This window comes from Sphingomonas sp. dw_22 (genome assembly GCF_018449795.1).
Lineage (GTDB): Bacteria > Pseudomonadota > Alphaproteobacteria > Sphingomonadales > Sphingomonadaceae > Sphingomonas.
Genome location: NZ_JAAVVE010000039.1, coordinates 1 through 41,719, shown reverse-complemented (window position 1 = coordinate 41,719; position 41,719 = coordinate 1). Strand labels below are relative to the sequence as shown.

Below are 41,719 nucleotides of genomic sequence, written 5' to 3'. Positions count from 1 at the left end.
GGTCGGGCGGTGTGGGGGGCGGGGAAGGGTGTCGCGCCCGCCCGGGGGGGGACGGCGGGGGGGGCGCGGGGGGCGCACCCGGTGGCACGGCTTTGGGCGACTATCCAGGGCCGGGTCGGGGGGGGCGGGGGCGGCATCGCCAGCGCGCTCGCGACCGGCGATCAGGGGGCGATCTCCGAGCCCGATGCCGAGGCGATGCGGCGATCGGGGCTGGCGCACCTGCTTTCGGTGAGCGGGCTGCACGTCTCCGCGGTGACGGCGGCGGCGATGTTCGTGGTGCTGCGGCTGCTGGCGCTGAGCCCGACGCTCGCGCTGCGCTGGCGATTGCCGCTGGTGGCGGCGGGCGCGGGGGCGCTGGCGGCGATCGGCTATACCTGGCTCACCGGTGCGGAGGTGCCGACGATACGCTCCTGCGCGGCGGCCTTGCTGGTGCTGCTGGCGCTGAGCCTGGGGCGTGAGGCGATCACGCTGCGGCTGGTGGCGGCGGGGGCGCTGGTGGTGCTGCTGCTCTGGCCGGAGGCGCTGGCGGGGCCGAGCTTCCAGTTGAGCTTCGCGGCGGTGACGGCGATCGTGGCGCTGCATGAGAGCCCGCGGATTCACGGCTGGTTTGCGCGGCGCGAGGAGGGCGCGGGGCGGCGGCTGCTTCGCAATCTCGGCTCGTTGCTGCTGACGGGTATGGCGGTGGAACTGGCGCTGATGCCGATCGCGCTGTTCCATTTCCACCAGGCGGGGATTTACGGCGCGCTGGCCAATATCGTCGCGATTCCGCTGACGACCTTTGTCATCATGCCGCTGGAGGCGCTGGCGCTGGCGCTCGATATGGCGGGACTGGGCGGGCCGGTCTGGTGGCTGACGGCGCGGGCCTTGGCGTTCCTGCTCTGGCTGGCGCATGCGGCGGCATCCGCGCCGGGGGCGGTGGCGGCGCTGCCGGCGATGCCGGGCGGAGCCTATGGGCTGATGGTTGCGGGCGGGCTGTCGATTGCGCTGTGGCGGACTTCGGCGCGGCTCGCCGGGCTGGTGCCGCTGGCGCTTGGCGCAGGCTGGGCCTTGCTGACGCCGGCGCCGGACCTGCTGGTGACGGGCGACGGGCGGCATCTGGCGATCCGGACTGCCGATGGCGGCATGGCGCTGCTGCGAGACCGGGCGGCGGATTACACGCGATCGATGCTCGGCGAGAACAGCGGGGCGGATGATGACGCGCTGGAACTGCTTGCCGAGCGGCCCGAGGCACGGTGCAGCGCGGACCTGTGCCTGGTGGATGTCGTGGCCGGTGCGCGGCGCTGGCGGGTGGCGGCGACTCGGAGCGGCTATCTGGTGCCGTGGCGGGAAATGATGGCGGTGTGCGGCGCGGCGGACATCGTGGTGAGCGAGCGGCGGCTGCCGCGGGGCTGTATGCCGCGCTGGTTGAAGCTCGATCGCGGGATGCTGGTGCGGACGGGCGGCGTGGCAGTGAGCTTTGCGAGCGGGCGAGTGGTGACGGTGCGCAAGGGCGGGCGTCATCCCTGGATTGACCCGCCCACCGTCCAGCCGCCATTCGAGGCGCCGAAGGAGAAATAGGATGCGAGGATTCGCGCTGATCACCGCCGCTCTGATGGCCGCGACACCGGCCATGGCGCAGGATACCGACTGGACCAAGGTGCGTGCCGAGTGGAACCAGCCGGTCGCGCCGTTCCGGATCCTGGGCAACGTCCATTATGTCGGGACGGCGGGCATTTCCGCCTATCTGATTACCAGCCCCAAGGGGCATATCCTGATCGACGGCGGGATGCAGGAGAGCGCGGCGCAGATCGCGGCCAATATCGAGAAGCTGGGCTTCAGGCTGCGCGATGTGAAGATCCTGCTGATAAACCATGCGCATTGGGACCATTCGGGCGGGCTGGCGGAATTGAAGCGGCTGACCGGGGCGCGGCTGCTGGCGAGCGTGGCGGACCGGCCGGGGCTGGAGGCGGGGAAGCTCGACTATCGCGACGATGTTCTGAGCGCGCCGCCGGTGCAAGTGGACGAAGTGATCGGCGACGGCACGCAGATCAACCTGGGCGGCAACATGCTGACCACGCATCTGACGCCGGGGCACACCAAGGGCTGCACGAGCTGGACGATGCAGGTGCCTTCGGGCGGAGACAGCCTGACCGTGCTGTTCGCGTGCAGCCTGACGGTGGCGGACCAGCCGCTGACGCCGGGGCAGGGCTATGACGCGGCGGTCAGCGATTTCCGGGCGACCTTCGCCAGGCTGAAGACGATGCAGGCGGACGTGTTCCTGGGCTTCCATCCCTCGCAGTTCGACTTCGAGGCGAAGCGGGCGAAGCTGGAGGCGGGCGACGCGGAGGCGTTCGTCGATCCGGGCGAGCTCCGGCGGCGGGTGGATGCCGCCGAGGCTGCGTTCGATGCCGAACTGGCGAAGCAGAAGGCGCGATAGGATTGTCCGGCGCTCCGGACGGGAATTCGCTTCTGAACGGACGACGAACCCCGCCCGTCAATAGCGCCGCAGCAGCCCCGCGAGCTTGCCCTGCACGCGCACCTGATCGGGGCGGTAGCGCTGGGGGTTGTAGTCGCGGTTGGCGGGATCGAGGCGGATCATCGCGCCTTCCTTGCGGAAATATTTGAGCGTCGCCTCGGCATCGTCGATCAGCGCCACGACGATCTCGCCGTCGCGCGCAGTCTCGGTGCGGCGGATGAGCGCATAGTCGCCGTCGAGGATGCCGGCCTCGACCATCGAATCGCCCGCGACCTCAAGCGCATAATGCTCGCCCGCGCCGAGCAGCGCGGCGGGGACGGGGAGCATCGTCGAGCCCTCCAGCGCCTCGATCGGCGTACCGGCGGCGATCCGGCCGTGCAGCGGAATCTCCACCACATCGTTGGCGGGGGACGGCAAAATACCCGGAGTCGGGGTTGATTTATGCACTTTGTCCGAAGCGGGGGCAGCCTTCTTCGCGTCGCCGCGCTCGGGCACGCGCAGCACTTCGAGCGCGCGCGCGCGGTTCGGCAGGCGGCGGATGAACTCGCGTTCCTCGAGCGCGCTTATCAGCCGGTGCACGCCCGACTTGGATTTGAGATCGAGCGCGTCCTTCATTTCCTCGAACGAAGGCGAGACGCCGGTCTCGTTAAGTCGATCGGCAATGAAGCAGATGAGCTCGTGCTGCTTGCGCGTGAGCATCCAGATCCTCCCGTCTAGAACAGACTGGGAACGTTTATGCAATGTTCCGCGAGCTTGTCAAGCGATGTCGAGGATTTCCACCGAGTCGCCCGCCCGTGCCGGCGGGGCGTGGGGCTCGCGGACGATCAGGCAGCCGGCACGGGCGAGCGTGCGCAGCATCGAGCTGTCCTGGATGGTGGAGGCGAAGGCGCGGCCCTCGCGCAATTCGGCGCGCAGATAATCGGTGCGCGCGCCATTGGCGGGGAGGGGCTCGCCGAGCAGCGCGGGCCGCGTGGGGGGGAAGGGATCGGTGGCGCCCGAGAGATGCGCGACGAGCGGGCGCACGAAGAGCTGGGCGGTGACGAAGGCGGAGACCGGGTTGCCCGGGAGGCCGACCACGACGGCGTCGCCCAGGCGGCCGGCCATCATCGGCTTGCCGGGGCGCAGCGCGATCCGCCAGAAGTCGATCGTGGCGCCGGCGGCCTCCAGCGCGGGGCGGACGAGATCGTGATCGCCGACCGAGGCGCCGCCGGTGGTGACCAGCACATCGGCGCGGACGGCGCGGAAGGCGGCCTCCAGCGCGTCGAGGCGATCGGGGAGGATGCCGAGGTCGATCGTCTCGACGGGGAGATCGGCGAGCTGGGCGGCGAGCATCAGCCGGTTGGTCTCGGGAAGCTGGGCCTCGCCGACGGGCGTGCCGGGCGGGATCAGCTCGTCGCCGGTGGCGGCGAGCGCGACGCGAATGGGGCGGCGGACGACGAGGCTGGCATGGCCGCCGGTTCCGGCCACGGCGAGGCGCGCGGGGGTGAGGCGCTGGCCGTCGGCGATCAGGACGTCGCCCTGCGAGAAATCGAGGCCCTTGCGACGGACGTTGCGGCCGGGATGGGGCGGGCCTTCGCCCGACAGTGCCAGCCTGGCGCCTTCCCGGGCGGCCTCTTCCTGGACCAGGATGGTGTCGGCGCCGGCCGGGAGCGGTGCGCCGGTGAAGATGCGGGCGGCCTGATGCTGGCCGATTGTGCCGGGGAAGGGCCGGCCGGCTGCGCTTTCGCCGATCACTTCCCAGGGACCGGGCATGTCGGCGAAGCGGATCGCATAGCCGTCCATCGCCGAGAGATCGGCCGAGGGCTGGGTGCGCAGCGCGGCGATGTCCTGTGCCGCCCAGCGGCCGGCGGCCCGGGCGAGCGGAACCTGCTCGATGCCCACCGGCGGCGCGAGAGCGAGGAGGCGCGACTGGGCTTCGGCGACAGGGAGCAGCGGGACCATCGGATGCACTTGGGGCAGGGGTGGGGCTGGGTGCAAGCGGAGAGAAGGCTGAAGTCTGATCCATCGATATTAAAGTCGAGACGGCGGGATGACGCCTCCAATGCCTCGCGACTGGGCCCCGGCCTTCGCCGGGGAAACCGATTCCGATCGACTGAATCCGACTCTAGTCGATATTCGGAGTTAGGGCGCGATGGCTGCAAGAGCCGCAATCGTTTGTGGGGGCCACTCCATCCGCGAGCGAGCTCCTCACACCTCCAGGGGCTCTCCCAGCCGCACGGTGGACCCCGGCACTTCGGCCGGGGTGACGATGGAGTTTTTTAGTCGGAGGCTTCCATGCGCATCCCGGTGGCGACGATCGCTCCGTTTTCCTCCACCTTCACCTCGTAGGAGGTCGGGGTCTTCGCGAAGATGAAGCGCAGGTCGCGTTCGATCGCGAAGAACCGGTCGGGCGCGCTCGCTGCCAGCGTGACGCGCATCCCGCCCGATTGCAGCGCCAATACGCCCCCTTCGAGCGTCACGACGATGTCGCCCGACCCGGTGCGGTAGCGCCCGACATAGGCTTGCAGCATTTCGATCGGCAGGGCGATCCCCTGGGAGGGCGGTGCATAGGCGACCGGCCGATGGCCGTAGCTGACGATGCGCGTCATCCGCCATTGCCCCGACTGACGGCGCCAGATCGCCATGAAACTGGCCCGCGTCGCGAGCTTTTCCGGGCCATCGCCCTGGCGCGCGTAAAAGAGATGCTCGCCGGCGAGGATCGCGCCATAGCCCGGTATCGCGTCATAGCGGACGCTCGGGGCCACCAGCTCGCGCCGCATGCGCAGGGCCCTGGTCTTGCAGGGGCCGGTCATCATCGACTGCGTCACCGCCTCCCGCGAGCGGGTCAGGCCCGTGATGTCGTGATAGAATTCCACATCGTTCGAGAAGAAGTTCGACATCGCCGAAGCGTCGCACGCGTTGAACGCGCGCCAGAAGGCGGCATCGGCGTCGCGCACCGCCGCCTCGTCCGACGCGGGCGAGGCGCTTATCGTGCCGGCCTGGGGACTACCGCCTGCCAGCGGGCCGATCGAGGTCAGCGCCAAGCCTGTCGCCCACCACATGGGTTCCTCCACAACTGTATTGTTTACATAATACAGTTGCTATCAGCGGATGCGGTGCGGTTCAAGGCGGCCGGTGCTCAACTCGCCTGGCGACCGCCGGAGAGGATGCGCAGATCCTCCTGGCGCAGCGGGATGCCGAATTCGCAGAGCGTGCGGTTATGGCCGGCCTCGATCACGCGGGCGGGGCCGCCGCCGATGCCGGGAATGTCGAGCCATACCCTGGCGCCGCGCGCGAACAGCGTGTGTGCCTCGAACTCGACCAGATGCGAGGTGAGGCCGCGGACGCGCACGTTCCACCAGCGCACGCCTTCGCGGACGCGGGCGGGCGAATCGAGGCGCAGCACCTGCTTGTCGGGGATCATGCCCTCGGCTTCCTGGCCGATCGCCATGGGCGCGGCGATGGCGGTGGGGCCGCGCTGGACGTTGCGCAGCCAGGGGATCAGCACCTGCCAGCTCAGTTCCTGATCGAAGGCGATGCCGGCCAGCCCCTTGCGCACCCAGCGCACGGTGCCGCCGAGCGGGCGGAGGCCGTCGAACGTGATCTGGACGGGATCGCCGACCGCGAGATCGGTGCGCGCCTCGATGCCGACGCCGCCCTGCGAGACGTTGCGCGCGCGGACGAACTCCATCCGGTCGCCGCGCTGGATGCCGACGGTCTGGTGCAGCTCGACGCGGGGCACCTGGCGGCGCTCGTCGGGAACGCTGGCGAGGTTGCGCGCGAGCGTGCCGATCACGTCGATGGTCGAATCGAAGACGAAGCCGGCTTCCTCCGCCGTGCTCCAGCCGATCGTGCCCTCCAGCCGCTGGCCGTTGGCCAGCTCCAGATGCATCGGCGCGCCTTCGGGCAGCAGGGTATCGACGCTGAGCGTCGCGCCGGCGGCGCTGAGCTTGCGGATCGAGCAGGCGTATCGGTCCGTCGCCGAGGCCAGCACGCCGATATCGAGATCGGCGGCGATGTCGGGATCGATCGGCAGGGCGATCGGGGCTTCGGCGGCCAGACTGAATATCGTTGCGGACGTAAGCCCTTGTTCCATCATTCCTTCCCGCCCGGTCGCGCGCAGCTTTGGCGCAGGTGGCTGAAGGGTTGGTTAAGGGTGAGGGTTGTGAAATCCCTAATCCCGGTCCGGGGCACCGAGCGGGAAATAGTGGCGATAGCGCCGTGCCTCATCGACGGCACGGGCGAAGGAGGGGCGAGCGAGCAGGCGGGATCGATAGGCGCGCAGGCTTTTAAGATTTGCGGGAATCTCGCGCACCCAGTCCGCGTAGAAGAGCGACGGCGCGGCGGCGCAATCGGCCAGGGTGAAGCCGTCGCCCACAGCCCATTCGCGACCGGCCATCCGCTGGTCCAGCCAGGCGTAGACCGAATCGAGCATCCCGTGCGCCTCGACCACGCCGAACGGATCGCGCTCGCTCTCGGGACGGATCGCGTTCAGCACGGGTTTCTGCATGGGTGCCATGATATAGTTGTCAAAGATCCGGTCCAGCATGCGGACTTCGATCGCGGCATCGGGATCGTCGGGTATCAGGCGGACCGGGCCGGGATGATGGCGCTGGAGATGCTCGACGATCGTGCTGGTTTCGAGGATGGTGCGGCCATTATCGACCAGGATCGGGAAACGCTTGAGCGGCCAGAGTGCGGCCAGTTCTTCGCCGGCGCCGCCGTCCTCGAGATTGCGGAACTCGAAATCCGTGCCGTTCTCGTAAAGCGCGACCAGCACCTTCTGACAGAAGGACGAGAAGGGATGGGCGTACAGGACAGGCTTCATGGCCCTGCCGGTATATCTATTCGCGTTTCCAATCGCCAGACTTGCCGCCGGTCTTGGAGAGCAGGCGGATATCTTCGATCACCATCGCCTTATCGAGCGCCTTGGCCATGTCGTAGAGCGTGAGGAGGGCGACGCTCACTGCGGTCAGCGCCTCCATCTCGACGCCGGTCTGCGCCGCGGTGGCGGCGGTGGCGGTGACGGTGACGCCGGTCTCGTGGAGCGTCAGGTCGATCGTCACGCGGGCGAGCGGCAGAGGGTGGCAGAGCGGGATCAGATCGGCGGTCTTCTTGGCGGCCATGATCCCGGCGATGCGGGCGGTGGCGAGGACGTCGCCCTTCCGGACGCTGCCCTCGCGGATCGCGGCGGCGGCTTCGCGGGACATGGCGATGCGGCCGGTGGCGACCGCCTCGCGCCGGGTGACGGGCTTGCCCGCCACATCGACCATGCGGGCGGCGCCGGTTTCGTCGAGATGGGTGAGGCCGGTCATCCGATCAGCGCGCGGGTGGCGGCCTCTACGTCGTCCTGGCGCATCAGCGCTTCGCCGATCAGGAAGCAGCGGACGCCATGCCCGGCCATCGCGTCGAGATCGGCGCGGGTGGTGAGGCCGGATTCGGCGACGAAGGTGCAATCGGCCGGCGCGCTGCCGACAAGTTCATAGGTGCGTTGAAAATCGACCGTGAAGTCCTTGAGATTGCGGTTGTTCACACCGATCAGACGCGAGCGGAGCCTGAGCGCGCGTTCCAGCTCGGCGGCGTCGTGGACTTCGACCAGCACGTCCATGCCGAGTTCGATCGCAGTCGCTTCGATCTCGGCCATCTGCGCGTCTTCGAGCGCCGCGACGATGATGAGGACGGCATCGGCGCCGATGCTGCGTGCCTCGATCGCCTGCCAGGGATCGACGGTGAAATCCTTGCGGAGCACCGGCAGCGTGCAGGCGGCGCGGGCGGCGATCAGATAGTCCTCATGCCCCTGGAACCAGGGCGCGTCGGTGAGCACCGACAGGCAGGCCGCGCCGCCGGCGGCATAGGCGCGGGCATGGGCGGGCGGATCGAAATCGGGGCGGATCAGGCCCTTGGACGGGCTCGCCTTCTTGATCTCGGCGATCAGGCCATAGCCGGTGGCGGCCTTCGCATCGAGCGCGCGGCGGAAACCGCGGGGCGGGGTCTGGGCGAGGGCGGCGGATTGGAGGGCGGCGAGGCTGGTCGCGCGCTTGCGCCCGGCGACTTCCTCGCGCTTCTTCTCCAGGATCCGGTCCAGCATGGTGCTCATGCGTAGGCGATCCAGCAGTCGAGCAGGGCGTTGGCAAGCCCCTTGTCGATCGTCTCGGCGGCTTCCTCGACTCCGTCGGTGAGCGAGGTGGCGTGGCCGGCGATCATCAGCGCGGCGGCGGCGTTGAGCAGGACGGCGTCGCGATAGGCGCCGGCCTCGCCCTGGAGCAGGCGGCGGAGCGCCAGCGCGTTGTGCTCGGGATCGCCGCCGCGGATCGCGCTGAGGGGATGGCGGGGGAGGTCGGCGTCCTCCGGCACGATGCGCGTGGGCAGGGCGGCGGTGCCGATATTGACGGCGATGCTGGCGCCTTCGGTGGAGAGCTCGTCCAGCCCCTCTTCGCCCGAGACCACGGCGGCGGCTTCGGCGCCGAGCTGGGTGAGGGCCTCGGCATAGATGCCGGCATAGTCCGGGCGGGCGATGCCGATGAGCTGGCGGGTGACGCCGGCCGGATTGGCGAGCGGCCCCATCAGGTTGAAGATCGTCCGGCGGGCGATGCGGCGGCGCAGCGGGCCTATCCGGGCCATCGCCGGATGGTGATGCTGGGCGAAGAGGAAGGCGATGCCGAGATCGTGCAGCGACTCCTCGGCGCGGGCGGCGGCGCGATCGAGGTTGAGGCCCAGGGCTTCGAGCGTGTCGGCGGCGCCGGCCTTGGAGGAGGCGGCGCGGTTGCCGTGCTTGGCGACGGGGACGCCCGCCGCTGCGACCACCAGGCTGACGGCGGTGGAGACGTTGAGCGTGTGATGGCCGTCGCCGCCGGTGCCGCAGACGTCGATCGCGCCTTCGGGGGCGGAGATCGGGATCAGGCGGGCGCGCATCGCGCGGGCGGCCTCGGCGATCTCAATGCTGGTCTCGCCCCGGATCGAGAGCGCGATCAGGAACTGCTCGATCGCCGCCTCGGGGACGGTGCCGTCGAGGATGTCGGCGAATGCCTGCGCCGCGCTCTCATGGCTGAGCGGCGTCGCGGGATCGGGAAGGAGCGTGTAGGTCGTCACGAGGCTTCTATCGAGAGCGGCGCGGCCTGAGTCGAGCAAATCCTGATGTGCGCGGGCGAAGCGGGGCTAGCCTTCCTCGATCGGGCGGCGGCCTTCGGGGCCGGCGGCGAGCGTGCGCCAGTCCAGCTCTTCCTGGAGCAGCTCGAAGCTCTCCTCGCCGATCCTGTCGTCGTCGCGCATCGCGCGCAGGTGCTGCCGCTGGATCGTGATCGCGGTGAGCTTCAGGCGCTGGCGTTCGTCGAACTCCGTGCAATCGGCGCCGTCTTCGAGCGACTGGCGGTCTATCTCCAGCTGGCGGCGAGTCTCGTCGGCGACGCGGCCGGGCGGGTCCGCGACCGCGGCGAGCGCGACATCGGCCAGCGCGCGGCGGGCATAGGCGAGCTCGCGCTGCGAATCCTCCCCACCCGGCAGGCGCAGCAGCCGGATGAGCGGCGCCAGCGTCAGGCCCTGGAGGACGAGCGTCGCCAGCACCACCGCGAAGGCCGAGAGCAGAATCAGGTCGCGCTGGGGGAAGTCCTGGGGCAGCGCGAGCGCCGTGGCGAGCGTCACCAGCCCGCGCATCCCGCACCAGCCGACGACGATGCCCTGGCCCAGGCTCGCCGGCGCGATGCCGCCGCGCAGCGCGACGAAGCGGAGGGCCAGGCGGTTGTAGATGAGCACCCACAGCATCCGCGTGACGATCACCGCCGCGACGACGAGGCCCGCGAAGCCCGCCGCCTCGCGCAGCCGCTCGGGAGTCATGCTGCCGAGGATGTGGCGCACCTGCATCCCCATCAGCAGGAAGGCGAGCACGTTGAGCGAGAACACGGCGATGCCCCAGACCGCGAAGGACTGGATGCGATTGCGCGCGTCGAGCTGGAGCGAGGGGATGCTGGCGAGGCTCATCGCCAGCGCGACGACGCATAGCACCGCCGAGAGCCCCAGCCGCTCGGCGACGATCCAGGCCGCGAAGGTGCTGAGGAATTCGAGCAGGTTCCCGCCCAGCGAGCCGCGCGTGAACGGCAGGATGAAGCAGTAGAGCCAGCCGAACGCGAGCCCGAGCGCGATCCCGCCGGGCACGGCGAGGCCGAGCCGCAGGGCCACGCCGCCGTCTATCCCGCCATGGCTCTGGATCGCGACTGCGGCGCCGAACAGCAGCAGCGCGCTGGCGTCGTTGAGCAGGCTCTCGCCGGTCAGCACCTGGACGGTGCGGCGGGGGAGCGCTGCCGAGCGCAGAACGGTGGTCGCCGCGGCGGCGTCGGGCGGGGCGACGATCGCGCCGAGGGTGACCGCGGCGGCGACGGGGAGGCCGGCGAACGCCCAGCCGATCCACGCCACCACGGCGGTCGTCAGCAGGACGGCGACGACGGCGAGCGCGAACAGCGGCCGCCAGAACTTGCGGATCGCCGTGACGGGGAAATCGAATGCGGCGTCGAGCAGCACCGGTGCGATGAACAGGGCGAGTGCGGTATGGCCGTCGAGGCCGATCGCCGGGGTTCCGGGCACGAGCGCGACGATCACGCCGGCCGCGGCGAGCATCGTGGGATAGGGAATCCATGTCCGCCGCGAGACCTGCAGCAGCACGACCGCCATCAGCAGCAAGGCAATGAGGCTCTCGAAGAACGTCATGCCGCCAGGCTAGCGCGCTGGTGGTGGGTGAGTCCAACCGGGAACGCTGGGTTGGATCGACGTTCGGCAACCTCCGTCACCCCGGCCGGAGTGCCGGGGGCCACCGGGAGGCTGGGAGAGCGGCTAGAGGCGAGAAGGGCTCTCTGGAGGAGGAGTGGACCCCGGCACTGCGGCCGGGGTGACGGAGGAGGTTTCCAAGCTCACCGATGCCTTCTCACGCAACTCCGGTTGGCTCTAGGCCAGCGCCCGTGCCTCGATCCCCGCGATCTTCAGGAAATTCGCCAGCATCGCATGACCGTGCTCGGTGGCGATGCTTTCGGGGTGGAACTGGACGCCGTGGATCGGCAGCTCGCGGTGGCGGATGCCCATCACCGTGGCGTCGGAGGCGGTGGCATTGACCACCAGCTCATCGGGTATCTCGGTGACGATCAGCGAATGATATCGGGTGGCGATGAAGGGCGAGGGGAGCCCTTCGAACAGGCCGGTGCCGTCATGCTCGACCGGGCAGGTCTTGCCGTGCATCAGCCCGCCGCGCACCACCTTGCCGCCGAAATGCTGGCCGATCGACTGGTGGCCGAGGCAGACGCCGAGCAGCGGCTTCCTCAACTCGGCGCAGGCGGCGACGAGATCGAGGCTCACCCCGGCTTCGTTCGGCGTGCAGGGGCCGGGCGAGATCAGGAACGCCTGGGCGTTGCTCGCGATCGCGTCGCGCGCGGTGAGGGCGTCGTTGCGCACCACCTGCACCTCCGCGCCCAGGTCCATCAGGTAATGAACGAGGTTCCAGGTGAAGCTGTCGTAGTTATCGATGACGAGGATCATGGCAGCGAGTTAGGGGGTTTGTGCCGCGTTCACAATCGCTCGTGCATAGGCTTTGCCTTGGCGCGGCCATAGTGGGGCGCAACGGTGGTGCCCAAAGGGGCGTTGGACGTCTTGAAGGAGTTTCGTGAATGCTTGCCAGATTGCTCATCGCCACCGCCCTGCTCGCCGGTCCCGCAGTGGCGCAGGACCAGAGCGCGCCGCAGGATCCGCCCAAGCGCGTCCGCTCGATCCTGCTCTATGGCGACGAGAAATGCCCGCCGTCGCAGGATCCGGACGAGATCGTGGTCTGCGCGAATGCGGGCGATTCGCCCTATCGCATCCCGAAGCGCTTCCGCGACCAGCCCAAGGAGGACGCGGCGTCCCAGGCCTGGACCAATCGCGTCGAGACGGTGGAGCAGTTCAACCGGGCGGGGCTGCCCAATAGCTGCTCGCCGGTCGGCACCGGCGGCCAGACCGGCTGCACGCGCCAGTTCATCCAGCAATGGTATCAGGAGCGGCTGGACGCCAAGGCCAAGGCGGCGCGGACCACCGCTCCGGATCCCGATTCCGGTCCCAATCCCTGACCTGAAAACTCCTCCCCGTGCCGGGGAGGAATTAGGTTACTGGCCGAATCCTGCTTCGCTGGCCCGCGCGACTGCTTCGCGCGCGGCGGCGAACAGGGCGCCGGCCTTGGCCTCGCATTCGCGCTGTTCATAGGCCGGGTCCGAATCGGCGACGATGCCGGCGCCGGCCTGGACGTGCATGACGCCGTCCTTCACCAGCGCGGTGCGCAGGACGATGCATGAATCCATCGAACCGTCGGGCGAGAAATAGCCGACGCCGCCGGCGTAGGGCCCGCGCGTCTCCGGCTCCAGCTCGGCGATGACCTGGCAGGCGCGGACCTTGGGCGCGCCGCTGACCGTGCCCGCCGGGAAGCCCGCGAACAGCGCGTCGAGCGCATCGGCGTCGGGCCGCAGCCGGCCGACCACGTTCGAGACGATGTGCATCACATGGCTGTAGAATTCGACCGTATAGCTGTCCGTCACGCGCACCGTGCCCGTGTCCGCGACCCGGCCGACATCGTTGCGGCCGAGATCGAGCAGCATCAGATGCTCGGCGCATTCCTTGGGATCGGCGAGCAGGCTGGCGCGGTTCGCTTCGTCCTCGGCCGCCGTCTTGCCGCGCGGGCGGGTGCCGGCGATCGGACGGATCGTGACTTCGCCGTCGCGGGCGCGGACCAGGATCTCGGGGCTTGAGCCGGTCAGCGCGAAGCCGGGCAGATCGAGATGATAGAGGAAGGGCGACGGGTTCACCCGGCGCAGCGCCCGGTAGAGCTCGAACGGTGGCAGCGTGAACGGCGTGGTGAAGCGCTGGGCGAGCACGACCTGGAAGATGTCTCCGGCGGAGATATAGTCCTTGGCGCGGGCGACCATCTCGCCATAGCGGCCGGGCTCCAGCACCGGGGCCAGCGCGATCTCGCTCGGTTCGGCATGGACGGGTGCGGGCAGCGAGGCCGTGGCGAGCTTCGCGGCGACGGCGTCGATCCGTTCGGCGGCGGCATCGACATCGCCGCCCGGCCAGACCGGCGCGACCAGGAACAGCGCGTCCGCCAGCCGATCGAAGACCAGGATCACGGTCGGCCGCACGAACATCATGTCGGGCACGCCGATCGGGTTCTGCGGCGGACGGGCGAGCTTCTCGACCAGCCCGACCGTCTCGTAGCTGAAATAGCCGACCAGGCAGGCCAGCGCGCGCGGCAGTTCGGCGGGCACGTCCATCCGGCATTCGGCTACCAGCGCGCGCAGGGCGTCGAGCGTGGGCTGGGCGCAGGGCGCGAAGGCGTCGCGATCGGTGAGCCAGCGATTGTTGATCGCCGCTTCGTTCCCGGTCGCGCGGAAGACCAGATCGGGCGCGAGGCCGATCAGGCTGTGGCGCCCGCGCACCGATCCGCCCTCGACCGATTCGAGCAGGAAATCGCCCCGGCCCGGCTCGATCAGCTTGAGCGCGGCGGCAACCGGAGTCTCGGTATCCGCGATCTGGCGGCGCCAGAGCAATGCGGGCCGCCCGGCGGCCAACGCCGCGCGGGCGGCTTCTGCGCCTTGGATCACCTCAGCGTGCCGTGCCCTGGCGGACGAGATCGGCGCGGAAACGGGCGATCGCCGTCTCGTTGCGCGTGACCTTCACCTGCTTGCGGATCGCGCCGATGAACTGGCGGGCATATTCGGGGCCGGTCTGCTGCGAGAGCGCGCCGCGCACCTGGCCGACCGCGATCGGATCATTGGCCGCGCTATGCTCCTCGATCTTGTCGACATAGACGACATAATAGCCGGCGCGCTCCGGCGCCTCGACCAGACGCGCCTTCTTGGCCGGCATGCTGAACGCCATCTGGATGAAGTTCTCCTTGCCCTGGAGCTCGGAGCGCTTGAAGTCGAAGGGCTTGGGCGGCGCGCCCTTGGTGACGCCGGCTTCGGCCAGCGCCTGGGCCATCGGCACGCCCTTTTCGAGCTTGGCGATCGCGGCGGAGGCGGCGGTGCGCGCCTTTTGCAGCGCCTTGTCCATCAGGTAATCGGCCTTCACCTTGTCGCGGATGCTGGCGAGCGGGCGCGGCGCGGCCGGCACGATCTTCTCCAGCGAGACGAGTGCGAAGCTGCCGTCGGCGGCGGTCTGGACGACCTGGGGCTCGTCGCCCGGCTGCTCGACGGCGAAGCCGGCGCGCAGCAGCGCGACCGTCGCCGGATCGGGCTTATAGGCGGCATCGTCGGGATTGGTGGCGGTGTTGGTCAGCGCGGGCGTGGTCGCCGCGGTCAGCTTCGCATCGCGCACGGCCTCGTCGAAGGTCTTGCCGTCGCCGACACCGTCGTCGATCGACTGGCGCAGGTCGCCGAGCGCCTGGGCGAGCTTGCGCTGGCCGATCTCGTCGGCGAGCTCCGAGCGCGCCTCCTCGAGCGACTTGGCGGCGATCTTCTCGATCTTGTCGACGCGATAGACATACCAGGTGCCGCCGAGCTGGGCCGGGCCGGCGAGAGCGCCCTGCTGCGCGGCGAAGGCGGCATCGGCGAAGGCGGCGGAGACATCCTTGGCGAGTGCGGCCTTTTCGGCGGCATCGACCTTGCGGACTTCGAGGCCGGCTGCGCGGGCCGCGGCATCGAGCGCGCCGCCCTTGGCCTGGGCAGCGATCTTCGCGGCGGTCGCCTGATCGAGCGCGGTGACGAGCTCGACCGAGCGCTTCTCGGTCGCGGCATAGCGGGTGCCGGCCTTCTTGTAGGCGTCGGCGATCTCGGCGTCGGTCGCGGCGTTCTGGCCGCGCAGGCCATCGGCGGTGACGGTGGCGTAGCGGACGATGCGGCGCTGCGGCACCATGTAGCGGTTGCGATTGCCGGCATAATAAGCGGTCAGCGCCTGATCGTCGGGATCGGGACCGGGGTCCATCGCGACCGACTGGACGAAGCCGACGATACCGGTGCGGCGCTCGAGCATCAGCGAGGCATAGGGGAGGACGACTCCGGTGGGGAGCTGGCCGCCCAGCGTGCCGCGATTGACCAGCCAGGTAGCGTAGCGATCCTGCGTCAGGCTGTCGCGATAGGCGGCCGGGATGATGCGGTTCTGCGCGAGCAGATCCTCGAAGCTCTTCTGGCTGAACTTGCCGTCGATGCCGAAAAAGGCGGGATTGTTGGCGATGTCGCTGTCGATCAGCTTCTTGCTGACCTGCATGCCGGACTGCTTCGCGAACTCGATCATCGCGGCCGAATTGATCGTCTCGTCGAGCGCCAAATCCAGGCCGCCCTGCGCCAGGAACTGCTCCATCGTGATGTTCTGGCCCTCGCGCTGGGCGTTGCGCAGGAAGCGATCGATCCGCTCGCGCAACTCGCGATCGGTGATCTTGGTGCCGCCGACCTTGGCGAGCACGTCGCTGCCGCCGCCGGGGCCGTTCGAGCGCAGGCCGGTGATGTCGCCGGCGGCGAAGGCGATCGCGATCAGGCCGAGGAACACGAACACCGCGATCATGCCGTAGCGCGACTTGGTGAAGTTCCGGAAGAAATTGAGCATGAAGGGCCGTTCGTTCGAGGGAATCCCGGGTGCTTTAGGGCGGTGGTGCCGCGCCTTCAAGCTTGTGCAACGCGCCTGCCTTGGTATCGGCTGCGGACAAACAGGAGGAGTTGGGTATGCGCCGCAAGCTTGTCGCCGGCAATTGGAAGATGCACGGGCTGAAGGCCCAGCTTGGCGAAGTGGAGGCGATCGCGGCGGCGGCAGCGGCCAATCCGGGGGTGGATACGGCGCTGTGCGTGCCGTTCACGCTGATCGCGCCGGCCGCGGCGGTGGCGGGTGCGCTGCCGATCGGGGCGCAGGACGTGCATGAGGCGGACAAGGGCGCGCATACCGGCTGCATCTCCGCGCCGATGCTGGTCGAGGCCGGGGCGGTGCTGACGATCGTCGGCCATAGCGAGCGCCGGGCGGACCAGCACGAGACCAGCCACGACGCCTGGGCCAAGGCGGCAGCGGCGCGGCGGCATGGCTTGCAGGTCATCCTGTGCTGCGGCGAGACCGAGGCCGAGCGCGATGCCGGGCGGGCCGAGCGGATCGTCCAGTCGCAGATCGAGAAGTCGCTGCCCGACGGCGCCTCGCCCGAATGGCTGACGCTTGCCTATGAGCCGCGCTGGGCGATCGGCACCGGGCGCACGCCGACGCTGGACGAGATCGCCTCGATCCATGCCATCGCTCGGGCCAAGCTGCGGCACATGGTGGGCGATGCCGCCGCGGGCATCCGCATCCTCTATGGCGGATCGGTGACCGGGGCGAATGCGGGCAGCATCCTGGCGGTCGACAATGTCGACGGGGCCCTGGTGGGCGGCGCGAGCCTGACCGCCGAGAAGTTCGTGCCGATCATCGAGGCGGCGGCGAGGATTTGACCTGAATTAACTCGGGCGCTGCAACCTGCGACCCTCCGGATCGTTCCGTTTCTGCACTCAGGGGAGACGGCACCATGGATATTCTCGGTCAGTTGCTGCAGGGCGCCTTGGGCGGCGGTCAGGCGGAGCAGGCGGCGGCTGCGCCGCAGGTCGATGTCGGCGCGCTGGCGTCGCAATTCGGGCTGAGCCCCGAACAGGCGAACGCCGCGGTCGGCGCGCTGCTCCCGGCGGTGCTCGGCGGGTTCAAGAAGGCCGAGCAGGGCGGCGCGCTCGGCGATGTCGCGGCGATCGCCGATTCGACTGCGGCGCCTGTGGCCGATGTCGATGCCGGCAACTCGATCCTCGGCCATATCTTCGGATCGAAGGACGTCAGCCGCACGGTCGCCGCGCATGCCGCGCAGCAGACCGGGATCAGCGACACGATCCTGAAGGCGATGCTGCCGATCGTCGCGGGGCTGGTGGCGCAGCAGGTGACGAAGAAGATCGGCGGTGGCATCCTGGGCGGGATCGCGGGCAGCGTGCTGGCTTCGATGCTCGGCGGCGGCAGCGCGGCTGCTGCGCCCGTGCCGCAGGCGGCGCCGGCTGGTCCGCTCGGCGGCTTGGGCGGGTTGGCATCGATGCTCGACGCCAACCATGACGGCAATCCGCTCGACGACATCCTCGGGATGGTGCGCGGAAGGGCCTAACCCTTTGCGCTGTCGAGGGTGAGCCATGCGACCGCCGCCGACACCAAAGCGGCGGCGGCGGCGATCAGGGCGGCGGCGTGGAATGCGGTTATGAGCGCGCCGCCCGCCGCGGCGATGACGGCTCCGGCGATCGCGGTGGCGATCAGGCCGCCGGTGCGGGCGATGGCGCTGTTGAAGCCCGATGCGGTGCCGGTATGGCTCTCCTCGACCGAGGCGAGGACGGCGGTGGTGAGCGGCGCGGCGACGCACGACATGCCGAGCGCGACGAGCAGGATGCCGGGGAAGACCGAACTCCAATAGGGCGCGTCCTCGTCGACCAGCAGCAGCGCGGCGAGCCCGGCGGCGACGATCACGGGGCCGATCGACAGCGGCAGGCGCGGCCCGACTCGCACCGTCAGCGGACCCATGATGCGCGAGGCGAACCCCATACCGAGCGGCATCGGCAGCAGCGCGAAGCCGGCGTGGAGCGCCGAATAGCCGCCGGCCTGGATCAGCACATAGGGCAGCAGGAGCAGCAGCCCGCCCAGCGCGCCGTAGAGCAGGAAGGTGAGCAGGGTGAGCCCGGCAAAGGCGCGCGAGCCGAACATCGCGAAGGGCATCATCGCACGGTTGCCGCGATGGCGCTCGATCCAGAGGAACAGCGCGATCAGCGCGAGCCCGGCGGCGATGCCGATCGCGGCGGGAGGATCGAAGGCGCCGTGGCTCGACCAGAGCGTGAGCCCCCAGGTGAGCGCGCCGAGTGCCAGCGTCGCGCTGATCGCGCCGGGCCAGTCGAGCGGCAGCGCGCCCTCGGCGCTCTCGCGGACGAAACGCCAGGCGATCAGGATCGCGAGCGCGCCGAGCGGCACGTTGACGTAGAAGATCGCCCGCCAGCCGATCGTATCGACCAGCCAGCCGCCGAGCGGCGGGCCGACGGCACCGGCGATGGCGCTGGCCGCCGCCCAGGTGCCGATCGCGCGGCCCCGCTCTTCACCCGAGAAGCTGTTGCCGAGCGTTGCCAGGCTGTTGGGCAGCAGGATCGCTGCCCCGATGCCCTGGATCACCCGGGCGGCGAGGAGAAGATCGAGATCGGCGGCGACCGCGCAGGCGATCGAGGCGATGACGAACAGCGTGATGCCGGCGATCAGCAGCTTGCGGCGGCCGAAATGGTCCCCGGCCGCCCCGCCCAGCAGTAGCAGCGCCGAGAGCGGCAGCAGATAGGCATTGATCGTCCATTGCAGCTCGGCCGGTGTCGCGTGGAGATCCGCGCCGATCGCCGGGAGCGCGACATTGGTGACCGAACCGTCGATAAAGGCGAGGCTCGACGCGAGGATGCAGGCGATGAGGGTGAGGCGAGGGTGGGCGGCGGGCATCGCATCCGCCTAGCAGATCGCCCGCCGTGCGAGGAGGCGGCTTGGTGCCGGACCCGCTCCGGGTTTAGGATGGTGCGCGATCCGGGAGGAGGAAGCCATGTCCGTCCGTGTTCTGCTCTGCATGCTGATCGCGCTGCTATGGCCGGGGGCGGCCCTTGCCGGGACGCTCGACCATGCCCGCGTGGATTTCGCCAGCCTGAAGGGCAACGCGGCCGGATTGCCCACGGTGCGCGGCGTCACCGTCTATCTGCCCGATGGCTATGCGGAGAAGGGCCGGCGCTTCCCGACGATCTATTATCTCTCGAATTTCTTCGAGGACGACCGCGCGCCCTATGCCGACCACGCCGCGCAGGAATTGTTCGACCGCGCCGTCGCGCGCGGCGTGATCGGCGGAATGATCGTGGTGACGGCTGATTTCACCACTCCGGCGGGCGGCTCCTGGTACGTCAACTCGCCTGCCACGGGGAATTGGGAGGACATGCTGGTGCGCGAGCTCGTGCCCTGGGTCGATGCGCGCTACCGGACGCTGGCGGGCCGGGATTCGCGCGGCATCGCCGGGGACCGGATGGGCGGGCACGGCGCGATCCGCATCGCGATGCGGCACCCGGAGACGTTCGGCGCGGTCTATGCGCTGCACCCGATCGGCACCGGCCCGGGATTGCAGACCATGTTCTCCCGGCCGAACTGGCAGCTCCTGCAGGACGCGGGCTCGATCGACGCATTGCGCGGCGACGGCTATTCGCTGATCTTCACGTCGATCTTCCAGGCGCACTTGCCGGATGCAGCGCGGCCGCCGCTGTTCTTCGCGCCGCCGGCGCGGCTGCGCGACGGGCGGCTCGAAGTGGATGCCGCCCTTGCCGAACGGCTCAATGCGAGCTTCTTCCTGGAGCGCCAGGCTGCGCTCCACGCCGACAATCTGAAGCGGCTGCGCGGCTTCATGTTCGATTGGGGGCGCGGCGATACGGTCGCCGACCATATCGTCTCCAACCAGGCCTTCACGCGCACGCTCGATGCGTTCGGCATCCCCTATGAGGCCGAGGAATATCGCGGCGGCTGGGGCGACCGGCACTGGGGCGAAGACGGGCGCATCTACACCGAGATGCTGCCCTTCTTCGCCCGCAAGCTGGTGTTCTAGCCCGCGTAGCGGTCCTTGAGCACTTTCCACGCAGCGCGGAGGCTGACGGCCTCGGCGCCCTTGGGACGGCCGGGCTTGGGCGAGCCGTTCCAGCAGAAGATGTCGAGATGCGCCCATTGCGCGCCCTCGGGCACGAATTCCTTGAGGAACAAGGCGGCGGTGATCGCGCCGCCGAACGGACCCTCGGCCGCGTTGACCATGTCGGCGACGTCCGACTTCAGCAGATCCTTGTACGGATCGTAGAGCGGCATGCGCCAGATCGGATCGGCCTCGGCCTCGCCGGCGGCGAGGATCTCGGCGGCCAGCGTATCGTCATTGGCGAACAGCGCCTGGAGATCGGCGCCCAGCGCGACGCGGGCGGCGCCGGTGAGGGTGGCGAAATCGAACACCAGCTCGGGGCTGGTCTCGCCCGCCTTGGTGAGCGCGTCGCCCAGGATCAGGCGGCCTTCGGCATCGGTGTTGCTGTTCTCGACCGTGATCCCCTTGCGCGAGATCATCACGTCGCCGGGGCGCGCGGCCTCGCCGTTGATCGAGTTCTCGACCGCGGGGACCAGCATGTGGAGGCGGACCGGCAGGCGGTTCTGCATGACCAGTTCGGCCAGGGCGAGGGCGTGCGCGGCGCCGCCCATGTCCTTCTTCATCAGCCGCATGCCCGAGGCGGGCTTGATGTCGAGACCGCCCGAATCGAAGCAGACGCCCTTGCCGATGATGGCGATGCGCGGATGATCGGGGTTGCCCCATTCGATCTCGATCAGGCGCGGCTCGCGGCCCTTGCCGGCGGCCTTTCCGACCGCGAACAGCATGCCATAGCCCTTTTCGAGCTCGGCGCCCTTCACCACGCTGAACGTCGCGCCATAGGTCTTGGCGAGCTCGGCACCGGCGGCTTCGAGATCGGCCGGACCCATATCGTTGGCGCCGGTGTTGATGCGGTCGCGCAGCTTGAAGGTGACGTTGGCGAGGCGGATCGCCTCCTCCACCTTCACTGGATCGGAGGAGAGCAGGATGCGCGGACCCTGGGCCTTGTCGTCCTTCTTCTTGTAGCGGCCGAACTTGTACTGGGCGGCGAGCCAGCCATAGAGCGCCTTGCCGGGCTCGCGGCCCTCGACGCGGTAGCTGCCCTCGGGCAGCGTCTCGGCGAGCTTCGCCAGGCACCAGGGGCCCAGCCGCTCGACATTGGCGACGACGGTGACGACCGACCAGTCCTCCGGGCCGTCGCCGGGCAGAATCGCGCTCGAATAGGCGCTGGGGGCGAGCTTCTGCGCGGCGGCGGCGGCGCGGTGGCGCGGCGGCTGTGCTGCGAGCCAGGCGTCGAAGCCCTTGGCGTCGATCAGGTGGATGGTGTGCGCGGACTGGCCGCGATCGAGCTGAATGCGTGTGGAGATATCGGGCATGGGGGTGATCTAGGGTGCGAGACGCGCCGCGCCTAGCCCGGAGTTGCGAGGAAATTCATGGAGCGTGTCGAACCGGGGCGCCGGGATGGATCGCCATTCCGCGTTTCCTTCCCTTCCAGGGGCGATCGTCCTTCCTTCGTCACCCCGGCCGAAGTGCCGGGGTCCACCGGGATGCTGGGAGAGCCGCTGGAGGACGAGTGGACCCCGGCACCGCGGCCGGGGTGACGGGGCGGCTCCAGGGCCCTCACGCCTAGCGGATCGGCTTCACCTGCGGGGCGCACATCGCGATCGCGTGCTCGGCCATGTAGAGCAGGCGGTCGCGGGCCAGGGCCAGCTCGGCGGGATCGAGGCCGCGATCGAGCGTCTCGAAGTTGAGATAGGCGAGGTGGTGGAGCACGGCATAGTTGGATAGCGAGCCGTCGCTGGTCAGCACGCGTTCCTGCACTACATTGTAATCGGCGCCGACCATCTGGTCGCGGCAGAAGGCGTCGCTGGCCGTGCCCTTGGAGAGGAAGGTGGCGAAGGCGACGGTGTCGTCGTCGTCGAACGGATAGTCGCGGCGCTGCGAGGGGCTGGGGATCAGCGTGTCGTCGCAGAAGCGGATCGAGATGACGCCGCTGCCCTCGGGATCGCCCTTGTTGCACTTCGAATCGGCAGTCTCGAAGCCCTTGGCATTGGTGTGGAGCGCGATGACCGGGCCGCCGTGGAGATTGGCGAGGATGCGGCGGGCATAGCCGGGCAGGGCGCTGTCGAAATTGCGGTTGGGGTCGATCGGCTTGCCGTAATCGACCGCGCGGTTCATCCGCACCCCGTCGGCATCGGGCGCGACGCCGGAATCGACCGCGACCAGCGTGCCGCCATATTTGCGGACCAGCACCAGCGCCGCTTCGAACCCGGCATTCTCATTGTCATGGGGCACGAAGAACAGCGGTCCCGTCCGGTGGCGGGTGTTGACGATGCGCCAGAGCCGCCATTGGGCGCGTTCCTCGCGGAACTCGATGCGGCTCACCGCGAGCCCGCGCCATTCGGCGGGATCGCGGTGGCGCGCGAAATCGTCGTCCTGCACCGTCATCGGGTTCACGCGCGTCACGGTGGCGCGATCGGGCGCGCTGGCGCCCGAAAGCGCGAGCCAGGCGGTTGCTGCGGCGAGGACGACGGGCTTCATCTTCACCGCGGCATCACGATGAACTGCTCGAACTTGCCGTCCGCCCCGGCCTCCGCATAGGTCACCGCGACGAGGCGGCGATCCTTGTACTGGATCACATAGTTGCGGTTGACGAAGCCGCCGCGCAGCCGGGCCTTGCCGATGGCCGCGAAGCTCACCGGATCGCCGAGCGCGGAGAGGCTGTTGCGATAGTCGCCGGTCGCGGTGGCGTCGAAATAATAGTTCGCGTCCTCGGTGAGCAGCGAGCGGTCGAGCGTGCCGGCGCGGAGCTGGTCGAAGACTTTCCGGGCGAGCGCATCGCGGGTCTGGTCGAGGGAGGCCGTGGCGGGCGCACGATCCACGGGGACCAGCAGGTCGGCGACCTCATCGGTGATCTCCTCCTGCGCGCCGCCGAAATCGGCATTGACCAGCGCGACCACGGCGAAGCGCTGGTCCGGGATCACGACGTTGCTGGAGAGGAAGCCGACCGCCTCGCCGCCATGCGACACCTCCAGATGCCCGCCGCGATCGGCGAGCGAGACGCCCAGGCCGTAATGGGTGAGGGCGCCGTCGGTGAGCTTGATCTCGGTTTCCTGCGCCTGCCAGTCCTCGGGCGGGAGCACGGCGCGATCGATCCGGGCGATGTCCCAGCGCGCGAGATCGCTGGCCGACATCGCCAGCTCGCCCGCGGCCCAGAGCCAGCCGTCGGCGGCGGGCTTGGCGGAGCGGACGGGGCCGAGCGCGAAGCGGTGCGTGCCTTGGGGGAAGCCCTTGCCGATCGCCTTGTCCTGATCGATCGGGTGCATGGCGAGCGGCTTGAAGATCTTCGCATCGAGGAAGTCGAGCAGCTTCGTGCCCGATGCCTTTTCGATGATCATGCCGGCGACGACATAGCCCGTGTTCGAATATTGCCAGGCGGTGCCGGGGGCGAAATCGAGCGGCTTCTTCGCCCAGCGATCGACGATCTCCTGCGGCGTGACCGGATGCTCCATCGCGGCGAAATTATAGTCCTGGGGCCAGTAATCCTGGATGCCGGCGGTGTGGCTGAGGAGCTGGCGGATCGTGATCTGGCCGGCGTCGGTGACGTCGGGAACCCATTTGGAGACCTTGTCGTCCAGGCTGAGCTTGCCTTCGTTCTCCAGCAGCAGGAGGGCGGCGGCGGTGAACTGCTTGGAGATCGATGCGATCTGGTACTTTGCGTCGGCGCTCGGCCCCTTCAGGTTCGGTCCCTGGTCGCCATAGGCCTTGGCGTAGACGATCCTGCCGCCCTGCACGATCGCGATCGAAGCGGAGGGGACGCCGGACGAAGACAGTGCATCGGCGACGATCTTGTCGACCTGGGCGGTCTGTTCGGGGGTGAGCTGCTGGGCGAGAGCAGGGCTGGCGGTGAAGAGCAGGGCGGCTGCGAAGGCGGTGCGGAGCGATGGCACGTGATGGCGTTCCCGTACAAGGTTGCGGTGCAGCCGCTTGTTCAGGTTTACCGGGCGTCGGGCAAGAAGCCATTGCCGCTTCTTTGGGGGGACATGGCGTGCGGGCATGGGGGACATCCCCAATTCCTCCCCGGAACGGGGAGGGGGACCGCGCCCGTAGGGCGTGGTGGAGGGGCGATGGTCCCCCTCCCCGTGCCGGGGAGGAATTATTCAGGCTAGCGGCACGCCGTAGAGATCATGTTCGTCGGCGTCCTCGATCTCGACCTTGACGATGTCGCCCTGCGTGAGATGGCCGGCGTCGCGCAGGAAGACCTCGCCGTCGATCTCGGGCGCGTCGGCCTGGGAGCGGCCGGTGGCGCCTTCGCCGTCCACCGCGTCGACAATCACCTCCAGCGTGCGGCCGATCTTGGCCTGGAGCTTGGCGGCGGAGATCGCCGCGGTCTTCTCCATGATGCGGGCGTAGCGCTCTTCCTTGACTTCCTCGGGCACGGCGCCGGGCAGGTCGTTGGCGGAGGCGCCCTCGACGGGCTCGAAGCGGAAGGCCCCGACGCGGTCGAGCTGGGCTTCGTCGAGCCAGTCGAGGAGATATTGGAAATCGTCTTCGGTCTCGCCGGGGAAGCCGACGACGAAGGTCGAGCGGATCGTGATGTCCGGGGCGATCGCACGCCAGCTCTTGAGGCGTTCCAGCACCTTGGCCTCGTTGGCCGGGCGCTTCATCGCGCGCAGCACCGAGGGGCTGGCGTGCTGGAAGGGGATGTCGAGATAGGGGAGCACCAGCCCCTCGGCCATCAGCGGGATGACCTGGTCGACATGAGGGTAGGGATAGACATAGTGGAGCCGGACCCAGGGCGCGATCCTGCCGAGCTCGCGGGCGAGATCGGTCATGTGGGGGACGATCTCCTGCCCCTTCCACATGCGCGGCTGCTTGCGGATGTCCACGCCGTAAGCCGAGGTGTCCTGGCTGATGACCAGCAGTTCCTTGGTGCCCGCCTCGACCAGCTTCTCGGCCTCGCGCAGGATCGCATCCGGGCGGCGGCTGACCAGATCGCCACGCAGGCTCGGGATGATGCAGAAGGCGCAGCGATGGTTGCAGCCTTCGGAGATCTTCAGATAGCTGTAGTGGCGCGGGGTGAGCTTCAGGCCGCTTTCGGGCACCAGGTTGAGAAAGGCGCTGGGCGGCATCGGCGCTGCCTCGTGGACCGCGCCGACGACTTCCTCATATTGATGCGCGCCGGTGACGGCGAGGACGTTGGGGAAACGGGCGCGGATGACCTCCGCCTCCTTGCCCATGCAGCCGGTGACGATGACGCGGCCATTCTCGGCGATCGCCTCGCCGATCGCTTCCAGGCTCTCTTCCTTGGCTGAATCGAGGAAGCCGCAGGTGTTGACCAGCACGACGTCGGCGCCGGCATAGTCGGGCGACATCGCATAGCCGTCCGAGCGGAGCTTGGTGAGGATCCGCTCGCTGTCGACCAGGTTCTTGGGACAGCCGAGCGACACCATGCCCACGCGGGGCGCCTCGGGGAGTTTGGTTGCCATGATTGGCGGGCGACATAGGGACTTTCGCCGAAAAAGCGAGTCGGGGCGCGCACGGGGGATTGGGGGAATTACCAATCCGACGCGGCTCGCGGCTGCGCTAGAGGGGCGCGCAGAAGGAGATTGCAGGATGACATCGCTTTCCGCTCCCGTCCGGCTGACCACGCGCTCGGGCCTTTCGATCGAGGTTCGCCCGGCGACGCCGGACGACGACGCGCTGCTGCACGACCTGTTCGACGCGGTTTCGCCGGACGACCGGCGCTTTCGCTTCCTCAGCGCGTGCGAGCATGTTTCGAGCGATCAGGTCGATGCGATGACCCATGTCGATCATTGGCAGACCGAGAGCTTCCTGGCCTTTGCCGACGGCAAGCTGGTGGCGACGGGGATGCTCGCCTGCGACAAGGCGATGCACGCCGCGGAGGTCGCGATCTCGATCCGGGCGGATCGCAAGGGGCAGGGGATCGGCTGGACGCTGCTCGAATTCCTGGCGGGCATCGCCCGGGACCGCGGCGTGAAGAAGCTGCTCTCGATTGAAAGCCGCGAGAATCACTCGGCGATCGAGCTGGAGCGCGAGATGGGTTTCGCCGCGCGGCCGGTGGAGGGCGACGCGACGCTCGTGCAGCTTGAGGTGCAGTTCTAGAGGCGAAGTTCGACCGGCGTTGGCCTTAGCACGTCGCCCTGAACTTGTTTCAGGCCCAACGTGCCACGGGCGATATCGTCTGAAGCGAGCTTGGATGCTGAAACAAGTTCAGCAGGACGATTCAATCAATCGAATTTGAGGCTGGCAGGATCGGGAGCAGGCGCTCGAACATCAGCGTGGCGGTAGTTGCGTGGTCGGATCGACCGGGACGCGGCCCTTGCGGATCTCGAAATGCAGTTCGGGGCGGTCGGCGAAGCCGGTGCTGCCCGAAAGAGCGATCTTCTGCCCCTTTTTCACCGATTGGCCGCGCTGGACGAGCAACTGGCTGGCATGGCCATAGACGCTGGTCCAGCCATTGCCGTGGCGCAGGATGACGAGACCGCCCAGCGCCGGCACGTCGCTGCCGACATAGGCGACGACGCCATCGGCGGCGGCGAGCACGGGCGTCGTGCGGGGCACCGCGATCTTGATGCCGTCGTTGCGCTCGCCGCTGGCGCCGGCGCCGAAGCGCTTCACCACCTGCCCGCGTACCGGCCAGGCGAACTGGCCGACGAGGCGCGGCGGCGGGGCGACCGCCGCGGTGGACGGCAGGACGCGGCTGGGCGAGGCGCTGGGCCTGGCGGGCCTTTCCGTGCGGGCGAGCGCGGGCTGGCTGCCGGTCAGCAGATCGTCGATATCGATATGGAAGGCAGCGGCGCGCTCCTCGCGGCTCTGGCTGGGCGAGGACGACGACGAAGGGATCAGCAGCCGCTGGCCGGTACGCAGGATATAGGGTTCGGCCAGCGCATTGGCGGCGATGACGCGCGACCATTCGATGCCATAGGCGCGGGCGATGGCGATGCCGCTCTCGCCGGCGCGGACCAGGTGATAGCGGCCGCCGGGGATCGTCAGCTTCTGGCCCGGGAAAACGACATAGGGCGCGACCAGATTATTGGCGCGGGCGATCGCTTCGGAGCCCGCACCGGTCTTGTCGGCGATGCTGCGCAGCGTGTCGCCGGGCCGGGCCAGGTAGGTGCCCGCCGAAACCGGGCGCGCATCGGCGGCGACGGGGCGGGCCTCCCAGGACTGGGGCGGGGCAGGGAGGACGCGCACGTCCTGTTCGGGCAGCGGGGTCCGCTGGGCGGGAGGCTGTTGCGGACGCGAAGGCTGGGGCCGTGCCTGTGCAGGCTCGCGCCGTTGCGGGGGCTGCGGCTTGGGTCGAGCGGGTGCAGGCGCGGATTCATAACCGGTGGGCGGCGACCCGGCCGGGATGCAGGCGCCGAGCCCGATCGCCATCGCCAGGGCAAGCGCCAGCCGCGTCATTTCCTCCCCCTTCATGCGTCTCACCGATAGGCGGCTGCGAGGATGTCGAGCGATTCGCGGTGCGTCAGGTCGAGATGCAGCGGCGTGACGGTGACGAACCCCTGCTCGATCGCTTCGAGATCGGTGTTCGGCAGGGGCTGGTGCGGCAGGCGGCCCATCGCCAGCCAGTAATAGTCATAGCCGCGCGGATCGGTGCGCTTGTCGAGGGCGACGCGGCCATAGTCGCGCAGGCCCTGCGAGACGACGCGGATACCCTTCACGGAATCGGCTTCAATCGGCGGGAAATTGATGTTGATGAGCGTGCGCGGCGCCCAGTCGATCGCGAGCAGCGGCTTGAGCGTGCGTTCGCCCCAGGCTTCTGCGGTGTCGAAGGGCACCTTGTCGCCCATGCCGCTATGGGCATAGCGCTGGCTGAGCGCGACCGAGCGGATGCCGGCCAGCGCGCCCTCCATCGCGGCGGAGACGGTGCCCGAATAGCTGACGTCCTCGGCCAGGTTGCCGCCGCGATTGACGCCGGACAGGACCAGATCGGGCGGGGAGCCCTTCATCGCTTCGGCCAGCGCGAACATCACGCAATCGGTGGGCGTGCCGCGCACGGCGTAGCGGTTTTCCCCGCGCTTCGAGACGCGGAAGGGTTCGGTGAGGGTGAGCGAGCGACTCTTGCCCGACTGCTCCTCGGCGGGCGCGACGACGGTGATGTCGTCGGAAATCGTCCGGGCGATGCGTTCGAGCACGGCGAGGCCGCGCGCGTGATAGCCGTCGTCATTGGTGAGGAGGATGCGCATTTCTCAATTCCTCCCCGGAACGGGGAGGGGGACCGCCGGCCGCGGGCCGGTGGTGGAGGGGCGGCGGACGCAGTCCGCCGTCTGCGACGGCGGCCCCTCCACCATCGCTGCGCGATGGTCCCCCTCCCCGTTCCGGGGAGGAATTGAGGGGACCATCACGCCTTCGGCTCCAGCCGATCGAGCCCGCCCAGATAGGACCGGAGCACCTCCGGTACCGCGACCGAGCCGTCCTCCTGCTGGTAATTCTCCAGCACCGCGACCAGCGTGCGGCCGACCGCCAGGCCCGAGCCGTTGAGCGTGTGGACGAAGCGCGTGTTCTTCTCGCCCTCGGGCCGGTAGCGCGCGTTCATGCGGCGGGCCTGGAAGTCGCCGCAGGTCGAGCAGCTCGAAATCTCGCGATACTGGTTCTGGCCGGGCAGCCAGACTTCGAGATCATAGGTGCGTTGGGCGGTGAAGCCCATGTCGCCGGTGCACAGCTTCATCCGGCGAAAGGCGAGGCCCAGCCTGGTCAGGAGATCCTCGGCACAGGCGGTCATCCGCTCATGCTCGGCCTCGGACGCCTCGGGCGCGGTGATCGAGACCATCTCGACCTTCTCGAACTGGTGCTGGCGGATATAGCCGCGCGTGTCGCGGCCCGCCGCGCCGGCTTCCGAGCGGAAGCACGGGCTGAGCGCGGCGAAGCGGATCGGCAGGACGTCCTCGGCCAGGATCTGCTCGCGCACGGCGTTGGTCAGGCTCACCTCGGCGGTGGGGATCAGCCAGCGGCCGTCGGTGGTCTTGAACAGGTCGTCGGCGAATTTCGGAAGCTGGCCGGTGCCGAACACCGCCTCGTCGCGGACCAGTAGCGGGACGACGGCTTCCTCATAGCCGTGATCGCGCGTCAACGTGTCGAGCATGAACTGGCCGAGCGCGCGGTGCAGCCGGGCGGCGGCGCCGCGGACGAAGGTGAAGCGCGAGCCGGAAAGCAGCGCGCCGGTCTCGAAATCGAGGCCGATCGCGGGGCCGATCGCGTCATGCTCCCTGGGCGTGAAACCGAAAACAGGCTGCGTGCCGCGTTCGTGGACCAGCGCGTTATCGTGCTCGTCGGTGCCCTGGGGCACATCGGCGAGCGGGAGATTGGGGAGCGAGGCGAGCTGGCCTTCGAGCGCCTCCCCGACCTGCTTCTCCTCGGCTTCGAGCGCGGGCAGGCGTTCCTTGAGCGTCGAGACCTCGGCCATCAGCGCCGCTGCGGTCGCCTCGTCCTTCTGGGCCTTGGCCGCGCCGATCGCCTTGGAGGCTTCGTTGCGGCGGGCCTGGCCGGTCTGGAGCTCGGTCATCAGCGCGCGGCGGCGCTCGTCGAGCGAGAGGAGGACGGCCGATTGCGGTTCGAGCCCGCGTTTGGCCAGGCCGGCGTCGAAGGCTTCGGGGTTTTCACGGATGGCGCGGATATCGTGCATGGGCTTGGCCTATGACGAGGCCCCGGGGGCCGCGCAACCCTGAGCCGAATCACGGCGTTTGTGTTTCGAGGCAAAAGCGCGAGGAGACGAACGATGCAGGTTCCGCATGACGCGATGGTCGCGGTGGTCGATGGCCGCAAGATGCTGTTCTTCCGCAACGAGGGGGATGCCGTGCATCCCAACCTGCAAGTCGAGAAGAAGCTGATCGACAAGCATAATCCGGCGCATCACGACCAGGCGACCGATCTGGCCGGCGGTTCGATGGGGACGCGGACCTCAGGCGCGCAATGGGCGTCGGCCAATATGGACGAAGTCGATTTCCACCAGCAGGAGGAGGATCGCTTCGCCGCCGAGACTGCGGAACTGCTCAAGAAGCGTGCGCTCGCCGGGGATTTCGAATCGCTGATCGTCGTCGCGCCGCCGCGCACGCTGGGCGAGCTGCGGAAGCATTATCACGTTTCGGTCAGCGAGAAGCTGGCGGGCGAGCTCGGCAAGGATCTGACCGGCCATAGCGTGCCGCAGATCGAGGAGGCGCTGCTGAACGCCTGAGCGCTGCCTTCCAGGGCAGGACTCAGGCTTCGGTCGTGTCGCTCTTCTTCTTGCCGAATCGCTTGCGCGCGACGAGCGCGGCCGCGGCGCCGCCGAACAGCAGCACCATCGGCGGGGCGGGGACAGGGGCGGGGCCGCCCGACGAGCTGCCGCCGCTGGAGCCGTGATGGCCGCTCGATCCATGGCCGCTGCTGGTGCTCCAGCCGCTCGACGTGCTCCAGCCGCTGGAATTGCTCCAGCCGCTCGAACCGTGATGGCCGCTCGACCCTGAGGAACTGGAGGACGTCGAGGAACTGCCCGACGAGCTGGTGGAACCGGATGAGCTCGTGGAACCCGAGGAGCTGGACGAGGTCGAGCTCGAAACGCCGCTGGAGGTCGAGGAAGAGGTGGAGACGCCGCTCGAACTCGACGTGGAAGACGATACGCCGCTGGACGTGGACGAGCCGCCCGTGGACGAGCCGCCCGTGGACGAGCCGCCCGTGGACGAGCTGGTCGAGGATCCCCCGGTCGACGAACTCGTCGAGGAACCGCCCGTCGAGCTGGAGGTCGAGCCGCCGCTGGAACTGGATGTCGACGAGATGTCGATGGTGATGCCGCTGCTGCCCGTGCTGCTGCCGCTCGAGCTTCCGGAGCTGCCGAAGAACCCGCCCGCGAAGAAGCCGCCCATGAAGCCGCCGCCGCCCGATCCGCCGATGATGGCGCCCGAGGAGCCGGAGCTTCCGGAAAACTCGCCCGGCGGCGGCAGCGGGATCGGCGCGCCCTGGGTGGTGACGACGACCACCTGGGGCTGGGTGACGGTGCGAGTCACGACCTTGCGCACCGGCTTGCGGACCACGGCGCGGCGCACGACGGGCTTCTTCGCTACCTTGTGGACGACGCGCTTATGCTCGACACGCTGGGCGACGTAGACTCCACTACCTCCAACGAGCGCGCCGCCGCACGCGCACGCACATAATTTGGCCAAAGCCATGCGAACCGACATGTTGTCCCACTCTTTTCGCCGCTGGCACTTGCCCCCCCACGGGACTGGCAGCTTTTGTGGCGCCCTCGATATGGGAGAAGTGCGAAACAACCCTTAAACGCAAGACGGATCAGCACGCGTTAACCTTTTTCCCGGGTGCTTTTCCGGGGGTGGAGCAATCGGGCGATGGTTAATGTGTACTTTCGGAACAGTTCGGGAGTTGTTGGAAGGGTGATTCGCCAATGCCGGGAGGGCGCACCTGCGGGCAGGCTTGTCCGGAACGGTTCAGCTTCGGCTAATTTCCCCTATTTTACGGGGCATTGTACCCATAAGCGCTGCAAATGATGCGCTTGTTAAGCAGCTCGCGCGAAAGTATAGGGCGCTCGGGCAAGTAGACGGTCTTCCAGGGGCGTCGTCTCTGGGGGACGGTGTGGAGAGTGGGGATGGCTACAGTTTTGGATCGCTTCGACGAACCGGGTAAAGAGCTTCTGCCAGCGGCTAATGACGGCGATGACGGCTATCGGCCGAGCAACGACGAGCCGTTCATGAACCCGCGGCAGGCCGAATATTTCCGCAACAAGCTGCTGGCCTGGAAGGACGCGATCTATCGCGAGGCCGCGGACACCCTCAACCAGCTTCAGTCCGACTCGCTGCGCGAGGCCGACCTGACCGATCGCGCTTCGAGCGAGACCGACTGGTCGATCGAACTGCGCACCCGCGATCGCCAGCGCAAGCTCATCTCGAAGATCGACGCCGCGCTGCGCCGCATCGAAGAGGGCGAATATGGCTATTGCGAAGTGACCGGCGAGCCGATCTCGCTGGCGCGGCTCGAAGCCCGTCCGATCGCGACGATGACGGTCGAGGCGCAGGAGCGCCACGAGCGCAACGAGAAGGTTTCGCGCGAGGAATAGCCGGATCGGGACGCAACGCCCTTGGAATGTTCCGAAATGGGCGTCCGGTTAACGGTTTCGATAAGGATTGCTGGTCTATTGAGGCGCACGTCATTCTTGCGTTTCGAGCACTCCGATGGACCAGCATTCTCCAGACTCCCTGACCGCGCTTTCCGCCGATGATTTCACCGGCCAGCGCAGTGGCGCGCGCGACAGCCTGTTGCTGACGGCGCAGTTCCGCGTCGGCGACAATCCGATCGAGAATGTGCGCGTGCGCAATCTCTCGTCGGGCGGGCTGATGGCTGAATATGCCACCCCGGTTCCGATCCGGACTCCGGTCGCCGTGGAAGTGCGCGGGGTGGGGTGGGTCTCGGGCCGGATCGCCTGGTGCGCCGAAGGACGGGTGGGCGTGGCGTTCGACCAGGGGATCGATCCGCTGCTCGCGCGCAAGCCCGTGGGCAAGGGCACGCGCACGCCGCATTACGTCAAGCCGATCATCACGCGCCGCTGACGCCGGTGGATCGGCGAGCGCGGAACCGGGAAGGCTCCGCGCCTGCCTGCACAAAATTGTGGATGGCCGCTCCTAGCGGCTCAACTCCTCCTTGACGCGCAGCTTCTGTTTCTTCAATTGCGCCAGCAATATCTGATCGGGGAGGGGCCGCTGCGACTCAGTGGCGATTCGCTGGTCCAGACTCGAATGCTTGGCCGTAAGTGCCGAGAAATGCGCGTTCTGCATGGAAGCGGTCCTCCGTCATGGATGGTAGGGGGACCAAACTAGATCATCTTTTCGCGCGCCTGTCTCGCTCCGATTCATTCCCTATCGATAGATCGCGGAAATGGCGCGATGGTCCGTTGCGGAGCGATCCGGGCTAGGGCAGTAAGGGTGTCCGGCGGGGGTGAAGATGGACGATAGCGAGATCCAGCGGCGGCTCGAGACACTGCGATCCGAGCATCGCGATCTCGATGCGGCGATCGCGGCGCTGCTCGCCACCGGATCGGCGGACCAGCTCCAGATCGCGCGGCTCAAGAAGCGCAAGCTCAAGCTGCGCGACGAGATTTCGATGTTCGAGGACCAGCTTATCCCCGACATTATCGCCTGAGCTCTCGGTTCGGGACGTAACCGGCTCATTTTAAGCATTTCGTTGGCGGCCCTGCTGTGGCAGCAATTCGCGATGCACGCGCAAGGGACGGCACGCATCCATCGCAAACTGGTCGACTCGCTCTATGTCGAGGCGATGCTGCTGGCCGATGAGGCGCGCGCCTATTTCGACGAGATCGGGCGCAACGAGCGCGACCAGCTCGAAGCGCTGAACCGCGTCGCCTTCTCCTGCGAATCGCTCAAGGTGACGACGCGGCTGATGCATGTGATCGCCTGGCTGCTGACGCAGCGCGCGGTGGATGCCGGCGAGCTGGAGGCGAACGATGCGCTGTCGCCCTCGCGCAGGCTGGGGCCGGTGCCCGAGACCGATGCGGCATTGCTGCTGGCGATGCCGGCGCAGGCGGTGTCGATCATCGGGGCGAGCATCGAGCTGCATCGTCGCGTGGCGCGGCTCGATTCGTCGCTCGACCTGCCGGATGCGGCGAGCAGCCCGGCGCGCCGGATGATGGAACGGCTCGCGGGGGCGTTCTAGAGCGCGGCGGTCGCCGTTTTGGCGGCGGCATATTCCTGCTTCAGCCGGTCGATCAACGCTGCGGCGGGCTGCACCGCCGTCACCGCGCCGATGCCCTGGCCCGATCCCCAGATCTCCTTCCACGCCTTGGCCCCGCCGAAGTTCATCGCGCTGGGATCGCTTTCGGGGAGATTATCGGGATCGAGCCCGGCGGCCTCGATCGACTGGCGCAGATAATTGCCGTGTACGCCGGTGAACAGGTTCGAATAGACGATGTCGGCGGCATGGCCCGCGACGATGCCCTGCTTATAGGCCGCCACCGCATTGGCCTCGTCGGTGGCGATGAAGGGCGAGCCGATATAGGCGAGATCGGCGCCCAGCACCTGCGCCGCCAGGATCGAGCGCCCGGTGGCGATGGCGCCCGAGAGGATCAGCGGTCCGTCGAACCAGCCCCGCACTTCCTGGACGAAGGGGAAGGGATTGAGCCGCCCGGCATGGCCGCCGGCGCCGGCTGCGACCAGGATGAGGCCGTCGGCGCCCTTCTCGACCGCCTTGTGCGCGAACTTGTCGTCGATCACGTCGTGGAGGGTGATGCCGCCCCAGCCATGCACCGCGTCGTTGAGCTCGGGCCGGGCGCCGAGCGAGGTGATGACGATCGGCACCTTCCACTTGGCGCAGGTCGCGACGTCCGCTTCCAGCCGCTCGTTCGAGCGATGGACGATCTGGTTGACCGCGAAGGGGGCGGAAGGGGTATCCGGATGGTCGCGGTCCCAGGCGGCGAGCTCTTCGGTGATTCGGTGGAGCCATTCGTCGAGCTGGCTCTGCGGCCGCGCATTGAGCGCCGGAAAGGAGCCGACGATCCCCGCCTTGCACTGGGCGATGACCAGATCGGGCACCGAGATGATGAACAGCGGCGAGCCGATGACGGGAAGCCGCAAGCGATCGAAGAGCGCTGGAAGAGCCATATTGGTTTCATAGCGCAACTGGAATTGCTGTCCAGTAATGTGGCGGAGGCCAAGGCGGTGCTGGCATTTGCGGTTGCGCGCCGCTAGGGTCGGCGCACCGCTGGCAGTTCCCGTTCGTAGGCGCCATCGGCTGAGAGCCCAACGTGCTCCCGCTTACACCAGGGAGATTTCGCTTGGACCGCACCCCGATATCTTTCCAACAGGCGGCCTGCTGATGACGGACGAAACGCCTCAAGCCGAAACGACCGAAGGGTCGACCGAAGGCGATCCGCCCAAGGCCAAGTTCTTCCGCAAGAAGTTCACCACCGCGCGGCTTCCGGCCGATAGCGCGGTGCGCCAGGGGCAGGTGGCGACGCTGGCATTCCTGAAGCTGGGGCGCGAGGAAGCCACCGCATTCCTCAACACGTTCGACGAGGCGCTGGGCGGGCGTCCGCTCGACCTGGCGGTGGCGAGCGCCGATGGCCTGCGTGCGGTCGAGGCGGCGATCGCCGCGCGTGCCGGATCGAAGGGCTGAACGTCGCCGCCTTTCCGCTGACGCCCGCGCTGGCCGATGCACATGCGACGCTGCGCCGCGGGGCGCGATTCCTGGGTTCGGGCCGATCCACGGTCGAGGGGCGCTATCGGGCGAAGGTGATCGGCAACGGGCTGTGCGAGCTCGATCGCTTCCTCAACGTCCTGATCGGCGAGATCGCGCGGAGTTGCGGCGTCATCCTGCCGCAGCGGCAGGACAATAGCGCCAACCGGCTCGGCAGCCTGCGCGCCGCGATGGCGCTGGACGACGGCGACCAGGCGCGGCTGCGGGCGTTCGGGAGGACGCGGGAGTGCCTGTTCCATTGCGGCGGGACCGTCCGGCGCGGTGACGTGCGCGGCGGGGCGATGCTCACCACCGGCTGGCTGGGGCCCACGGGGCTTCGCCGCGTCGCCGTGGGCAGCGAGCTGGTCGTGAGCGCCGGAGACATTGCGGAAGCGTGCAGCTATTACGAGGCGCTGGCGACTCGATTGCTCGCGGAGGCTGCACTGTACCTGGCCGCGCGAATGGATGGGATACATGCGCGTAGCGGGCGCGAGCGGCGCGGCAGACCGGAATTCGGCGAGGGACAATGGTTCGCAGCATAGAATATCATTATTCGATCGCCATCGATCCCACGGACATCGACGCGATGGGGCATGTGAACAATGCCAGCTATCTGCGCTGGGTGCAGGCCGCGGTGACCAGCCATTGGCAGCATCTGGCCCCGGCCGAGGCGGTGGCGGCGCATTGCTGGGTCGCGGTGCGGCATGAGATCACCTATCGCAAGCCCGCCTTCCTGGGTGATGCGCTGCGCGCCGAAGTGGTGCTGGAGCGAGTGAAGCGCGAGAGCGCATTCTACGAGACGATCATCCGGCGGGGCGGCGAGACGCTGACCGAAGTGCGCTCGCGCTGGTGCTGCCTGGACGTGGAGACGCTGAAGCCCGCGCGACTGCCTGACAGCACGATCGCCTGCTTCTTTCAGGATCAGTCGGCGGGCTTGAGCCCTGTCGCATAGTCGCGCTGCTTGGCGGCATAGAGCGCGGCGGATGCCTTGAGCATCGCCTTCTGCATGTCGTCGAGCGGGCGGATCGCCTTGGCGGGGCTGCCTACGATGAGGTGGCCGGCGGGAAATTCCTTGCCCTCGGTGACGAGCGCGCCGGCGCCGACCAGGCAATCCTCGCCGATCACCGCGCGATTGAGGATCGTCACGCCCATGCCGATCAGCGTGCGGTTGCCGATGGCGCAGCCGTGCAGGATCGCGTGATGGCCGACGGTAACGTCCTCGCCGACGGTGCAGGGCGCGCCGGGATCGGAATGGAGCATCGCCCCGTCCTGGATATTGCTGCGCGCGCCGACCAGGATCGGCGTGTTGTCGGCGCGGATCACGGCGCCGAACCAGACGCTGGCGAGCGCCGCCAGATGGACGTCGCCGATCAGGTCCGCGCTGGGCGCGACCCAGGCGTCTTCAGCGATAAGGGGCTTGCGGCCGCCGATTTCGTAAAGCGGCATGGCCCTAGAGGAACGGCGAGTCGAAACCGGCGGGGAGCTGCATGTGCATGCCCAGCACCAGCGCCAACCCGACCGCGCCCATCAGCACCGCGAGCGTCGAGGAAAGCGAGAACAGGCCCCAGCCGACCATCGTCACCATCTGCGGATTGGAGCGCTGCTCGCGCTGGTTGCGCCGCATCGCCTGGAGCACGAACATCGCCGTCATGGCGTAAACGAAGATAAAGAACTCGGCCATCGATCCCACCCCGGTCAATCCCCGCATACTGGGTAGCCCGGACAGGGTTGACGCATCAATGCCGGGGAAATGCGGACTGCCGCAGCGCAGCATGGATTTGTCGATTTGGTGCGGGGTGTTGGGAGTACCACCATTCGTCACCCCGGCCGAAGTGCCGGGGTCCACCGGGATGCTGGGAGAGCCGCTGGAGGCGTGAGGGGCTCGCTCGCGGAGGAGTAGACCCCGGCACTTCGGCCGGGGTGACGGTGACGGAGGAGAGGACGGTTCCTCTCTCCCCTACAGCGTGACGCCGCGCTTCCAGATCGCGATCTCGCGTTCGCCGTTGCGTTCGGCGGCGGTCTGCTTGCCCGAGGCGATCTCGGCGATGGTGCCGAGGAGCGAATCCGCAGCCGCGTCCATGCCTTCGTCGAGCACCTGGCCGGCATTGAAGTCGATCCAGCCGGGCTTGCGTGCCGCGAGGTCGCTGTTCGAGGCGATCTTGATCGTCGGCACCGGGAAGCCGAGCGGCGTGCCGCGGCCGGTGGTGAACAGGATCGCGGTGGCGCCGGCGGCGGCGAGCGCGGTCGAGGAGACGGCGTCGTTGCCGGGGGCTTCGAGCAGGGTGAGGCCGCGCTGGCGGACGCGCTCGCCATAATGGAGCACGTCGGTCACCGTGGCGTGGCCGGCCTTCTGCACCGCGCCGAGCGACTTTTCCTCCAGCGTGGTGATGCCGCCGGCGATGTTGCCGGGGGAGGGGTTCTCCGAGACCGGCTCGCCGTGGCGGGTGAAATATGCCTTGAAGTCGTTGACCAGGTCCACGATCCCTTCGAACACCTGCTCGTCCTGCGCGCGTTCCATCAGGAGCTGCTCGGCGCCGAAGATCTCGGGGATCTCGGTGAGGATCGCGGTGCCGCCCGCCGCGGTGACGGCATCGCTCATGCGGCCGACCAGCGGATTGGCGGTAAGGCCGGAGAAGCCATCCGAGCCGCCGCACTTCACGCCGAGCACGAGTTCCGACAGGGGGGCAGGGGCGCGAACGGCCTTTTCGGCCTCGGCGACCAGCTCCTCGACCAGTGCCAGCCCTTCCTCGACCTCGTCGCCGGCGAGCTGCGCGCCGATCGTGCGGATATTGGGATTGAGGATGCCGGGCAGCATCTTGCTCATCTGGTTCGATTCGCAGCCCAGGCCGACGATCAGCACGCCGCCGGCATTGGGATGGTTGGCGAGCGCGGTCAGTATCCTGGTGGTGCCGCCCAGATCGTCGCCGAGCTGCGAGCAGCCGAAGGGATGGGCGAAGGCGTGGACGCCATCGACGCGGCCTTCGTAGAGCCTGGCGGCGCGCTCGGCGATCTTCTGCGCGGTGCGGCCGACACAGCCGACCGTGGGGATCACCCAGATCTCGTTGCGAGTGCCGACGCGGCCGTCGGAGCGCCTATAGCCGAGGAAGCTCGGCCCCTCGGCGGGGCCGGCCGCATCGAGATGCGGGCTATAGGCATAGCTGCCGCTGGTTTCGAGGGCGGTCGAGACATTGTGGGTGTGGACATGCTCGCCCGGCGCGATGTCGTGCGTCGCGCGGCCGATCGGGAAGCCGAACTTGAGCACGGGCTCGCCTGCCTTGATCTGCCGAGTCGCGACCTTGTGGCCCTTCGGCACGTCCGCCGAAAGCGTCACGCCGAGATGGGTCTCGCCGGCGGCGAGGTCACGGAGCGCGGTGGCGACGGCGTCGCGCGGATCGATCTGGAAGAGGGCGAGTGTCATGGCTCGCGATATAGGGTGCTTCGCGGCGGAGTACAGACTTTGGGAGTGATTCCCAGCATCTGCGACACCGTCGCGAAGGACCGTCATGCCGGATCGGTGCGTGGCGGCATCGGCACCGAATCCTTGTGATTGGGCATCTTGGGCAGATCGGGCCAGTCGAGCCCGGTCACCAGGCTGTCGATCCGCACCGGCTGGCCGGTCTCGAAGCATTTGTCGGCGGCGATGCCGATCAGGCAGGACGCGGCGCCGCCGCGTTCGTCCGCCGCGCGGAGCAGCGAGTCCCTGGGCGCGGCGGGATCGAAGATGTCGGCGAGCATCACGCCATCACCGCCGCCATGGCCGCCCGCGCCGGTCGCGGGCTCGATGTCCCGGGGCTCGCCGCGCATCGGCACGATCCGGGTGGTGATGCGGTCCTCGTCGCGCAGGCTCGCGGAGCCGGCCACGCCGCCCTGCTCGACCACGCTGTGCTCCAGCCGGCCCTTGGTGCCGTTGAAGGCGACGTGATAGCCCTCCCAGGCGTTGAAGGCGTTGAGGCTGTAGCTGAGGGTGGTGCCCCCCGAATAGCCGACGATGACGTTCATCGTGTCCTCGATGCTGATCTCGGGGCGCCAGACGCACTGGTCGCGGAAATAGCCGTCGTACTTCTCGTTATCGAGGAACAGCGCCTTCAGTCCCGGATCGGCGGCGAGATTGAAATAGAAGCTGCACTTGGCCTTTTCGGGGCAGGTGTGGCAGCGCTGGTGTGGCCCTTCCAGCCCGAAGCGGCGGGCCATGGCGGGGGTGTAGAATTCGCGCTTGCCCACCGCGTTGACGGTGACCGGCATGTCCGAGAGCCACCAGTTGACCAGATCGAAATGGTGGGTGGCCTTGTGGACCATCAGGCCGCCGCTGATCGCCTTGTTCGAATGCCAGCGGCGGAAATAATCGGCGCCGTGGACGGTGTTGAGCAGCCAGTGGAAATCGACCGACAGCACGTCGCCGATCTCGCCCGACATCAGCAGCTCCTTCACCTGGCTGCGGAACGGCGAATAGCGGTAGTTGAAGGTCACGCGGATATGGCGGTTATTGCGCTTGACCGCGTCGAGGATGCGCTGCGCCTTGTCGGCATGGGTGGTCATCGGCTTTTCGGTGATGACGTCGCAACCCGCGTCGAGCGCCCTGACGATGTAATCGACATGATAGGCATCGGGCACGGTGACGATCACTGCGTCGGGCTTCTGCTCGGCGAGCATCCTGTCGAAATCGGCGGCTAGATAGGGTTTGGGGGCCTTCGCGCCGGCCTCGATCGCGCGCTTGCCGAGATAGTCGAGCCGGCCGGGATTGACGTCGCAGGCGGCGACCAGTTCGCCATGCGCCTTGTGCGGACCCCAGAGCGCCTGCTGGTACATCCGCGCCCGGCTGCCGACGCCGACCTGGACATAGCGCTTGCGGCCCGCCTTCGCCGCATTGACCGCGTCGACCATCGACGCCGCCGCGGCACCCGCGGCAAGACCCTTCATCACATCCCTGCGCTGCATGTTCGCCTCTCCTGTTGCCGGGCTTTGCGCCCTGGTCCGGAGGCTATGGTAACCGGTTTCCCCCGGCGTGCAACCGGCTAGACCATCAGGCGGTAGCCGACACCGGGCTCGTTGCGGATCGAGGAGGGCTGGGTGGCGTTGCCCTCCAGCTTCATGCGCACGCCGCGGGCGGCTACGCGGAGATATTCGACGTCGGTCTCGTGGCCCGCTCCCCAGACGGCGCGGAGAAGCTGCGGGTGCGTCACCACGCGGCCGGGATGCTTGGCGAGCTCCGCCAGGAAGCCGAACTCCTTGGGCGTCAGGTGCACTTCCTCGCCGGCCTTGCGCACCATCCGGTTCGACAGGTCGATCTCGACATCGCCCATGCGGACGACCGGGGCATCGCTCTCGGCGGAAAGGCGGTGGCGCAGCGCGGTGCGGACGCGGGCAAGCACTTCCTCGGTATCGAAGGGCTTGGTGACATAATCGTCGGCGCCGAGATCGAGCGCGGTGACCTTCTGCTCGGTCGCGTCGCGGGCGGAGACGACCAGCAGCGCGGGGCCGGCGGCCTTGATGAGCGGCACCAGCTCCAGCCCGTCGCGATCGGGCAGGCCGAGATCGAGCAGCACCGCATCGGGCTTGTCGATATGGAGCGCGCTCAGCGCGTCGCGCGCGGTGGCGGCTTCGACCACGCGATAGCCGGCGCGGGTGAGGCCGGTGTTGAGCAGACGGCGGATCGCCGGTTCGTCGTCGACCACCAGCAGCTTGGGGGTGTTGCTCATTGGGCGGCAATTCCCTTTATCAGCCGGGCCTCGGGGAAGCGGATCGTGAAGCCGGCGCCACTCCGATCGGCGCGGTTCGCGGCGGAGACGCTGAGCCCCATCGCCTCGGCAAAGCCCTTGACGATGGCGAGACCCAGGCCGGTGCCGCCCTTGCGGTCCGATCCCTCGATCCGAGCGAAGGTCTCGAAGATGCGGGTCTCCTCGCCGGCGGGCAGGCCGGGGCCTTCGTCGAGCACCTCCAGCGTCATGCCGCCCAGTTGCCGGCGCGCGGCGACGGTGATCGGGGCGCCGGGATCGCCATATTTGGCGGCGTTCTCGATCAGGTTGATGAGGCAATGGTGGAAAAGCTGGGGATCGACCGAGACCAGCGGCAGCTCGGGGGAGACGTCGAGCACGATCCGGCGATCGCCGAGCACGCGGCGCAGATCGTGGACGGCGGCGGCGACGGCTTCGGCAAGATCGACCGGCTCGATCGACTGGTGGAGCGCGCCGGCTTCGATGCGGACCATGTCGAGCAGATTGGCGACGAAGCGGTGAAGGCGCTCGGCCTCGCTGCGGGCGGCGGTGAGCTGGCCGGATTGCTCTTCCGACAGAGGCTCCATTTCGGCGAGCATGCCCAGGATCGTGGTGAGCGGCGTGCGCAGATCGTGGCTGACCGAGGAGAGCAGGGCGGCGCGCAGGCGATCGCGCTCCTGGAGCTGGGTGATCGTGCTCATCTCTGATTCGAGCGCGATGCGTTCGAGCGCGAGCGCGGCCTGATCGAGCAGGCTGAGCAGGAGCGGGAGCTGGTCCGAACGGATC

At 68.5% G+C, this 41,719-nt stretch carries 44 protein-coding genes; 16 read left to right on the top strand and 28 right to left on the bottom strand.

What is annotated here, in order from left to right; translation table 11 throughout:
- Both HB724_RS15685 and bla read left to right on the top strand, forming a co-directional pair.
- On the top strand, positions 1-1,557 hold a 1,557-nt coding region (locus HB724_RS15685; RefSeq protein WP_213981880.1), incomplete at its 5' end, for a ComEC/Rec2 family competence protein.
- 1 nt (position 1,558) lies between these two features.
- The gene (gene bla / locus HB724_RS15680) at positions 1,559-2,416 is read left to right on the top strand and encodes a subclass B3 metallo-beta-lactamase (RefSeq protein WP_213981879.1); all 858 of its coding nucleotides are present in this window, start codon (positions 1,559-1,561) and stop codon (positions 2,414-2,416) included.
- A gap of 57 nt (positions 2,417-2,473) precedes the next feature.
- On the opposite strand, the gene lexA is transcribed toward bla, so the two are convergent.
- From lexA to HB724_RS15630, 10 genes are all read right to left on the bottom strand, one after another.
- Positions 2,474-3,154, bottom strand: coding sequence for a transcriptional repressor LexA (gene lexA, locus HB724_RS15675; RefSeq protein WP_213981878.1), 681 nt, complete (start codon positions 3,152-3,154; stop codon positions 2,474-2,476).
- Positions 3,155-3,211: 57 nt separating this feature from the next.
- A complete protein-coding gene (glp, locus tag HB724_RS15670) occupies positions 3,212-4,396 on the bottom strand; it encodes a gephyrin-like molybdotransferase Glp (protein ID WP_213981877.1) in 1,185 nt (394 codons plus the stop codon).
- A 317-nt stretch (positions 4,397-4,713) separates the two neighbouring features.
- Positions 4,714-5,496 carry a DUF4440 domain-containing protein gene (locus HB724_RS15665; RefSeq protein WP_213981876.1) on the bottom strand — a complete coding sequence of 261 codons (783 nt, stop codon included), beginning with the start codon at positions 5,494-5,496 and terminating at the stop codon, positions 4,714-4,716.
- Positions 5,497-5,573: 77 nt separating this feature from the next.
- Positions 5,574-6,530, bottom strand: a complete 957-nt coding sequence (locus HB724_RS15660) for a PilZ domain-containing protein (protein WP_256731554.1) — start codon at positions 6,528-6,530, stop codon at positions 5,574-5,576.
- Positions 6,531-6,608: 78 nt separating this feature from the next.
- Positions 6,609-7,262: a glutathione S-transferase family protein gene (locus tag HB724_RS15655; protein WP_213981874.1), complete on the bottom strand. Its 654-nt coding sequence runs from the start codon at positions 7,260-7,262 to the stop codon at positions 6,609-6,611.
- Between the two features lie 16 nt (positions 7,263-7,278).
- Positions 7,279-7,749, bottom strand: coding sequence for a cyclic pyranopterin monophosphate synthase MoaC (gene moaC / locus HB724_RS15650; RefSeq protein ID WP_213981873.1), 471 nt, complete (start codon positions 7,747-7,749; stop codon positions 7,279-7,281).
- Positions 7,746-8,531, bottom strand: coding sequence for an indole-3-glycerol phosphate synthase TrpC (gene trpC / locus HB724_RS15645; protein ID WP_213981872.1), 786 nt, complete (start codon positions 8,529-8,531; stop codon positions 7,746-7,748). The genes moaC and trpC overlap by 4 nt, the downstream gene beginning before the upstream one ends.
- Positions 8,528-9,523 carry an anthranilate phosphoribosyltransferase gene (trpD, locus tag HB724_RS15640; RefSeq protein ID WP_213981871.1) on the bottom strand — a complete coding sequence of 332 codons (996 nt, stop codon included), beginning with the start codon at positions 9,521-9,523 and terminating at the stop codon, positions 8,528-8,530. Before trpD ends, trpC begins: the two co-directional genes overlap by 4 nt.
- A 66-nt stretch (positions 9,524-9,589) precedes the next feature.
- Complete coding sequence (locus HB724_RS15635) at positions 9,590-11,131, bottom strand: cation:proton antiporter (RefSeq protein WP_213981870.1); 1,542 nt, start codon at positions 11,129-11,131, stop codon at positions 9,590-9,592.
- A 234-nt stretch (positions 11,132-11,365) separates the two neighbouring features.
- Positions 11,366-11,950, bottom strand: coding sequence for an aminodeoxychorismate/anthranilate synthase component II (locus tag HB724_RS15630; RefSeq protein WP_213981869.1), 585 nt, complete (start codon positions 11,948-11,950; stop codon positions 11,366-11,368).
- A 128-nt stretch (positions 11,951-12,078) separates the two neighbouring features.
- On the opposite strand from HB724_RS15630, the gene HB724_RS15625 reads away from it, so the two are divergent.
- On the top strand, positions 12,079-12,513 hold the full coding sequence (locus tag HB724_RS15625) for a hypothetical protein (protein WP_213981868.1): 435 nt from the start codon (positions 12,079-12,081) through the stop codon (positions 12,511-12,513).
- A 36-nt stretch (positions 12,514-12,549) separates the two neighbouring features.
- Here HB724_RS15625 and trpE read toward each other — a convergent pair whose 3' ends face one another.
- Positions 12,550-14,034 carry an anthranilate synthase component I gene (trpE, locus tag HB724_RS15620; RefSeq protein WP_213981883.1) on the bottom strand — a complete coding sequence of 495 codons (1,485 nt, stop codon included), beginning with the start codon at positions 14,032-14,034 and terminating at the stop codon, positions 12,550-12,552.
- A 4-nt stretch (positions 14,035-14,038) separates the two neighbouring features.
- The gene (locus tag HB724_RS15615; protein WP_213981867.1) at positions 14,039-15,976 is read right to left on the bottom strand and encodes a peptidylprolyl isomerase; all 1,938 of its coding nucleotides are present in this window, start codon (positions 15,974-15,976) and stop codon (positions 14,039-14,041) included.
- 116 nt (positions 15,977-16,092) lie between these two features.
- Between HB724_RS15615 and tpiA the strand changes: the two genes are divergently transcribed.
- Together tpiA and HB724_RS15605 are read left to right on the top strand one after the other, a co-directional pair.
- On the top strand, positions 16,093-16,836 hold the full coding sequence (tpiA, locus tag HB724_RS15610; RefSeq protein WP_213981866.1) for a triose-phosphate isomerase: 744 nt from the start codon (positions 16,093-16,095) through the stop codon (positions 16,834-16,836).
- A 74-nt stretch (positions 16,837-16,910) separates the two neighbouring features.
- Positions 16,911-17,522 carry a DUF937 domain-containing protein gene (locus HB724_RS15605; RefSeq protein WP_213981865.1) on the top strand — a complete coding sequence of 204 codons (612 nt, stop codon included), beginning with the start codon at positions 16,911-16,913 and terminating at the stop codon, positions 17,520-17,522.
- On the opposite strand, the gene HB724_RS15600 is transcribed toward HB724_RS15605, so the two are convergent.
- Positions 17,519-18,874, bottom strand: coding sequence for a DHA2 family efflux MFS transporter permease subunit (locus tag HB724_RS15600; protein WP_213981864.1), 1,356 nt, complete (start codon positions 18,872-18,874; stop codon positions 17,519-17,521). The genes HB724_RS15605 and HB724_RS15600 overlap by 4 nt on opposite strands.
- A 97-nt stretch (positions 18,875-18,971) precedes the next feature.
- On the opposite strand from HB724_RS15600, the gene HB724_RS15595 reads away from it, so the two are divergent.
- Positions 18,972-20,009 carry an alpha/beta hydrolase-fold protein gene (locus tag HB724_RS15595; RefSeq protein WP_213981863.1) on the top strand — a complete coding sequence of 346 codons (1,038 nt, stop codon included), beginning with the start codon at positions 18,972-18,974 and terminating at the stop codon, positions 20,007-20,009.
- Here the strand turns inward: HB724_RS15595 and HB724_RS15590 are convergent.
- The 4 genes from HB724_RS15590 to rimO form a co-directional block, all read right to left on the bottom strand.
- A complete protein-coding gene (locus HB724_RS15590) occupies positions 20,006-21,400 on the bottom strand; it encodes a leucyl aminopeptidase family protein (RefSeq protein ID WP_213981862.1) in 1,395 nt (464 codons plus the stop codon). The genes HB724_RS15595 and HB724_RS15590 overlap by 4 nt on opposite strands.
- Before the next feature lie 250 nt (positions 21,401-21,650).
- Positions 21,651-22,565 carry a hypothetical protein gene (locus HB724_RS15585; protein ID WP_213981861.1) on the bottom strand — a complete coding sequence of 305 codons (915 nt, stop codon included), beginning with the start codon at positions 22,563-22,565 and terminating at the stop codon, positions 21,651-21,653.
- Positions 22,566-22,567: 2 nt separating this feature from the next.
- Positions 22,568-23,974, bottom strand: coding sequence for a serine hydrolase domain-containing protein (locus tag HB724_RS15580; RefSeq protein WP_346344743.1), 1,407 nt, complete (start codon positions 23,972-23,974; stop codon positions 22,568-22,570).
- Between the two features lie 210 nt (positions 23,975-24,184).
- On the bottom strand, positions 24,185-25,513 hold the full coding sequence (gene rimO / locus HB724_RS15575) for a 30S ribosomal protein S12 methylthiotransferase RimO (RefSeq protein ID WP_213981859.1): 1,329 nt from the start codon (positions 25,511-25,513) through the stop codon (positions 24,185-24,187).
- A gap of 127 nt (positions 25,514-25,640) precedes the next feature.
- On the opposite strand from rimO, the gene HB724_RS15570 reads away from it, so the two are divergent.
- A complete protein-coding gene (locus HB724_RS15570) occupies positions 25,641-26,150 on the top strand; it encodes a GNAT family N-acetyltransferase (protein ID WP_213981858.1) in 510 nt (169 codons plus the stop codon).
- A 171-nt stretch (positions 26,151-26,321) separates the two neighbouring features.
- Here the strand turns inward: HB724_RS15570 and HB724_RS15565 are convergent, their stop codons facing one another.
- From HB724_RS15565 to serS, 3 genes are all read right to left on the bottom strand, one after another.
- Complete coding sequence (locus HB724_RS15565; RefSeq protein ID WP_256731553.1) at positions 26,322-27,467, bottom strand: M23 family metallopeptidase; 1,146 nt, start codon at positions 27,465-27,467, stop codon at positions 26,322-26,324.
- Positions 27,468-27,472: 5 nt separating this feature from the next.
- Positions 27,473-28,237, bottom strand: a complete 765-nt coding sequence (gene surE / locus HB724_RS15560) for a 5'/3'-nucleotidase SurE (protein WP_213981857.1) — start codon at positions 28,235-28,237, stop codon at positions 27,473-27,475.
- Between the two features lie 155 nt (positions 28,238-28,392).
- Positions 28,393-29,673, bottom strand: a complete 1,281-nt coding sequence (gene serS, locus HB724_RS15555; RefSeq protein WP_213981856.1) for a serine--tRNA ligase — start codon at positions 29,671-29,673, stop codon at positions 28,393-28,395.
- Positions 29,674-29,766: 93 nt separating this feature from the next.
- Between serS and HB724_RS15550 the strand changes: the two genes are divergently transcribed.
- The 4 genes from HB724_RS15550 to HB724_RS15535 all read left to right on the top strand — a co-directional run bounded on the left by HB724_RS15550 (position 29,767) and on the right by HB724_RS15535 (position 32,584).
- On the top strand, positions 29,767-30,222 hold the full coding sequence (locus HB724_RS15550) for a host attachment family protein (protein WP_213981855.1): 456 nt from the start codon (positions 29,767-29,769) through the stop codon (positions 30,220-30,222).
- Between the two features lie 326 nt (positions 30,223-30,548).
- On the top strand, positions 30,549-31,130 hold the full coding sequence (locus HB724_RS15545) for a hypothetical protein (RefSeq protein WP_346344742.1): 582 nt from the start codon (positions 30,549-30,551) through the stop codon (positions 31,128-31,130).
- A 496-nt stretch (positions 31,131-31,626) separates the two neighbouring features.
- Positions 31,627-32,094, top strand: a complete 468-nt coding sequence (dksA, locus tag HB724_RS15540) for an RNA polymerase-binding protein DksA (RefSeq protein ID WP_213981854.1) — start codon at positions 31,627-31,629, stop codon at positions 32,092-32,094.
- Positions 32,095-32,209: 115 nt separating this feature from the next.
- Entirely contained in the window at positions 32,210-32,584 is a 375-nt protein-coding gene (locus HB724_RS15535; RefSeq protein WP_213981853.1) for a PilZ domain-containing protein, read from the top strand.
- Between the two features lie 72 nt (positions 32,585-32,656).
- On the opposite strand, the gene HB724_RS15530 is transcribed toward HB724_RS15535, so the two are convergent.
- Positions 32,657-32,809 (bottom strand): YdcH family protein, encoded by a 153-nt coding sequence (locus HB724_RS15530; RefSeq protein ID WP_213981852.1) that lies wholly within the window; start codon positions 32,807-32,809, stop codon positions 32,657-32,659.
- A 166-nt stretch (positions 32,810-32,975) separates the two neighbouring features.
- Between HB724_RS15530 and HB724_RS15525 the strand changes: the two genes are divergently transcribed.
- Both HB724_RS15525 and HB724_RS15520 read left to right on the top strand, forming a co-directional pair.
- Positions 32,976-33,173 (top strand): DUF465 domain-containing protein, encoded by a 198-nt coding sequence (locus tag HB724_RS15525; protein WP_213981851.1) that lies wholly within the window; start codon positions 32,976-32,978, stop codon positions 33,171-33,173.
- Between the two features lie 72 nt (positions 33,174-33,245).
- Entirely contained in the window at positions 33,246-33,704 is a 459-nt protein-coding gene (locus HB724_RS15520) for a DUF1465 family protein (RefSeq protein ID WP_213981881.1), read from the top strand.
- On the opposite strand, the gene HB724_RS15515 is transcribed toward HB724_RS15520, so the two are convergent.
- Complete coding sequence (locus tag HB724_RS15515; RefSeq protein ID WP_213981850.1) at positions 33,701-34,648, bottom strand: nitronate monooxygenase family protein; 948 nt, start codon at positions 34,646-34,648, stop codon at positions 33,701-33,703. The genes HB724_RS15520 and HB724_RS15515 overlap by 4 nt on opposite strands.
- A gap of 214 nt (positions 34,649-34,862) precedes the next feature.
- Between HB724_RS15515 and HB724_RS15510 the strand changes: the two genes are divergently transcribed.
- The 3 genes from HB724_RS15510 (at position 34,863) to HB724_RS15500 (ending at position 36,174) form a co-directional block, all read left to right on the top strand.
- Positions 34,863-35,162 (top strand): antitoxin Xre/MbcA/ParS toxin-binding domain-containing protein, encoded by a 300-nt coding sequence (locus HB724_RS15510; RefSeq protein ID WP_213981849.1) that lies wholly within the window; start codon positions 34,863-34,865, stop codon positions 35,160-35,162.
- Between the two features lie 116 nt (positions 35,163-35,278).
- Positions 35,279-35,764 carry a hypothetical protein gene (locus tag HB724_RS15505; RefSeq protein WP_213981848.1) on the top strand — a complete coding sequence of 162 codons (486 nt, stop codon included), beginning with the start codon at positions 35,279-35,281 and terminating at the stop codon, positions 35,762-35,764.
- Positions 35,749-36,174 (top strand): thioesterase family protein, encoded by a 426-nt coding sequence (locus HB724_RS15500; RefSeq protein ID WP_213981847.1) that lies wholly within the window; start codon positions 35,749-35,751, stop codon positions 36,172-36,174. The genes HB724_RS15505 and HB724_RS15500 overlap by 16 nt, the downstream gene beginning before the upstream one ends.
- On the opposite strand, the gene HB724_RS15495 is transcribed toward HB724_RS15500, so the two are convergent.
- From HB724_RS15495 to HB724_RS15470, 6 genes are all read right to left on the bottom strand, one after another.
- Entirely contained in the window at positions 36,144-36,668 is a 525-nt protein-coding gene (locus HB724_RS15495) for a gamma carbonic anhydrase family protein (protein ID WP_213981846.1), read from the bottom strand. The two genes, HB724_RS15500 and HB724_RS15495, sit on opposite strands and share 31 nt — an antisense overlap.
- Positions 36,669-36,672: 4 nt before the next feature.
- Positions 36,673-36,903 (bottom strand): hypothetical protein, encoded by a 231-nt coding sequence (locus HB724_RS15490; RefSeq protein WP_213981845.1) that lies wholly within the window; start codon positions 36,901-36,903, stop codon positions 36,673-36,675.
- 276 nt (positions 36,904-37,179) lie between these two features.
- Positions 37,180-38,640 (bottom strand): altronate dehydratase family protein, encoded by a 1,461-nt coding sequence (locus tag HB724_RS15485; RefSeq protein ID WP_213981844.1) that lies wholly within the window; start codon positions 38,638-38,640, stop codon positions 37,180-37,182.
- A gap of 83 nt (positions 38,641-38,723) precedes the next feature.
- Complete coding sequence (locus tag HB724_RS15480) at positions 38,724-40,157, bottom strand: Gfo/Idh/MocA family oxidoreductase (RefSeq protein WP_213981843.1); 1,434 nt, start codon at positions 40,155-40,157, stop codon at positions 38,724-38,726.
- 77 nt (positions 40,158-40,234) lie between these two features.
- Positions 40,235-40,918, bottom strand: a complete 684-nt coding sequence (locus HB724_RS15475; RefSeq protein WP_213981842.1) for a response regulator transcription factor — start codon at positions 40,916-40,918, stop codon at positions 40,235-40,237.
- Positions 40,915-41,719: ATP-binding protein (locus HB724_RS15470; protein WP_256731552.1), on the bottom strand; the 805-nt coding region annotated here is incomplete at its 5' end. The genes HB724_RS15475 and HB724_RS15470, both read right to left, overlap by 4 nt.

Coding starts and splice junctions, on each gene's coding strand:
- bla (WP_213981879.1), top strand. CDS start 1,559: ATGCGAGGATTCGCGCTGATCACCGCCGCTCTGATGGCCGCGACACCG.
- lexA (WP_213981878.1), bottom strand. CDS start 3,154: ATGCTCACGCGCAAGCAGCACGAGCTCATCTGCTTCATTGCCGATCGA.
- glp (WP_213981877.1), bottom strand. CDS start 4,396: ATGGTCCCGCTGCTCCCTGTCGCCGAAGCCCAGTCGCGCCTCCTCGCT.
- HB724_RS15665 (WP_213981876.1), bottom strand. CDS start 5,496: ATGTGGTGGGCGACAGGCTTGGCGCTGACCTCGATCGGCCCGCTGGCA.
- HB724_RS15660 (WP_256731554.1), bottom strand. CDS start 6,530: ATGGAACAAGGGCTTACGTCCGCAACGATATTCAGTCTGGCCGCCGAA.
- HB724_RS15655 (WP_213981874.1), bottom strand. CDS start 7,262: ATGAAGCCTGTCCTGTACGCCCATCCCTTCTCGTCCTTCTGTCAGAAG.
- moaC (WP_213981873.1), bottom strand. CDS start 7,749: ATGACCGGCCTCACCCATCTCGACGAAACCGGCGCCGCCCGCATGGTC.
- trpC (WP_213981872.1), bottom strand. CDS start 8,531: ATGAGCACCATGCTGGACCGGATCCTGGAGAAGAAGCGCGAGGAAGTC.
- HB724_RS15635 (WP_213981870.1), bottom strand. CDS start 11,131: ATGACGTTCTTCGAGAGCCTCATTGCCTTGCTGCTGATGGCGGTCGTG.
- HB724_RS15630 (WP_213981869.1), bottom strand. CDS start 11,950: ATGATCCTCGTCATCGATAACTACGACAGCTTCACCTGGAACCTCGTT.
- HB724_RS15625 (WP_213981868.1), top strand. CDS start 12,079: ATGCTTGCCAGATTGCTCATCGCCACCGCCCTGCTCGCCGGTCCCGCA.
- HB724_RS15615 (WP_213981867.1), bottom strand. CDS start 15,976: ATGCTCAATTTCTTCCGGAACTTCACCAAGTCGCGCTACGGCATGATC.
- tpiA (WP_213981866.1), top strand. CDS start 16,093: ATGCGCCGCAAGCTTGTCGCCGGCAATTGGAAGATGCACGGGCTGAAG.
- HB724_RS15605 (WP_213981865.1), top strand. CDS start 16,911: ATGGATATTCTCGGTCAGTTGCTGCAGGGCGCCTTGGGCGGCGGTCAG.
- HB724_RS15600 (WP_213981864.1), bottom strand. CDS start 18,874: ATGCCCGCCGCCCACCCTCGCCTCACCCTCATCGCCTGCATCCTCGCG.
- HB724_RS15595 (WP_213981863.1), top strand. CDS start 18,972: ATGTCCGTCCGTGTTCTGCTCTGCATGCTGATCGCGCTGCTATGGCCG.
- HB724_RS15590 (WP_213981862.1), bottom strand. CDS start 21,400: ATGCCCGATATCTCCACACGCATTCAGCTCGATCGCGGCCAGTCCGCG.
- HB724_RS15585 (WP_213981861.1), bottom strand. CDS start 22,565: ATGAAGCCCGTCGTCCTCGCCGCAGCAACCGCCTGGCTCGCGCTTTCG.
- rimO (WP_213981859.1), bottom strand. CDS start 25,513: ATGGCAACCAAACTCCCCGAGGCGCCCCGCGTGGGCATGGTGTCGCTC.
- HB724_RS15570 (WP_213981858.1), top strand. CDS start 25,641: ATGACATCGCTTTCCGCTCCCGTCCGGCTGACCACGCGCTCGGGCCTT.
- HB724_RS15565 (WP_256731553.1), bottom strand. CDS start 27,467: ATGAAGGGGGAGGAAATGACGCGGCTGGCGCTTGCCCTGGCGATGGCG.
- surE (WP_213981857.1), bottom strand. CDS start 28,237: ATGCGCATCCTCCTCACCAATGACGACGGCTATCACGCGCGCGGCCTC.
- serS (WP_213981856.1), bottom strand. CDS start 29,673: ATGCACGATATCCGCGCCATCCGTGAAAACCCCGAAGCCTTCGACGCC.
- HB724_RS15550 (WP_213981855.1), top strand. CDS start 29,767: ATGCAGGTTCCGCATGACGCGATGGTCGCGGTGGTCGATGGCCGCAAG.
- dksA (WP_213981854.1), top strand. CDS start 31,627: ATGGCTACAGTTTTGGATCGCTTCGACGAACCGGGTAAAGAGCTTCTG.
- HB724_RS15535 (WP_213981853.1), top strand. CDS start 32,210: ATGGACCAGCATTCTCCAGACTCCCTGACCGCGCTTTCCGCCGATGAT.
- HB724_RS15530 (WP_213981852.1), bottom strand. CDS start 32,809: ATGCAGAACGCGCATTTCTCGGCACTTACGGCCAAGCATTCGAGTCTG.
- HB724_RS15525 (WP_213981851.1), top strand. CDS start 32,976: ATGGACGATAGCGAGATCCAGCGGCGGCTCGAGACACTGCGATCCGAG.
- HB724_RS15520 (WP_213981881.1), top strand. CDS start 33,246: ATGCACGCGCAAGGGACGGCACGCATCCATCGCAAACTGGTCGACTCG.
- HB724_RS15515 (WP_213981850.1), bottom strand. CDS start 34,648: ATGGCTCTTCCAGCGCTCTTCGATCGCTTGCGGCTTCCCGTCATCGGC.
- HB724_RS15510 (WP_213981849.1), top strand. CDS start 34,863: ATGACGGACGAAACGCCTCAAGCCGAAACGACCGAAGGGTCGACCGAA.
- HB724_RS15500 (WP_213981847.1), top strand. CDS start 35,749: ATGGTTCGCAGCATAGAATATCATTATTCGATCGCCATCGATCCCACG.
- HB724_RS15495 (WP_213981846.1), bottom strand. CDS start 36,668: ATGCCGCTTTACGAAATCGGCGGCCGCAAGCCCCTTATCGCTGAAGAC.
- HB724_RS15490 (WP_213981845.1), bottom strand. CDS start 36,903: ATGGCCGAGTTCTTTATCTTCGTTTACGCCATGACGGCGATGTTCGTG.
- HB724_RS15485 (WP_213981844.1), bottom strand. CDS start 38,640: ATGACACTCGCCCTCTTCCAGATCGATCCGCGCGACGCCGTCGCCACC.
- HB724_RS15480 (WP_213981843.1), bottom strand. CDS start 40,157: ATGCAGCGCAGGGATGTGATGAAGGGTCTTGCCGCGGGTGCCGCGGCG.
- HB724_RS15475 (WP_213981842.1), bottom strand. CDS start 40,918: ATGAGCAACACCCCCAAGCTGCTGGTGGTCGACGACGAACCGGCGATC.